At 66.7% G+C, this 56,480-nt stretch carries 53 protein-coding genes and 2 riboswitches (1 of these 55 running past the window's edge); of the genes, 31 read left to right on the top strand and 22 right to left on the bottom strand.

Annotation, left to right across the window (positions count from 1 at the left end; all coding sequences use genetic code 11):
* Nucleotides 1–94, bottom strand: a riboswitch (guanidine-I (ykkC/yxkD leader) (it extends 28 nt beyond the left edge of the window).
* A gap of 432 nt (nt 95–526) precedes the next feature.
* A riboswitch (guanidine-I (ykkC/yxkD leader) is annotated at nt 527–658 on the top strand.
* Between the two features lie 57 nt (nt 659–715).
* From QZM15_RS28505 to QZM15_RS28475, 7 genes are all read left to right on the top strand, one after another.
* Nucleotides 716–1,471 (top strand): urea amidolyase associated protein UAAP1, encoded by a 756-nt coding sequence (locus QZM15_RS28505; protein WP_302107719.1) that lies wholly within the window; start codon nt 716–718, stop codon nt 1,469–1,471.
* A gap of 11 nt (nt 1,472–1,482) precedes the next feature.
* Complete coding sequence (locus QZM15_RS28500) at nt 1,483–2,139, top strand: urea amidolyase associated protein UAAP2 (RefSeq protein WP_302107718.1); 657 nt, start codon at nt 1,483–1,485, stop codon at nt 2,137–2,139.
* 127 nt (nt 2,140–2,266) lie between these two features.
* The gene (gene uca, locus QZM15_RS28495; RefSeq protein WP_302107717.1) at nt 2,267–5,887 is read left to right on the top strand and encodes an urea carboxylase; all 3,621 of its coding nucleotides are present in this window, start codon (nt 2,267–2,269) and stop codon (nt 5,885–5,887) included.
* The gene (gene atzF / locus QZM15_RS28490) at nt 5,884–7,755 is read left to right on the top strand and encodes an allophanate hydrolase (RefSeq protein WP_302107716.1); all 1,872 of its coding nucleotides are present in this window, start codon (nt 5,884–5,886) and stop codon (nt 7,753–7,755) included. Before uca ends, atzF begins: the two co-directional genes overlap by 4 nt.
* Nucleotides 7,756–7,819: 64 nt before the next feature.
* Nucleotides 7,820–8,794, top strand: coding sequence for an ABC transporter permease (locus tag QZM15_RS28485; RefSeq protein WP_302107715.1), 975 nt, complete (start codon nt 7,820–7,822; stop codon nt 8,792–8,794).
* A 45-nt stretch (nt 8,795–8,839) separates the two neighbouring features.
* Nucleotides 8,840–9,751, top strand: a complete 912-nt coding sequence (locus QZM15_RS28480; RefSeq protein WP_302107714.1) for an ABC transporter ATP-binding protein — start codon at nt 8,840–8,842, stop codon at nt 9,749–9,751.
* Between the two features lie 159 nt (nt 9,752–9,910).
* Complete coding sequence (locus QZM15_RS28475; protein WP_302107713.1) at nt 9,911–10,648, top strand: transporter substrate-binding domain-containing protein; 738 nt, start codon at nt 9,911–9,913, stop codon at nt 10,646–10,648.
* Nucleotides 10,649–10,698: 50 nt separating this feature from the next.
* Here the strand turns inward: QZM15_RS28475 and QZM15_RS28470 are convergent, their stop codons facing one another.
* Complete coding sequence (locus QZM15_RS28470; protein WP_302107737.1) at nt 10,699–11,631, bottom strand: LysR family transcriptional regulator; 933 nt, start codon at nt 11,629–11,631, stop codon at nt 10,699–10,701.
* A gap of 209 nt (nt 11,632–11,840) precedes the next feature.
* On the opposite strand from QZM15_RS28470, the gene QZM15_RS28465 reads away from it, so the two are divergent.
* Nucleotides 11,841–12,707 carry an NmrA family NAD(P)-binding protein gene (locus QZM15_RS28465; protein WP_302107712.1) on the top strand — a complete coding sequence of 289 codons (867 nt, stop codon included), beginning with the start codon at nt 11,841–11,843 and terminating at the stop codon, nt 12,705–12,707.
* Between the two features lie 218 nt (nt 12,708–12,925).
* Here the strand turns inward: QZM15_RS28465 and QZM15_RS28460 are convergent, their stop codons facing one another.
* A complete protein-coding gene (locus tag QZM15_RS28460) occupies nt 12,926–13,843 on the bottom strand; it encodes a LysR family transcriptional regulator (protein WP_124657526.1) in 918 nt (305 codons plus the stop codon).
* 139 nt (nt 13,844–13,982) lie between these two features.
* Between QZM15_RS28460 and QZM15_RS28455 the strand changes: the two genes are divergently transcribed.
* On the top strand, nt 13,983–14,747 hold the full coding sequence (locus QZM15_RS28455; protein ID WP_302107736.1) for an SDR family NAD(P)-dependent oxidoreductase: 765 nt from the start codon (nt 13,983–13,985) through the stop codon (nt 14,745–14,747).
* Nucleotides 14,748–14,815: 68 nt separating this feature from the next.
* Here the strand turns inward: QZM15_RS28455 and QZM15_RS28450 are convergent, their stop codons facing one another.
* The 6 genes from QZM15_RS28450 to QZM15_RS28425 form a co-directional block, all read right to left on the bottom strand.
* Nucleotides 14,816–16,048, bottom strand: a complete 1,233-nt coding sequence (locus tag QZM15_RS28450) for an MFS transporter (protein WP_302107711.1) — start codon at nt 16,046–16,048, stop codon at nt 14,816–14,818.
* Nucleotides 16,049–16,389: 341 nt separating this feature from the next.
* Complete coding sequence (gene aroE, locus QZM15_RS28445) at nt 16,390–17,223, bottom strand: shikimate dehydrogenase (RefSeq protein ID WP_302107710.1); 834 nt, start codon at nt 17,221–17,223, stop codon at nt 16,390–16,392.
* On the bottom strand, nt 17,223–18,443 hold the full coding sequence (locus tag QZM15_RS28440) for a CaiB/BaiF CoA-transferase family protein (RefSeq protein WP_302107709.1): 1,221 nt from the start codon (nt 18,441–18,443) through the stop codon (nt 17,223–17,225). The genes aroE and QZM15_RS28440 overlap by 1 nt, the downstream gene beginning before the upstream one ends.
* Nucleotides 18,443–18,901, bottom strand: coding sequence for a MaoC family dehydratase (locus QZM15_RS28435; protein ID WP_059577540.1), 459 nt, complete (start codon nt 18,899–18,901; stop codon nt 18,443–18,445). Before QZM15_RS28435 ends, QZM15_RS28440 begins: the two co-directional genes overlap by 1 nt.
* Before the next feature lie 2 nt (nt 18,902–18,903).
* Nucleotides 18,904–19,296, bottom strand: coding sequence for a VOC family protein (locus QZM15_RS28430; RefSeq protein WP_059637761.1), 393 nt, complete (start codon nt 19,294–19,296; stop codon nt 18,904–18,906).
* On the bottom strand, nt 19,293–20,243 hold the full coding sequence (locus QZM15_RS28425; RefSeq protein ID WP_302107708.1) for a ketopantoate reductase family protein: 951 nt from the start codon (nt 20,241–20,243) through the stop codon (nt 19,293–19,295). The genes QZM15_RS28430 and QZM15_RS28425 overlap by 4 nt, the downstream gene beginning before the upstream one ends.
* A gap of 81 nt (nt 20,244–20,324) precedes the next feature.
* On the opposite strand from QZM15_RS28425, the gene QZM15_RS28420 reads away from it, so the two are divergent.
* Complete coding sequence (locus QZM15_RS28420; protein ID WP_302107707.1) at nt 20,325–21,245, top strand: LysR family transcriptional regulator; 921 nt, start codon at nt 20,325–20,327, stop codon at nt 21,243–21,245.
* 119 nt (nt 21,246–21,364) lie between these two features.
* On the opposite strand, the gene QZM15_RS28415 is transcribed toward QZM15_RS28420, so the two are convergent.
* Nucleotides 21,365–21,886 carry a DUF2867 domain-containing protein gene (locus tag QZM15_RS28415; RefSeq protein ID WP_099318551.1) on the bottom strand — a complete coding sequence of 174 codons (522 nt, stop codon included), beginning with the start codon at nt 21,884–21,886 and terminating at the stop codon, nt 21,365–21,367.
* A gap of 148 nt (nt 21,887–22,034) precedes the next feature.
* The gene (locus QZM15_RS28410) at nt 22,035–22,664 is read right to left on the bottom strand and encodes a TetR/AcrR family transcriptional regulator (protein WP_302107706.1); all 630 of its coding nucleotides are present in this window, start codon (nt 22,662–22,664) and stop codon (nt 22,035–22,037) included.
* A 207-nt stretch (nt 22,665–22,871) separates the two neighbouring features.
* On the opposite strand from QZM15_RS28410, the gene QZM15_RS28405 reads away from it, so the two are divergent.
* The 3 genes from QZM15_RS28405 to QZM15_RS28395 all read left to right on the top strand — a co-directional run bounded on the left by QZM15_RS28405 (nt 22,872) and on the right by QZM15_RS28395 (nt 25,133).
* Entirely contained in the window at nt 22,872–23,975 is a 1,104-nt protein-coding gene (locus QZM15_RS28405; protein ID WP_302107735.1) for an alpha/beta fold hydrolase, read from the top strand.
* Between the two features lie 451 nt (nt 23,976–24,426).
* Nucleotides 24,427–24,630: a cold-shock protein gene (locus QZM15_RS28400; protein WP_006485974.1), complete on the top strand. Its 204-nt coding sequence runs from the start codon at nt 24,427–24,429 to the stop codon at nt 24,628–24,630.
* A 278-nt stretch (nt 24,631–24,908) separates the two neighbouring features.
* Complete coding sequence (locus QZM15_RS28395; protein WP_059577552.1) at nt 24,909–25,133, top strand: hypothetical protein; 225 nt, start codon at nt 24,909–24,911, stop codon at nt 25,131–25,133.
* Between the two features lie 183 nt (nt 25,134–25,316).
* Here QZM15_RS28395 and QZM15_RS28390 read toward each other — a convergent pair whose 3' ends face one another.
* Nucleotides 25,317–26,237, bottom strand: coding sequence for a LysR family transcriptional regulator (locus QZM15_RS28390; protein ID WP_059577555.1), 921 nt, complete (start codon nt 26,235–26,237; stop codon nt 25,317–25,319).
* Nucleotides 26,238–26,333: 96 nt separating this feature from the next.
* Here QZM15_RS28390 and QZM15_RS28385 point away from each other — a divergent pair, with 96 nt between their 5' ends.
* From QZM15_RS28385 to QZM15_RS28375, 3 genes are read left to right on the top strand one after another with little or no spacing between them, the layout of a single operon-like run.
* Nucleotides 26,334–26,948: an NIPSNAP family protein gene (locus QZM15_RS28385; RefSeq protein WP_302107705.1), complete on the top strand. Its 615-nt coding sequence runs from the start codon at nt 26,334–26,336 to the stop codon at nt 26,946–26,948.
* A 30-nt stretch (nt 26,949–26,978) separates the two neighbouring features.
* Entirely contained in the window at nt 26,979–27,428 is a 450-nt protein-coding gene (locus QZM15_RS28380) for a hypothetical protein (RefSeq protein WP_302107740.1), read from the top strand.
* Nucleotides 27,425–28,630, top strand: coding sequence for an MFS transporter (locus tag QZM15_RS28375; protein WP_089466204.1), 1,206 nt, complete (start codon nt 27,425–27,427; stop codon nt 28,628–28,630). The genes QZM15_RS28380 and QZM15_RS28375 overlap by 4 nt, the downstream gene beginning before the upstream one ends.
* A gap of 8 nt (nt 28,631–28,638) precedes the next feature.
* On the opposite strand, the gene QZM15_RS28370 is transcribed toward QZM15_RS28375, so the two are convergent.
* A complete protein-coding gene (locus tag QZM15_RS28370; RefSeq protein ID WP_302107734.1) occupies nt 28,639–29,532 on the bottom strand; it encodes a LysR substrate-binding domain-containing protein in 894 nt (297 codons plus the stop codon).
* A gap of 95 nt (nt 29,533–29,627) precedes the next feature.
* Here QZM15_RS28370 and QZM15_RS28365 point away from each other — a divergent pair, with 95 nt between their 5' ends.
* The 5 genes from QZM15_RS28365 (at nt 29,628) to fumC (ending at nt 35,535) form a co-directional block, all read left to right on the top strand.
* On the top strand, nt 29,628–30,824 hold the full coding sequence (locus tag QZM15_RS28365) for an MFS transporter (protein ID WP_089466203.1): 1,197 nt from the start codon (nt 29,628–29,630) through the stop codon (nt 30,822–30,824).
* A 37-nt stretch (nt 30,825–30,861) separates the two neighbouring features.
* On the top strand, nt 30,862–31,683 hold the full coding sequence (locus QZM15_RS28360) for a hypothetical protein (protein WP_059577571.1): 822 nt from the start codon (nt 30,862–30,864) through the stop codon (nt 31,681–31,683).
* A 126-nt stretch (nt 31,684–31,809) separates the two neighbouring features.
* Nucleotides 31,810–33,039: a pyridoxal phosphate-dependent aminotransferase gene (locus tag QZM15_RS28355; protein ID WP_059577574.1), complete on the top strand. Its 1,230-nt coding sequence runs from the start codon at nt 31,810–31,812 to the stop codon at nt 33,037–33,039.
* Between the two features lie 118 nt (nt 33,040–33,157).
* On the top strand, nt 33,158–33,988 hold the full coding sequence (locus QZM15_RS28350; protein WP_302107704.1) for a hypothetical protein: 831 nt from the start codon (nt 33,158–33,160) through the stop codon (nt 33,986–33,988).
* 161 nt (nt 33,989–34,149) lie between these two features.
* A complete protein-coding gene (fumC, locus tag QZM15_RS28345) occupies nt 34,150–35,535 on the top strand; it encodes a class II fumarate hydratase (protein WP_302107703.1) in 1,386 nt (461 codons plus the stop codon).
* A gap of 175 nt (nt 35,536–35,710) precedes the next feature.
* On the opposite strand, the gene QZM15_RS28340 is transcribed toward fumC, so the two are convergent.
* Both QZM15_RS28340 and QZM15_RS28335 read right to left on the bottom strand, forming a co-directional pair.
* Nucleotides 35,711–36,961, bottom strand: a complete 1,251-nt coding sequence (locus QZM15_RS28340) for an acetyl-CoA carboxylase biotin carboxylase subunit family protein (protein WP_302107702.1) — start codon at nt 36,959–36,961, stop codon at nt 35,711–35,713.
* Between the two features lie 28 nt (nt 36,962–36,989).
* Nucleotides 36,990–37,934, bottom strand: coding sequence for a hypothetical protein (locus QZM15_RS28335; RefSeq protein WP_302107701.1), 945 nt, complete (start codon nt 37,932–37,934; stop codon nt 36,990–36,992).
* A 162-nt stretch (nt 37,935–38,096) separates the two neighbouring features.
* On the opposite strand from QZM15_RS28335, the gene QZM15_RS28330 reads away from it, so the two are divergent.
* The gene (locus QZM15_RS28330) at nt 38,097–38,972 is read left to right on the top strand and encodes a LysR family transcriptional regulator (protein ID WP_059577589.1); all 876 of its coding nucleotides are present in this window, start codon (nt 38,097–38,099) and stop codon (nt 38,970–38,972) included.
* An 18-nt stretch (nt 38,973–38,990) separates the two neighbouring features.
* On the opposite strand, the gene QZM15_RS28325 is transcribed toward QZM15_RS28330, so the two are convergent.
* Together QZM15_RS28325 and QZM15_RS28320 are read right to left on the bottom strand one after the other, a co-directional pair.
* On the bottom strand, nt 38,991–40,259 hold the full coding sequence (locus QZM15_RS28325) for an ATP-grasp domain-containing protein (RefSeq protein ID WP_059577592.1): 1,269 nt from the start codon (nt 40,257–40,259) through the stop codon (nt 38,991–38,993).
* Between the two features lie 55 nt (nt 40,260–40,314).
* The gene (locus tag QZM15_RS28320) at nt 40,315–41,769 is read right to left on the bottom strand and encodes an MFS transporter (RefSeq protein WP_302107700.1); all 1,455 of its coding nucleotides are present in this window, start codon (nt 41,767–41,769) and stop codon (nt 40,315–40,317) included.
* Nucleotides 41,770–42,175: 406 nt separating this feature from the next.
* Here QZM15_RS28320 and QZM15_RS28315 point away from each other — a divergent pair, with 406 nt between their 5' ends.
* Both QZM15_RS28315 and QZM15_RS28310 read left to right on the top strand, forming a co-directional pair.
* Complete coding sequence (locus QZM15_RS28315) at nt 42,176–43,297, top strand: TauD/TfdA family dioxygenase (protein ID WP_302107699.1); 1,122 nt, start codon at nt 42,176–42,178, stop codon at nt 43,295–43,297.
* A gap of 96 nt (nt 43,298–43,393) precedes the next feature.
* Nucleotides 43,394–44,335, top strand: a complete 942-nt coding sequence (locus QZM15_RS28310; protein WP_302107698.1) for an ABC transporter substrate-binding protein — start codon at nt 43,394–43,396, stop codon at nt 44,333–44,335.
* Nucleotides 44,336–44,442: 107 nt separating this feature from the next.
* Here QZM15_RS28310 and QZM15_RS28305 read toward each other — a convergent pair whose 3' ends face one another.
* From QZM15_RS28305 to QZM15_RS28280, 6 genes are all read right to left on the bottom strand, one after another.
* On the bottom strand, nt 44,443–44,982 hold the full coding sequence (locus QZM15_RS28305; RefSeq protein ID WP_302107697.1) for an AidA/PixA family protein: 540 nt from the start codon (nt 44,980–44,982) through the stop codon (nt 44,443–44,445).
* A gap of 64 nt (nt 44,983–45,046) precedes the next feature.
* On the bottom strand, nt 45,047–45,550 hold the full coding sequence (locus QZM15_RS28300) for an inclusion body family protein (RefSeq protein WP_059577607.1): 504 nt from the start codon (nt 45,548–45,550) through the stop codon (nt 45,047–45,049).
* Nucleotides 45,551–45,843: 293 nt separating this feature from the next.
* Nucleotides 45,844–46,227: a GtrA family protein gene (locus QZM15_RS28295; RefSeq protein WP_059578014.1), complete on the bottom strand. Its 384-nt coding sequence runs from the start codon at nt 46,225–46,227 to the stop codon at nt 45,844–45,846.
* Nucleotides 46,228–46,240: 13 nt separating this feature from the next.
* On the bottom strand, nt 46,241–47,284 hold the full coding sequence (locus QZM15_RS28290; RefSeq protein ID WP_059577610.1) for a glycosyltransferase family 2 protein: 1,044 nt from the start codon (nt 47,282–47,284) through the stop codon (nt 46,241–46,243).
* Nucleotides 47,285–47,308: 24 nt separating this feature from the next.
* Complete coding sequence (locus tag QZM15_RS28285; protein ID WP_060010548.1) at nt 47,309–48,688, bottom strand: glycosyltransferase family 87 protein; 1,380 nt, start codon at nt 48,686–48,688, stop codon at nt 47,309–47,311.
* Entirely contained in the window at nt 48,685–49,923 is a 1,239-nt protein-coding gene (locus QZM15_RS28280; protein WP_060010546.1) for a glycosyltransferase family 87 protein, read from the bottom strand. Before QZM15_RS28280 ends, QZM15_RS28285 begins: the two co-directional genes overlap by 4 nt.
* Before the next feature lie 1,052 nt (nt 49,924–50,975).
* Between QZM15_RS28280 and QZM15_RS28275 the strand changes: the two genes are divergently transcribed.
* From QZM15_RS28275 to QZM15_RS28245, 7 genes are all read left to right on the top strand, one after another.
* On the top strand, nt 50,976–51,167 hold the full coding sequence (locus QZM15_RS28275; RefSeq protein WP_006483618.1) for a Flp family type IVb pilin: 192 nt from the start codon (nt 50,976–50,978) through the stop codon (nt 51,165–51,167).
* Between the two features lie 149 nt (nt 51,168–51,316).
* Nucleotides 51,317–51,508 (top strand): Flp family type IVb pilin, encoded by a 192-nt coding sequence (locus tag QZM15_RS28270; RefSeq protein ID WP_059577621.1) that lies wholly within the window; start codon nt 51,317–51,319, stop codon nt 51,506–51,508.
* Nucleotides 51,509–51,590: 82 nt separating this feature from the next.
* A complete protein-coding gene (locus QZM15_RS28265) occupies nt 51,591–51,797 on the top strand; it encodes a Flp family type IVb pilin (protein WP_060313811.1) in 207 nt (68 codons plus the stop codon).
* A 28-nt stretch (nt 51,798–51,825) separates the two neighbouring features.
* Complete coding sequence (locus tag QZM15_RS28260; protein WP_059577626.1) at nt 51,826–52,365, top strand: prepilin peptidase; 540 nt, start codon at nt 51,826–51,828, stop codon at nt 52,363–52,365.
* 32 nt (nt 52,366–52,397) lie between these two features.
* Nucleotides 52,398–53,798, top strand: a complete 1,401-nt coding sequence (locus QZM15_RS28255) for a hypothetical protein (RefSeq protein ID WP_059577629.1) — start codon at nt 52,398–52,400, stop codon at nt 53,796–53,798.
* A 35-nt stretch (nt 53,799–53,833) separates the two neighbouring features.
* Complete coding sequence (gene cpaB / locus QZM15_RS28250) at nt 53,834–54,673, top strand: Flp pilus assembly protein CpaB (RefSeq protein WP_059577632.1); 840 nt, start codon at nt 53,834–53,836, stop codon at nt 54,671–54,673.
* A 104-nt stretch (nt 54,674–54,777) separates the two neighbouring features.
* Nucleotides 54,778–56,480 (top strand): type II and III secretion system protein family protein (locus QZM15_RS28245; protein ID WP_302107696.1); only part of this gene is annotated, 1,703 nt, incomplete at its 3' end.

Genomic DNA, 56,480 nt, shown 5'->3' with positions numbered 1-56,480 from the left:
GCACGCGTGCACCCGCTCTTGCGATCGGATGAACCCGCGCCGGGCTGCTCTCGGACCAGACGTTCGATGAACCGGAACCCTAGCACCCCTAAGATGCGACGCCGCCGCACCTCTCGGCGTCATGCCGAGCGAGAAGCGTGCCAACGGCGCGGGGCAACGCGATTCAACGGCGGCGCGTGGTGCGCTGAAGTTCGATGAAGCGGGCGGCGAACAGCGCGTGCAGTACGCGCCGGAGCAGGTCGAGCTTGTTCATGAAGGATCGGGGATGAGGTGGCGGTGCATGGATTCAGCAATGCCCATGCCATCGCGGATCGGCCGGTGCGCGAGCGCGCGACGCGCACTGCGCCGGTGCGCGGTTGCGTGCGCATGGTGCGCCGCGCGCCCGCCGCGAGGGCAAGCAGACGCGTCCGCCATCCGCATGCCGTGCGGCATCGCGCCGTCGGGCCGTGTCGTGCGGCGATTGGGCGATGGCTGGCACGTAACTTGCTTGTTCGATGCCCGAGAGGTGCGAAGCAATTTGCATCATCTTCAGGATCGCTAGGGTTCCGGTCGTGCGGCGTGCGCCGCGCGATGCCTGGTCCGAGAGCAATCCGGTCTTGCCTTCGCCTCGATACGAGGAAACGGCGAGGCTCCACGGAGGGATAAAAGCCCGGGAGGTCGCGATGTCGTTCGGTCGCCCTCTCACGCCTTTTGTCCAACCGACCCCGGAGCCGCCATGTCGCCGAGCCCCCAAGCCGTCCTTGCCCCGCCGCCACACGTCGCGTGGGAAACGCTGATTCCCGCCGGAACCCACTGGTCCGGCATCCTGCGCCGCGGTCTCGCGTTGCGCATCGTCGATATCGACGGCGGCGCGAACCTGTCCGCCGTCTTTCATCGCCAGGAAGACCTGCTCGAACGCTACAACATGGCCGATACGCTGAAGGCGCAGCACACCGCGCATCTCACGCGCGGCCATGCGCTGTATACGGACATGGGGCGCGTGATCGCATCGATCACGGCCGATACGCTCGGCTGGCACGATCCGCTCGGCGGCGTCGGCGATGCGCGGCTGTTCGCGCACAAGTACGGCACGTCGTCGTATCAGGCCGATCGCAACGCGATGATCCGCAACGGCCGCGACAGCCTCGTGCTCGAGCTCGCGAAATACGGGCTATCGGCACGCGACCTCGCCGCGAACGTCAACTTCTTCAGCAAGCTGAGCACGCACGACGACGGCGCGCTCGAATTCGTCGCCGGACATTCGCCGGCCGGCAGCGCGTTGGACCTGCGCTTCGAGATGAATACGCTCGCGGCGTTCTCGACCGCGCCGCATCCGCTCGACCCGCGTCCGGACTACGCGCCGAAAGCGGTGAAGCTGATCGCGTACCGCGCGTATCCGGCCGACGGCGCGGCGCCCGACGACGACCCGTGCCGGCGCGCGTGCGCGGAGAACACGCGCGGCTTCGCCAACACCGACCGTCTGTTCGCGTAAGGAGCGAGAGCATGCCGATCATCGAAAGCCGTCTCGACCCGCGCGACGCGATCCACGACATCACGCTGAATGCGGGCGACCCGTGGCTGCACGACCTGAAGCGCGGGCAGACCTTGCGCATTCTCGACCTGGAAGGCAACCAGGCCGTCGACACGCTGTTCTACCGCACCGACGATCCCGACGAGCGCTACAGCGCGCAGGACACGATCCGCGCGCAGCGAAACCTGTACCTGAGCGCGGGCAGCGTGCTCGTGTCGAGCCATGGCAATCCGATGGCGACGATCGTCGCCGACACGTGCGGCCGTCACGACACGCTCGGCGGCGCATGCGCGGCCGAGAGCAACACGGTGCGCTATGCGCTCGACAAGCGTTACATGCACAACTGCCGCGACAGCTTCCTCAACGCGATCGCGCACTGCACGTGCGGCGCCGGGGCGCGGCTCACCAAGCGCGATCTCGTGGGCAACGTCAACTTCTTCATGAACGTGCCCGTCACGCCGCTCGGCGGCCTCACGTTCGAGGACGGCATCTCCGCGCCCGGCAAATACGTCGAGATGCGCGCGGAGATGGACGTCACGGTGCTGATCTCGAACTGCCCGCAACTGAACAATCCGTGCAACGGCTACAACCCGACGCCCGTGCGCCTCATCGTGTGGGAGGCGCAATGACCTGCCCCCACGCTCACTTGCTTTGCATGGGGCTGGAGTACGCGCTGAAGCGCGACTCCGGGCCGACATGTTCGCTGCCCCCCAAGGGGGCGGTTGCCTTCCTTGGGGCGGCCCGGCGGGAGGCAACATGAGATTCGCCAAAGTCCTCGTCGCGAACCGCGGCGAAATTGCCTGCCGCGTGATCCGCACGCTGAAGCGCCTTGGCATCGCATCGGTCGCGATCTATTCGGATGCCGATCGCGACGCGCGCCACGTGGCGCTCGCCGACGAAGCCGTGCGGGTCGGGCCCGCGCCGGCGGCCGACAGCTATCTGAACGTCGCGGCCATCCTCGCCGCCGCGCGCGAGACCGGCGCGCAAGCCGTGCACCCCGGCTACGGCTTCCTGTCCGAGCACGCGGGCTTTGCCGACGCATGCGAAGCGGCGGGCCTGCGCTTTATCGGGCCGTGTGGCGATCACATGCGCGCGTTCGGCCTCAAGCACACCGCGCGCGAACTCGCCGCCGCACACGGCGTCGCACTGCTGCCCGGCACCGGGCTGCTCGACGACGTGGCGACGGCGCTCGCCGAAGCCGACGCGATCGGCTATCCGGTGATGCTCAAGAGCACGGCGGGCGGCGGCGGCATCGGCATGTCGCTGTGTCGCGATGCCGCGCAGCTCGGCGCGGCGTTCGAATCGGTCGTGCGGCTCGGCGCCGCGAATTTCGCACATGCGGGCGTCTATCTCGAGAAGTTCGTCGAACACGCGCGGCACATCGAAGTGCAGATCTTCGGCGACGGCCGCGGCGGCGCGATCGCGCTCGGCGAACGCGATTGCTCGGTGCAGCGCCGCAACCAGAAGGTGATCGAGGAAACGCCCGCGCCCGACCTGACCGACGCCGAGCGCGACGCGCTGCACGCGAGCGCGGTGCGGCTCGCGCGCGCGGTGGGCTACGCGTCGGCCGGCACGGTCGAATTCGTGTTCGACGCGTCCGCGCGGCGGTTCTATTTCCTCGAGGTGAACACGCGGCTGCAAGTCGAACATTGCGTGACCGAGGCAGTGACGGGCGTCGATCTCGTGGAATGGATGATCCTGCAGGCCGAAGGCGACCTGCCGCCGCTCGACACGCTTGCCGTCGCGTCGCGCGGCGCGAGCATCCAGGTGCGGCTCTATGCGGAGGATCCGAACAAGCAGTTCCAGCCGAGCGCCGGGCTGCTTACGCACGTGTCGTTTCCGGAGAACGTGCGGGTCGACGGCTGGATCGAGGCAGGCACGGAGATCAGCGCGCATTACGATCCGTTGCTCGCGAAGCTGATCGTGCGCGGCGACACGCGGCGCGACGCGCTGGCCGCGCTGCGTGCCGCGCTCGACCAGACCGAGCTGTACGGGATCGAGACCAACCTCGACTACCTGCGCGCCGTCGTCGGCTCCGACACGTTCGCGCGCGGTGCGCCGACCACTGCCTTCCTGTCGCGCTTCGCGTTTGCGCCGCACACGATCGACGTGCTCGACGGCGGCGTGCAGACCACCGTGCAGCAGGCGCCCGGGCGGGTCGGCTACTGGAGCGTCGGCGTGCCGCCGTCGGGGCCGATGGACGATCGCGCGTTCGATCTCGCGAACGCGCTACTCGGCAACGCGCGCGACGCGGCCGGGCTGGAATTCACGATGGTCGGCGCGACGCTGCGCTTCAATACCGCGACGCTGTTCGTGCTCGGCGGTGCGCCGCTCGCGGCCACGCTCGACGGCGAAGCGGTGTCGTTCTGGCAGGTCGTGCGCGCACGGGCGGGCGCGGTGCTCAAGCTGGGCGGCGTGACGGGCGCGGGCGTGCGCGCGTGTCTCGCCGTCAAGGGCGGGCTGCAGGTACCCGACTATCTCGGCAGCAAGGCGACCTTCACGCTCGGCCAGTTCGGCGGCCATGCCGGCCGCGCGCTGCGCAAGGGCGACGTGCTGCATCTGCACGCGGACGCCGGGCGCGGCGACGCCGGCGCGACGCTGGCCGCGGCCGACATTCCCGAGCTGACCCACGCATGGACGCTCGGCGTGCTCGACGGTCCGCATGGCGCGCCGGATTTCTTCACGCCGGACGACATCGCGATGCTCTACGGCACGCAGTGGACCGTCCATTACAACTCCAGCCGCACCGGCGTGCGGCTGATCGGCCCGAAGCCGCAATGGGCACGTGCGGACGGCGGCGAGGCGGGGCTGCATCCGTCGAACATCCACGACAACGCGTATGCGATCGGTGCCGTCGATTTCACCGGCGACATGCCGGTGATTCTCGGCCCGGACGGCCCGAGCCTCGGCGGCTTCGTGTGTCCGGTGACGGTCGTGCGCGACGAGCTGTGGAAGCTCGGGCAGTTGCGGCCGGGCGACACCGTGCGGTTCGTGCGCGCGGGCGTGTCGGCCGGGATATCGGCCGGGAAGCCGGCTGCCGCGATCGTGGATGCGACGCGTGACGTGGCAACGGCTGCATCCGGCGCATCCGACGATTGCGTGCTGCACCGCGACCCGTCCGCGGGCGGCGGCATCGGCGTCGTCTACCGGCGCTCGGGCGATCGCAACGTGCTCGTCGAATACGGGCCGCTCGTGCTCGACCTGAACCTGCGCTTTCGCGTGCACGCGCTGATGGGCTGGCTCGACGCGCACCGGTTGCCCGGCATGCTCGACCTGACGCCGGGCATTCGCTCGCTGCAGGTGCAGTTCGACGCGCGGACGCTGCCGCTCGATGCGCTGCTCGCGCATCTGCAGGCGGCCGAGCGCGAGTTGGCCGACGTGGCCGACATGCGCGTGCCGAACCGCATCGTCCATCTGCCGCTGTCGTGGGACGACCCGTCGACGCGCGTCGCGATCGAACGCTACATGCAGTCGGTGCGGCCCGATGCGCCGTGGTGCCCGAGCAATATCGAGTTCATCCGGCGCATCAACGGCCTCGCGAGCATCGACGACGTGAAGCGCATCGTGTTCGACGCGCGCTATCTGGTGATGGGCCTCGGCGACGTCTACCTCGGTGCGCCCGTCGCGACGCCGATCGATCCGCGGCACCGGCTCGTGACGACGAAATACAACCCAGCGCGCACCTGGACGCCGGAGAACGCGGTCGGCATCGGCGGCGCGTATCTGTGCGTGTACGGGATGGAAGGGCCGGGCGGCTATCAGTTCGTCGGCCGCACCGTGCAGATGTGGAACCGCCACCGCACCACGCGGGAATTCGAAGCCGGCAAGCCGTGGCTGCTGCGCTTCTTCGACGAGATCCGCTTCTACGAAGTCAGCGAAACCGAGCTGAGTGCGCTGCGTGCGGATTTCATCGCGGGCCGCGCGACGCTAAAGATCGAGGAATCGGTGTTCGATCTGCGCGCCTACAACCGCTTCCTGAACGACGAGGCGGATTCGATCGCCGCGTTCAAGGCGACGCAGCAGGCCGCGTTCGACGCGGAGCGCGAGCGGTGGCGCGCGGCCGGCCATGCGGAATACGTCGGCGACGCGGAGCAGGGCGACCCGCAAGCGGACCGGGTGGCGGCCGCGCTCGACGACACGCAGCGGGCGATCGCCGCGGACGTGTCGGGCAGCGTGTGGAAAGTGCTGGTGGAAGCCGGCGAGCGCGTGACCGAAGGGCAGGTCGTCGCGATCGTCGAGTCGATGAAGATGGAGGTGGCGGTGACGGCAACGGAAGACGGCACGATCGAAACGATCGATTGCGCGCCTGGCGCGGCGGTGGTGGCCGGCCAGCGGCTGATGGTGATGAAGGCGGGCGCCGCCGAGGAGGTCGCATGAGTACGACGGAACGCTCGATCCTGCCCGGGCTGCACTCGATTGCCGCACTGCGTGCACGCTACGCGGCGGGCGGCCTGACGCCGCATGCGCTCGTCGACGCGATCGCCGCGCACTTCGACGCGGGCGACCCGCACCATGCGTGGATCCGGCCGCTGACGCGCGACGAGATGATGCCGTATGCCGACGCACTGGCCGCGCGCGACATCGCGTCGTTGCCGCTCTACGGCGTGCCGTTCGCGGTCAAGGACAACATCGATGTCGCCGGCATCCCGACGACGGCGGGCTGCCCCGCCTACGCATATACGCCCGAACGCAGCGCGCCCGTGGTCGAGCGGCTGATCGCGGCCGGCGCGATTCCCGTCGGCAAGACGAATCTCGACCAGTTCGCGACCGGGCTCTCGGGGCAGCGCTCGCCATACGGCGCGTGCCGCAATGCGCTCGACCCGCGCTACGCGTCGGGTGGCTCGAGTTCCGGCTCGGCCGTGGCCGTCGCGCTCGGCGTCGCGACGTTCTCGCTCGGCACCGACACGGCGGGCTCAGGGCGCGTACCCGCCGCATTTCATGGGCTCGTCGGGCTCAAGCCGACCCGGGGCGTGCTCAGCACGCTCGGCGTGGTGCCGGCCTGCCGGTCGCTCGATTGCGTGTCGGTGTTCGCCCGCTCGGCGGACGACGCGCGCACCGTGTTCGCCGCCGCGCATGGCGTGACGGAAGGCGATCCTTACGGGCGCGCCTGGCAGCCGCTGCTGGGCGCGGACGGCTTGCGCGCGCAGCCGGCGCGGCCGCTCGCGCAATTGCGTTTCGGTACGCCACGTGCCGATCAGCTCGAATTCTTCGGCGACGCATCGTATCGCGCGGCATGGGGTGCGGCGCTGGAACGGCTGCGCGCGACCGGCGCGCGGATCGTCGAGATCGACTTCGGCCCATTCCTGGCCGCCGCGCGGCTGCTGTACGAAGGCCCGTGGGTCGCCGAGCGGCTCGCCGCGATCGGCCCGTTCGCCGCGCGCGAGCCCGATGCGCTGCATCCGGTGATTCGCGAGATCCTCGGCGGCGCGTCGCGCTTCAGCGCCGCCGATGCGTTCGCCGCATTCGACCGGCTTGCGGCGCTGCGCGTCGATGCGGCCCGCGCGTGGGACGGCCTCGACGCGATCGTGATGCCGACCTCGGCGACGACCGCGACCGTCGATGCGCTCGAAGCCGATCCGATCGCGATCAATTCACGCTTCGGCTATTACACGAACTTCGTGAACCTGCTCGACCTGTCGGCGATCGCGGTGCCGGCAGGCACGTGCGCGACCGGGCCGCATGCGGGCTTGCCGTTCGGCATCACGTTCGTCGGTCGCGCGCACGACGATGCGCGGCTGCTCGATCTCGCGCAGGCATGGGGCGACGGCGTGGCGGCGGGCGGCGACGTACGGCCGCCTGCGGCCGCGATGCCGCCGGGCGTCGCATCGGCGGGTGTCGTGCGGGTGGCCGTCGTCGGCGCGCATCTGCGCGGCGAACCGTTGAATGGGCAGCTCACGCAGCGCGGCGCGCGCTTCGTCGCCGCGACCACGACCGCGCCGGCCTATCGTCTCTATGCGCTGTCCGCCGACGCAAGCGGCGGCGTCGCCAAACCGGGGCTCGTGCGCGTGCCGGACGGCGGCGCGCCGATCGCGGTCGAGATCTGGGAGATGCCGGTCGACGCGTACGGCAGCTTCGTCGCCGGTATTGCGGCGCCGCTCGGCATCGGCACGTTGACGCTCGCCGACGGTTCGCCCGTGCAGGGCTTCCTGTGCGAGAACGTGGCGCTCGACGAAGCGCAGGACATCACGCGGTTCGGCGGCTGGCGGGCGTACCGCGCGCAGGCCGCGAGCGACGCACGGCAATGACCGCACGGTCGCGCGATGCCGCGGCATTCGCGCGACCGGTACCCGAAACGATACGGAGATTCCGATGACAACGACCCGCAACACGACCGGCTGGCTCGCCGTGCGGCGCGAGCTGACGACGCGCGGCAAATGGACGCTCGGGCTGGCGTCCTTCCTGCTGCCGTTCGCCGTCTGGTGCCTGATCAGCTATGTCCCGTTCGTCTGGCATCCGCAAATGCGCATCACGAATCCGGGCAGCGTCGACTATTTCCAGGCCGGCATGCAGATCGATCGCGACGTGTTCGACGACGAGCTCGCGCATGCGCGTGCGGCGCACGCAGCCGTGCCCGAGGGCGAGCGCGCGAATCCGGTCTACCTGCCGGCGCCGCACCAGGTATTGCGCGCGTTCTACACGGCGTTCACGACACCGCCCGCGTCGCGCGACGGCGTGTGGCTGCACGAAAGCCTGTGGCACAGCATCCGCATCATCTTCTGGGGCTTCGTGATTTCGTCGGCGATCGGCGTGCCGCTCGGCATCGTCTGCGGCACCTTCAGTGCGCTCGCGCGGCTGCAGGAGCCGTTCCTGGAGTTCTTCCGCTACCTGCCGGCGCCCGCGTTCGGCGCGCTGATGGTCGCGATCCTGGGCATTTACGACGCGCCGAAGATCGCGATCATCGTGATCGGCACGCTGTTCCAGCAGGTGCTGATCGTCGCGAACACCACGCGCAAGCTCGAATACGGGCTGTTCGAGGCCGCGATGACGCTCGGCACGAGGAAACTGAAGCTGCTGACGCACGTCGTGATTCCGGGCGTGCTGCCGGACCTGTATCGCGATCAGCGGATCCTGCTCGGCTGGGCGTGGACTTATCTGATCGTCGCCGAGCTCGTCGGCACGAGTTCGGGCATCACGTGGTACATCAGCCAGCAGGCGCGTTACCAGCATTTCGACAACGTGTATGCGGCGATCCTGATGATCGGGATCATCGGCCTCGGCACCGATATCGTGCTCGCGCTGCTCGGCCGCCGGCTCTTTCCGTGGGACCGCACGCTGAAAGCGTGAGCGCCGCCCGCACGTATCCATCGACCGATTTCAGCAGAGGGCATCATGCAGAACCCGCAAGCCGTCCCCGATTACCTGATTCAATCCGACGCGGTGCGCGAGCGCTTCGCGCGACTGAAGGCCCGCGACGTGATACTCGACGTGCGGCACGTCGGCAAGCGTTTCACGACACCGCAGGGCGAGTGTGTCGCGCTCGACGACATCAGTTTCCGCACGCACCGGCGCGAGTTCGTGTGCGTGATCGGCCCGTCCGGTTGCGGCAAATCGACGTTGATCCGGATCCTCGCCGGGCTCGACGCGCAGACGAGCGGCGACGTGCTGCTGGACGGCAAACCGGTGGACGGGCCGGGCGCCGATCGCGGGATGGTGTTCCAGGGCTATACGCTGTTTCCGTGGCTCACGGTGAAGAAGAACGTGATGTTCGGCCTGCGAATGAACGGCAGCAGCAGCGGCGTGGCCGAGCGCGAGGCGCTGCAGTGGCTCGATCTCGTCGGGCTGACGCGTTTTGCGGACGTGTATCCGCACCAGTTGTCGGGCGGGATGAAGCAGCGCGTGGCGATTGCCCGTGCGCTCGCGAACCGTCCGCGCATCCTGCTGATGGACGAACCGTTCGGCGCGCTGGACGCCCAGACGCGGGCGAGGATGCAGACGCACCTGCTCGACATCTGGCGCAACATCGACGTGACGATCCTGTTCATCACGCACGATCTCGACGAGGCGATCTTTCTGGCCGACCGGATCCTGGTGCTGAAGGCGAACCCCGGCGGCGTGCAGGAACTGATCGAGGTGCCGGTGCCGCGGCCGCGCGATTACTCGCAGGTCAATACGCCCGAGTTCATCGCGACGAAGGCGCGGCTCGAAGCGCTGATTCATCCGAAGGAGGCCGCGACGGTCGAAGACGACGGCATCAAGCCGCACATGATCCGGATGACGGACGTGGCGGACAACGTCGAATAGCGTGGCGCCAGTTCATTCTGGCACGCCTGACGGTCTCGCCAAAATAATGTCGTCAATTTGCTTACACCCGAATTAATTTTGTCTGCTCTTAGTGGATCTCGACTTCCCACGGTAAGCTGATGAACTCCTGATCGATTCTTCGGCCTGCAGGACAATGCGATGAAGGTAACCATTGCGTACATCGAGGAACCGCCGTTCGGCTGGACCGAAGCGGACGGCACCGCCATGGGTGCCGATCTGGAGCTCGCGGCGACGATCCTGCGACAGATCGGTGCTACCCGGATCGAGTATTGCCCGACGACGTTCAGCGAATTGCTACCCGGCGTCGCATCGGGTCACTGGGACATGAACGTGCCGCTGTTCGTGACGCCGCAGCGCGCCGATACCGTCGCGTTCAGCGTGCCGGTGTGGGGCATCGAGGACGGCTTTCTGGTGCGTCCCGGCAACCCGAAAGCGCTCACGAGCTATGCGTCGATCGCCGAACGTCCCGATGCGCGCCTCGGCATCATTGCCGGACAGGTCCAGCAGGATTCCGCGATGGCGTCAGGCGTGAGTCGGCGGCAAATCGTCGTGTTCGAACAGCAAGCCGACGCGATCGCGGCCGTTCTCTCCGGCGTGATCGACGCCTATGCGAGCACGGCGTTGGGGAATCGAATCGTTGCGAGCCGCATAGGCAGCGCGATGATCGAGGCCGTCGCGCACGAGCCGGGCGTCAACGGCGCACGGCGAGCGCCTGCGCTCGGCGCGTTTTCATTCAACCGGGAAAACCGGCGTCTTCTCGACACGTTCGATCGGCAACTTCGCGCCTATCTCGGCTCGCCGGACCATCGCGCCCGCATGGCGAGATTCGGACTGACCGCGCGCGAGATCGATCCTGCCCTCGCACAGACAGCGTAGCTGGCGCTCGTCGGCGGGCCGCCGCGCGCTCGCGAGGCGGCGCTGGAGCACTAGCGCGTGCCGACGCCCCCGTGCATGCCCGACAGTTCGACCATGAAATCCAGGAACGCGCGGGTCTTGGCCGGCACGTGATGCCGGGACGGGTAGTACGCGTATAACGGATACCGCTCGTCCGCCCATTCGGGAAAGAGATTGATCAACCGGCCGTCGGCGATCAGCGGCTCGGCACCGAGCAGCAGCATCTGCGCGATGCCGGAACCGGCGACGCATGCGTTGAGCAGGGCGCCTGGATCGTTGACCGTGAGGCGCCCGCGGGTGTCGACCACGATGCGTTTGTGTTTGCGATGGAATTCCCACGCGAACGGCTTGCCTGTCTCCGGGTTGCGGAATTCGAGGCAGCGGTGGTTGCGGTTTTCGAGGTCCTCGGGTTTTTCCGGCCGCCCCCGGCGCGCGATGTACGAGGGCGCCGCGACCGTCACGACGCCGGTATCGAGCAGCTTTCTCGCGATCAGGCTGGAGGCCCGCGGTTCGCCGAATCGTACCGCGAGGTCGAAGCCGTCCGTCACGAGGTCACCCAGGCTGTCTCGCGCGATGAGCTCGATTTCGAGTTCGGGATGGGCGTCCATGAACGCATCGAGCCGTTGCCCGAGAATGGCGCGATAGACGACGGGATCCAGATTGATGCGCAGCTTGCCGCGCACCGCGGACGCGCCACCCGCGGCCGCCGCGGCGGCTTCCTCCAGCCCGGCGAGATGGGGCATGACCTGCTCGTAAAAGCGGCGGCCCTCTTCGGTCAGCGACACCGACCGCGTCGTGCGGTTGAACAGCCGGATATTCAATTTTCTTTCCAGCCGGGCAATCGCTCGACTGACGCCCGGCGGCGTCATGCCGATCACGTCGGCGGCGGCCGCGAACGTCCCGGCATCGACCACGGCGGCGAACACGCTGATGCCGCCGGACAGTTTCTCGCTACTGGATCTCATGGTTGCTCGAATGAACACGGTTGGCGGATCGCGAGCGCCCCGCGGAAGGCCGGCACGCCCACGCCGCATGATGCCCATTGCCGGGCGTGCGCATCGATCATGCCGAATTGATGACGCGTTGTCACTAATATGATGCCATCCATGTCGTTTTGTTTCGTTCGGTGTTTGTCCACAATGCGACCCACGCATTCACACATGGAGAACGAGCAATGTATGCAATCACTGGAATCACCGGCAAGGTCGGCGGCGCGCTGGCCCGTGAGCTGCTGGCCTCGGGTCGGCCCGTGCGCGCGGTCGTGCGCGATGCGACGCGGGCCGCGGCGTGGGCGGCGCGCGGGTGCGAGATGGCGACCGCTTTCATGGAAGACGCTTCGTCGCTCGCCGCCGCGTTCGTCGGCGCGACGGGCGTTTTCATCCTGCTGCCGCCGGTGTTCGATCCGGCGCCCGGGTTTCCCGAAGCGCGGAAGGTGATCGAAGCCGTGTCCGCCGCGCTGCTGAAGGCGCGCCCCGAAAGGGTCGTGTGCCTGTCGACGATCGGCGCGCAGGCTGATGAGCCCAATCTGCTCACGCAACTCACGCTGATGGAGCAGACGCTGCGCGAGCTGCCGATGCCGGTGACGTTCCTGCGGCCCGGCTGGTTCATGGAGAACGCCGCGTGGGATGTCGCGTCCGCGCGCGACGATGGCGTCGTCGCCAGCTACCTGCAGCCGCTCGACAAGCCCGTGCCGATGGTCGCCACCGCGGACGTCGGCCGCGTGGCGGCGGAACTGCTCCAGCAGACGTGGCGCGGTGTGCGTGTCGTCGAGCTCGAAGGGCCGCGCCGGGTGAGCCCCGACGATCTTGCACAGGCCTTCGCTCGCGTTTTGGGTCGGGACGTGCGCGCGGAGGCCGTCGACAGGCGAACGTGGGAAGCGCTGTTTCGCGCGCAGGGCATGCAGCATCCGCTCCCGCGCATGCGCATGCTGGACGGTTTCAACGAAGGCTGGATCGATTTCGAAAGTGATCCTGACGAAATCCTGCGTGGCCGCGTCGCGCTGGACACGGTGCTGGGCGAACTGGTGTCGCGTACGGTCTGACGCATCGGATGGCCGGCGAGACGGGCGGGGTTGCGGTTCGCCGAACGCCTCGGCCCGGACGCCACGTCGTCGCGATCATGTGCGGCACGGGCGTGAAGTATCTGAAGTCGTTCGCGCAGACGGTCGGCCGATGGCCTTCTCTGGGGGCCGTAGCGGTCGATCGGTCGAACCTGATCAAGTCCTTGAAGATCAGGTATCCCCAGCGTTTTCCGCGCGCGTCACGTTGGCCATCGCCAGACTGGATTGCCCAGATGTTCGGCGAAGTAGTCGGACAATGCCGTCACCTTCGCGGGGCGCGCCCGTGCCGACGGCGTAACGAAATAAAGCCCACCCTTCGTCAGCGACCAGTCGGTGAGAATGGCTTCGAGACGGCCATCGGCCAGATAGTCGTAGGCGATGAACTCCGGCAGCTCGGCGATCGCGAGACCATCGAGCAGCGTCGGCAACAGCGCATCGGCGTTGGTGACGCGTAGCGGGCCCGTCGGCATGATCGACTCCTCGTCGCCCGCGTCGTTCGTGAAACGCCAGACGGCACTACGTGCACGATAGGCGTACGAGAGGCAGGGGCGATCCGCGAGTTCGCGCGGATGCGCGGGTTTTCCTTCGCGACGCAAATATTCCGGCGACGCCACCACGAATTGCGTGACTGCGCACAACCGCCGCGCGACCAGTGACGAATCCGGCAGCGCGGCGATACGCAATGCGGCGTCGAATCCATCGGCGATCAGATCGACCGACGCATCCGATAAATGCAGGTCGATCGACACTTCCGGATACGCGCGAAAGAAGCCCGGCAGCAATGGCGCGACCCAGCGCAGCCCGAACGACATCGGCACGGTCAGGCGCACCAGCCCGCGGGGCTGCACCGACATCTCGCGCGCCGAGCTTTCCGCCTCCTCGGCCTGGCGATAGATCTCGCCGGCTTTCTCGCTGATCGTCCGGCCGAACTCGGTCAGCGAGAGCTGGCGCGACGTCCGATTGAACAACCGCGCGCCGAGCCGTTCCTCCAGGCGGGCCACGCCGCGCGAGACGGTGGCGACCGACACCCCGGTCGCGCGCGCCGCGGCCGCAAACGACCCGTGCTCGGCCACCTTCGCGAACATCGCGAGCCCTTCGAAGTCGGGTAGGTACGCCATTGCGCCTCATCCTTGCATTTATGCAACGTTTGATTGCGATCAATTCTATTTCGAAAAGATCAGGCCGTCGATATTCTCCTCACATCGCACTACGCGACACCTGACGCAAACACCACTGATCAACGAAAGGAGCAATACCATGGCACGCAAGCTCGACAACAAGATCGCACTCGTCACCGGCGCCACCAGCGGCATCGGCCTCGCCACCGCCCAGCGCTTCGCGGCTGACGGCGCGCACGTCTATCTCACGGGCCGCCGCCAGGCCGAGCTCGATGCCGCCGTGGAAGGGATTCGCGCAGCCGGCGGCCACGCGACGGGCGTGCGTTCCGATTCCACGAAACTCGGCGAACTCGACGCGCTGTATGCGCAAATCAAGGAAGAGCACGGTCGCCTGGACGTGCTGTTCGTGAACGCCGGCGGCGGTTCGATGCTGCCGCTCGGCAGCATCACCGAGGCGCATTACGACGAAACGTTCGATCGCAACGTAAAGGGCGTGCTGTTCACCGTGCAGAAGGCGCTGCCGCTGCTTGCCGAGGGTGCATCGATGATTCTGACCGGCTCGACGGCGGGCAGCGCGGGTACAGCTGCGTTCAGCGTGTATTCGGCTTCGAAGGCGGCGGTGCGCGCGTTTGCGCGCAGCTGGATTCTCGACCTCAAGGAGCGCCGCATCCGCGTGAACACGATCAGCCCCGGCGCGACCCGCACGCCCGGCCTGCTTGATCTTGCCGGTGACGATGCGGCTCAGCGTCAGGGGTTGGCCGATTATCTGGCGGCCCAGATTCCGATGGGGCGCCTCGGCGAGCCGGGCGAGATCGCGAGCGCGGCGCTGTTCCTCGCTTCAGACGATGCGAGCTTCGTGAACGGCATCGAATTGTTCGTCGATGGCGGGCAGCAACAGATCTGAGCGTGGCTGATCGACGCGACGTCGGACAGGCGTTCGCGTCGCTTCGCCCGCCGACTGCCCGAAGCAACTCATCGACCATCCACCGCGCGCGCCGGAGCCGTTGCCGCGCCCAACTTCGCGCCACCGACTTTCGGCAACCACGCAAACGCGATCGTGACCAGCGTGACGCCGACGATAAGCATCGGCACCACCATCGGCCACGCGCCCGATCGATAGCGCGGATCGGTGAAAACCGCCGCCGTCTGTCCCACGCTGAAAGCGAAGAACATCATGATGAAGCCGGACCAGGATACCGCGCGGCCGGCAAGATGAGGCAGGCCGCTGACCGCCCCTGCCTGCCCGCATGGCTGATGGATCCCGTGGCCGAGGCAATACACGCCGTGCCCGACGAGCAGCGGCCAGATGCTGCCGGGAAGCAGCGCACACCCCAACGCCTGGATCACCGCGCCGGAAAGACTCAGCGTCGCGCCCTGGCGCACCGTTCGCAGCATGCTTTGACGTCGGAGCAACCGGCGGCAGCCGTAGGTGCTCAGGACATAGACGAGCGTCCCGCTCGCCGGTATCCAGCCGTATCGCTGGGGCGAGATGCCGAGGTTCCGGATATAGATCGTCGGAGAAAGCAGCAGAAAGCAGAACATGCCGGTGTACGTCGACGCGGCCAGCAGCGTCCATACCCTGAACGGGGCATTGCCGAATATCTCGCGCACGTCGCCGGTCGGGTTCCGGCGCGGCGCGATACTGGCGGCGCTTTCCTGGAAGCCGTACCAGCACATGACGAGCAAGCTGAACGCATACAGGCTCATCCCCGCGAGTACCCATCGCCAGCCGGCGTGCTGCGTGACGTACGCACCGAGAATCGGGGCAAGGAACGCCATCATCCCCATGCCCATGAAACCGCGCGCCATCACGTATGGGCCGTCGCCCGCCGAGTACCGGTCGCGTACCGCCGCACGGGCGCATACCAGGATCGCGGCCATCGCAAAGCCCTGCATCGCACGTGCGGCCACCAGCATCGGGGCGGTTGATGCGAGCGCCGCCGCCAATGCGGTCAGCGCATAGAGCGCAAGGCCGGTCAGCAAGACGGGACGGCGGCCGAACCGGTCGGAAAGACTGCCCATCGGCAATTGTCCGATACCGAATATCAACGCGAAAACCGTGAGGCTGACGCTGGCCGAGCCCAGCGTTGCAGCGATTTCCGGTAGCGCCGGCAGGTAACTGTCGGTCGCCACCGGCTGGGCCGCGAGCAGCAGCGGCAACATGAGCGCGAAGTTCAGGCGAGCGGGGCGCGTGGTGTCCGGCATGACGGTGTTCGGCAGGGTATCGGGTGAGCGGTGAAGGCAGCGGCAAGGCAAGGGCGCCCGGCGTGCGAGCACTGCGGCGGCAAGCTGAAAAAATGCGGGGTGGAAGCGGTGCCGAACACGCCGGCGCATCGATCGCCGGCTGGCCGCGCAATGATGCTGGCATGGGCTCGCGTGCGACGCGCAACCGATCGTATTCGGCAATTGCCGACCGGTTGCGCGTTCGCTCGCCGCAGGTCGTTCACCGGGGAGGCGCCGGGCCTGCCGTCTCGCGCCTGCCGAGCCTGTCGCGATCGATGCCGTCGCGCATCGGGATCGCCCGCATGCCGATCCCCATCGCCTGTTCAGTCGAACGGCACGGCCAGCCGATCGATCACCGCGCTGGTCTCGGGGCGCACGCCGCGCCACCAGGCGAACGCCTCGGCCGCCTGCTCGACCAGCATGCCGACGCCGTCCGCGATCCCGTGCACGCCGGCGTTTTTCGCGAGCCGGAGGAACGGCGTGAGACGCTTGCCATAGGCGAGTTCGTAGGCGGTTCCCTTCGGACTGAACACGCTCGGCGGGACAGGCGGCAGGTCACCGGTCAGGCTCGCCGACGTCGCATTGACGACCAGGTCGAAACGTCCCATCCGCGCGAGGTCCGCGTAGCTGCCGGCAACCAGCGGGCCGCGCCCGGCGACCTGCGCGGCCAGTGCGCGCGCCTTGTCGACGTCGCGATTCGCGATCACGAGTTCCGCCGGGCCGGCTTCGAGGAACGGCAACAGCGCGCCGCGCGCCGCGCCGCCCGCACCGAGCACCAGCACGCGCTTGCCGGCCATCGGCAGATTGAGGTTCGCTTCGATATCGCGAACCAGCCCGATTCCGTCGAAGTTGTCCGCCAGGATGCGGCCGCCGTCGAACTTCAGCGCGTTGGCCGCGCCCGCGAGCCGCGCACGCTCGCTGCGTTCGTCCGACATCGCGAACGCGTCGAGCTTGAACGGCGCGGTGACGTTGATACCTTTGCCGCCGCCCTCGAAAAACGCACGTACCGCGGCAGCAAAGGCGCCTGCCGGCTCGAGCGGGCCCTCGATCGCCGTATAGCGGAGGTCCTGCCGCGTCTCTTGCGCGAAGAGGCCGTGAATCAGCGGGGATTTCGTGTGTCCGATCGGATTGCCGATCACCGCGTATTGGTCGGTCATCATTGGCTCGCTTTTGAATAGAGGACGCCGTCGGCCTGCATCGCGTCGATTTCGGCCGCATCGAACCCGAGGGAACGCGCGATTTCCGCGTTGTGCTGGCCGAGATCGGGCGCGACGTCGCGAATCGTCGTATCGCAATCGGAGAACCGGAACGGCAAGTTGGGCAGGCGCAGCGTCCCGTAGCGCGGATGCTGTTGCTCGACGACCATGCCTCGGGCCTGGATCTGCGGATCGTTCAACACCTCGTCGATGCGCTGCACCTTCGCGCAGGGCACGTCGATGCCGTCCAGCAGGTCCAGTACCGACGCGACGGAACGCGTGGCCACCCACGGTTCGACCACCGACAGGATTTCCGCGCGGTGCGCGTTGCGCCCGGTGCTGTCGTGAAACCGCGTGTCGGCGCCGAAGCCCGCCGGGCCGCCGTGCGCCGCGATCAGTTCGGCGAAGCGCTTCCATGCGTCGTCGACCTGCGCGGCGATCACGAGATCGCCGTCCGCGGCGCGGAACACGCCGTAGAGTGTCGACGTCGGCATGTCGTGCCCGGTCTGCTCGGGCAGCACGCCTTTCAGCGTGTAGCACTGCACCGCATACTCGTGCATCGACACCAGCGTGTCGTACAGCGCCATGTCGACGTGTTGCCCGCGGCCGCTCTTCACGCGCCCCAGCAGCGCGGCGTTGATCGCCGCGACCGCATGAATGCCGGTGTACATGTCGCCGAGCGAAATGCGCAGCAGCGGCGGGCGCTCGCCCGGCGTGCCGACCATCTGCATGATTCCGCTCTTCGCTTCGGCGATCAGCCCGAAGCCCGCGCGATGCGCGTCGGGGCCGGTGTGACCGTACGCCGAAATCGAGCAGTAGACGAGGCCCGGATTGCGCGCCGACAGTTCGGCATAGCCGAGCCCGAGCTTGTCCAGCGCACCCGGCCGATAGTTCTCGATGAAGACGTCGGCGGAGTCGCACAGCCGCTGCATGAACGCCTTGCCGCGCGCGTCCTTCATGTTTACGCTCACGCCGCGCTTGCCCATGTTGAGCTGCAGGAAGTAGCCGCTTTGCTGGTCGTCGAGCACGGTTGCGTGCTGACGCCCGGCGTCGCCGGTGCCGGGACGCTCGACCTTGATGACTTCGGCGCCGAGCGCCGCGAGACAGCGCCCGACATACGGGCCGGCGAGGAAATGGCTGTAGTCGACGACGCGAATGCCTTCGAGGGGACGGGCCTGCATCACGGTGCCTCCGGACGGCGCGGCACCATCAGACGATGTTCGCCGCGTTGAACGACCTGCCCGTCCTGATTGATCAGCTCCGACGGCAGCACGACGATGCCCCAGTCCGGGCGGCTCTTGCTGGCCCGCATCGAGCCGACGCGGAACGTCACGTGCAGCACGTCGCCGACCTTGATCGGCAGCAGGAAATCCCAGGTCCAGCCGAGCGACATGCCCGGCAGGAAGCGATAGTCGCTCTGCGTTTTCAGGCCGTCGGCGATGGATAGCCCGAACAGCCCGTGCGCGACGAGGCAGCCGAAATGGCTGGCGTTCGCGTATGCCTCGTCCACGTGAACGGGCGTATGGTCGCCGGTGAGGTCGGCATACGCGAGAATGCGCTCCTTGGTCACCCGGTAGGTCGGGCTCGTGCACGTGTCGCCCTCGCGCGCGTCGTCCCAGTATTTTTCGACGATCGTCATGGTCATGCCTCCGCGCGCGGGTTGATCGCCAGCGCCTGCGCGACGCAGGAAGCCGGCCGGGCCTGAATCAGCTCGACGGCGAGCCCGTCGGGCAGGCGAATCCAGTTGCGCCCCTGCGGCATCTCCGTCACGTCGAACCGCCGCGCCGCGGCCAGCGCGGCCTCCAGGTCCTCGCACATCACGCCGAGATGGGCGAGCCGGCCTTCCGGGCCGTCATGTTCCGGCGCGTGGATGAACTGCAGGCCGCCGAGCGTCCAGTACTGCCGCGGTGCGTCGAGCGTGCCGTCCACTTCGCGCAGCGTCATGCCGAGGACTTCCTCGAAGAAACGGATGTGCCAGCGGATGTCCTTCACCCAGATCGCGACGTGTTCGAGATAGGCTTTCGTGGCGCTCATGCGGCAGGCTCCTCGCGCTGGCGATCGGCCATCGCGCGCTCCAGCCCCTTGATGCAGGCGACGAGCGTGGCATTGACCGGCGTCGGCACGCCGTGGCGCTGCCCGGCACGCACGACCGAACCGTTGATGAAGTCGATCTCGGTGATCGAGCCTTTCTCCAGGCTCTGCAGCATCGAGGTCTTGAAGGCAGCGGGCAGCCCCTCGGCGGCGAGCGTCCACGCTTGTTCGGGATCGGTCATCGACAGCCTGACGCCGGCTGCCTGCGCCGCCGCAATGGCCTCCGCCACGGCCGCGAGCGACGTCGCCTTGAGCAGCGGCTCGTCGTAAAGCTGCCCGTAGGTGAGGCCGGTGAGGCCGGTCAGCGCGCCGGTCGCGACATTCACCAGCAGCTTGTCCCACATCGTGCCGACGATGTTGTCGCTGATCGTCGTCGCGAGGCCGGCGGTATCGAACGCGGCGGCGATCGCCTGCACGCGCGGCGTGATGCGTCCGTCGAGTTCACCGATGTAGGTGTGCTTGCCGATCACGCCGGATTCGATATGGCCCGGCCCGCGCAGCACGCCGCCGACGTAGGTCTTGCCCGCGAGCACGCGTTCGCGGCCGACGGCGTCGCTCAGGATGTCCTCGTGCCCGAGGCCGTTCTGCAGCGACAGCACGACGGTATCGGGCCCCACCAGCGACTGTGCGCCGCGGATGGCGGCATCGGTGTGAAACGACTTGACCAGGACCACCACCAGGTCGGCCACACCGACTTCGGCGGCCTGCGTCGTCGCATGGACGCGTACCTGGCGCGTGCCGCGGGCGTCGTCGACCCGCAGGCCGTCGCGACGCATCGCGTCGACGTGCGCGGGCGAACGGTCGATCAACCAGGTCTCGTGACCGCCTTCGGTGAGGGTGGCGCCGATCGCACAGCCCAGCGCGCCAGCACCCAGAATCGCAATTTTCAATGGTGTCTCCTTGACGTATGGCCTCACGATAGGAGCCGCCGCTCATGTCGACAATGCAATGGATACAATAGTGTCATTGCGATGGACAATAATGCGACGATGCCCGCCGATCTGCCGGACCTGAAGCTGCTTCAGCTATTCGATCTCCTGTACGACGTGCGCAGCGTCACGCGCGTCGCCGAGCAGCTCGGCCAGAGCCAGCCGACCGTCAGCATCTGGCTCGGGCACCTGCGGGAACACCTGCACGATCCGCTCTTCATCCGCACGCCCGGCGGCATGGCGCCGACACCGCAAGCCGACGCGCTGATCGGGCCATGCCGGGAAATCCTCGAATCGCTGCGACGCTTCACGGCGTGGGAGATCGCATTCGATCCGGCGACCGCGCAGCGACGCTTTCGCATCTGCATGACCGACGCGAGCCACGTGACACTGTTGCCGCGGCTGCTGGCCCATGTCCGCGCGCAGGCGCCGGGCGTCCGGCTGGAAGCCGCACGGATCGACGGCAATACGGAGCGGGCGCTCGAATCCGGCGAAGCCGATCTCGCGATCGGCTACGTGCCGTGGCTTGGCGGCGGTATTTATCAGCAGAAGCTGTATGACCAGGACTGGATTTGTCTGGTGAACCGGCATCACCCGCGGATTCGCGGCCGGGTTGGGGTAAAGCAGTATCGTTCGGAGGGGCATGTCGCCATTACGGCGGGAACGGGGGCACAACTTCTCGAACAGGCGCTGCGGCAGGCGCGTATCGAGCGGGACGTGGTGCTGGAATTGCCGGGCTTTCTGGGGTTGGGGGCGATCGTGCAGACGACCGACCTGATCACGACGCTACCGCGTCATATCGGCGAGACGCTGGCGCAGGCCAACGATCTGGCGGTTCATGCGTGCCCGATTCCCGTCGAAGGCTTCGCGGTACGGCAGCACTGGCATGCGCGCTATCACCACGAGGCCGGCAACCGGTGGTTGCGCGGCGTCGTGATTCGACTGTTCGGTGCTTCGCATTGATCCGCGGCTTCGGCGTCGCGAGGAAGGCCGGTCGTTCAGACCATCGGCAAATGAAAACGCCGTCGCGATCGTCGATGTCGCCGTGACGGCGCCTGCGGCGGCGCCGGGCTTTCCGGCGGCTATCGGCGCGGCCATCCGAGCGCCTGCGCCTGGTCGAGCGAGGAACGCACGACGAGGCGATGGAAAGGCGCGATGACGCCGAGATAAACCCGGCCCAACGGACGATTGTAGAAAACGAGGGTGGTGAGCGTCAGTCGCCGGGGCAGGCCGTCGGATGCGGGCTGCACGAGCACCGACACACGGAAATCGAGATGCGTGTCGTCCTCGCCCAGAATGATTTCGTCGTCGTGTCGTTCGAACACGCGAAAAATGCTGATTCGGTCGCCGTTCGCGGCTTTCAAATCGGCCGTTCCTTTCAGCCCGAACGGCCACACGACCAGGTCCCGGATGCGCAGCAGCAGCGCGATCCACTTGGGTTGCCCGGTAAAGATGTGTCGCGCGAGAGACGCCGCGTCGTTGCAGGCGGTGGCCGGCAAGGCCACCGAAAATGCGTCGGCGAAATCCGCCGAGCCGTATGAGCGGCTCAGCCTCGAGTGCGCCGGGAGGCTGACCTGTTCGGTTTTCTTCGAATGCGTCTGCATGCCAGTTTCCCCACCGTTCACGTTGCCCGGTTACCGCTGCGCCATTCGAGCGAACGCAGTCGACAGCATTCGCGGCATCGCGGCAACGGGCGATGCCCCGTGATCGGCGGAAGTCACGGACGACTCGTCACGGGAACATCGGGCCGGATCACGCGTCGGCAGCGCCCCACCTTTGGCCGCTGACCTCCGCCAGCGCGTCGAATACGGCCGGCGAGCGTTCCAGACGCGCGATCGTGCGGGCACCTTCGAGCGCGGCGACCAGCGCGGCCGCGGCTGACGATGCGCGTGCGGAAGCGAAATCGCACCCGCGGAAATGCGCCGCAATGACCTCGGTCGAATCGGCAAACCCACGCGCGACCCGCTGGGTGAGTTCGGCGTCGAGCGCGGGCAGTTCGTTCGCCAGATTTTGCATCAGGCACCCGTACTGAAAATCGGTGGCGACCATTTCGGCGGCAAATGTGCTGAGGATCCGGCGAACAAAATTCAGCGCATGACCGGTCGTCTCAGCCGAGATGTTCCGCAAGACGGCAATTCGATTCGTGACGTAATGATCGATGGCTTCCTCCGCGAGCTGCGCCTTGCCGCGTGGGAAGTGGAAGTAGAACGATCCTTTGGGGGCGCCGCTTTCTTCGAGGATCTGGGTCAGTCCGGTCGCGGTGTAGCCCTGGATGCGAAACAGCCGTTCCGCCGTGGCAATCGCGCGAGCGCGAGCGTCAGTCTTGCGTGTCATGCGGCAAACGTACCACGTTTCGCTTGACCGGGCTATGGCGATCGCCATACTATGGTGATCACCATATTCCGGAGCGCCACGATGCCCGTCGACAACAGCAAGCCATCGGCGCCGCGACGAGCCGTCCTCGCGATGGGCGCGGCCGGCCTGGTTGCCGCGTGGCTTCGGCCTGCCCGCGCAAACCCGACAGGAGAAGGCGATTTGGCCATGCCGACCTACGCCGCGGGAACGCTTCCCAACGGGGTGCGCTCGCGCATGATTCACGGGGTGAACGGCCTCGATGTCCATATTCTCGAAGCCGGTCATGAAAGCGCCGGCCGGCCGCTCGCGTTGCTTCTGCACGGTTTTCCGGATCTGGCCTACGGCTGGCGGCATCTGATGCCCATCCTGGCCGACGCGGGATACCACGTCGTCGCACCCGACCAGCGGGGGTATGGACGCACCACCGGCTGGGCGAACGACTATGACGCCCCGCTCGGGCCCTTCGGCCTCCTGAACATGGCGCGCGACGCCCTCGGACTGGTTTCGGCGTTGGGGTATCGGCATACGTCGATGCTGGCAGGACACGACCTCGGCTCGCCCGTGGCCGCGTATTGTGCGCTGGCGCGGCCTGACGTCTTTCCGTCGGTGGTGCTGATGAGCGCACCGTTCCCCGGCCCGCCCGCGCTTCCGTTCGACACGGCGCGAAACGAGACATCGTCGGCTCGCCCGAACAGTGAAAGCGGGAAGCTGGCGGCGGCGCTTGCCGCGCTCGATCCGCCGAGAGCGTATTACCAGCAATACCTGAGCACACGGAACGCCAACCGGGACATGTGGTATCCACCCCAAGGTTTGTCCGCGTTTCTTCGTGCATTTTTCCATGTGAAGAGCGCCGACTGGCGGGGGAACGAGCCGCATCCGCTCAAGGCGCTCACCGCCGCGGAGCTTGCGCAAATGCCTACGTATTACGTGATGGATCTCGGCAAGACGATGCCGGAAACCGTCGCGCCATTCCAGCCGTCCGCCGCGGAAACCCTTGCCTGCAAATGGCTGACCGACGCGGAGCTGGGCGTGTACACGGCGGAGTACGGCCGCACCGGGTTTCAGGGTGCGCTTCAGGCTTATCGTGTGCTGTCGGATCCCGACCTGAACGCGGAGCTGCGCCTGTTTTCGGGCAGAACGATCGACGTTCCGTCGCTCTTCATTGGCGGCAAGCGCGATTGGGGCACCTATTCGGCGCCGGGCGCGCTCGATCTGATGCGAACGAAGGCGGCGACGAGCATGCGCGGCATCGAACTGATCGACGGCGCAGGTCACTGGATCCAGCAGGAGCAACCGGAGAAACTCGGCGAACGCCTGCTCGCGTTCGCGAAGGAGTGAAGCAGGCGGGCGGTGCGGTTCAGGGCTGACGGCAGCTTCCGGCTGCCTTCGATTGGGGCGTCGCGCTCCGATGAGTCGAGCCGCATGCGCGCGACGATCGAAACACGCTGTGGACCGAGAACGTTCCTCGTTCAATCTTATGGACTGCTTCGGATCTCGTCGTGGCGACTCGGGGTCGGAGCGCTTCTCTTTCGACGCTGGCCCATGCGCGAGGCGACGTAGTGCATCTCCCGGTCTCGTCCTCCAAGCGGCTATCCGGTACACAGTTACAAGATAACGATTGACGTGGCGGTTGCTGGCCGTTAGTGTATGCACCGAAGTCCAAGAAGTCCGATTGCTGTTCATCAATTGCTCGCTCCTCCCCGGCGGTATTCGTTGTCCTCTCCCTCCTTGACGCTTCAAGCGCTCTTCGACAGAGCAAATTTTCATATTTTTTTCTCAAGGAATCTTCATGGATACCGGTATCGTCAAGTGGTTCAACGACAGCAAAGGCTTTGGCTTCATTACTCCGGACAACGGCGGTGACGACCTGTTCGCTCACTTCTCCGAAATCCGCGCCGACGGCTTCAAGACGCTGGCTGAAAACCAAAAAGTGAGCTTCGAAACGAAGCAAGGCCCGAAGGGTCTGCAAGCGGCCAACATCAAGCCGCTGTAAAGTTTGAAGGGCCCGGCCTCCCGCGACGGACGCCGGGCCGCAGCGACATCCCCACGGAGCTTCGTCTCCTCAAGTTGGCGCGATTGCCTGCAGCTGCATCGATTGGGTTAGCAGCTTGCCAAGCGCCACACGTCTCGTTGCACTTCATTCCCCTCCGGCCGCAACGCCTTATTTCCGCTTTCCGACTGCGTCAGATTCGGTCCGCAATGGCTTTTGAATCGGCGTACCCGTGTGCCGGTCGCACGGCTCGCACGCACTCGAACATCATTAAAATTAAAATGCACGACAAACGAATTCAACAATACAACGGCTATGCCGTCCAACCCTCGACGCATCGCTTGCCCGACGGGAGCTTTTCATCCAACCTGCTGCTCGAACGCGTCGACAGCATGCACGACGAAGGCCGCTACCAGTTCTATTCGCTCGATTACTTCGCGAGCGAGGCACAGGCGCTCGCGCATTCGGCACGCTGGGCACGCCACTGGGTCGATACGCGCGGCTAAGGGCAACGCCCGGCAGACGCGAGCGGCGGCGCGATCCGATTCGAACACCATCGCCTCGGCGCTATTGCCTCGCGGGCCGGTGTGGATCAACGCTCGCGGTGGGCGAGAACGGAAACGCACATCGGATTGAAATCGCGAGGTGCCGATGCAATACGGCGTCTTTCGCGATCGGCCGCAGCCGGATCAGATCCCGTGGACCGTTTCGGCGCCGAACCGGTCCACCACGAATTCAGTAAAGCTACGAAGCTTCGGTGATTGCTGCCTCTCTTGCAGATACAGCAGATTCATCGACCTTTCGGGGGCGGCGAAGTCCGGCATGATCTCGATGAGGCGCTTGTCGCGAATGTCCTCGCGTATCAACATGGAAGGAAGCATCGCGATACCCAGCCCTCTCAATGCCGCCCGGCGCAACGCTTCCGCATTGTCGATTTTCAGTCTGCCGTCCACGGCGACGCTCATCGGCCCATCCGGACCTTCCAGCATCCATTGAGTTTGTGCCGCGTGCCACGCCGACCGAGGCGGATACGCGTACGTCAGGCAGTGATGTTCGCCAAGCGCGTTCGGCGTGGTGGGCGCGCCATGTGCGTGAACGTAAGCGGGCGACGCGCACAGCACCAGCCGATAGGACGCCAACGGACGCGCCACGACATCGGGGTTGGCGATCGCGCCGATGCGAATGGCTGCCTCGAAACCTTCGTCGAACAGATCGGCGAGCGAGTCGGTGGCGACGATATCGAGCTTGATCTCCGGGTAGCGCTGGTAATAGTCCGCGAGCGCGGGAATCAGGCACTCGTTCGTAAACACGACGGGCGCGGTCACGCGCAAACGCCCGCGTGGCTGCTGGAGATGATCGAGCGCGAGCCGTTCCGTGTCGTCGACCAGACCGAGGATTTCGACGCATCGCTCGTAGTAAGCGTGGCCGAACGCGCTGACTTTCTGCTTGCGGGTCGTGCGGTGAACGAGGACCGCGCCGAGCCGGGTTTCCAAGGCCTGTAGGTAATTGCCGACCATGGTCGGCGACAGACCGGACGCTTGCGCGGCCGCTGTCAGGCTACCCGTTTCCACGATGCGGACGAATACGGCCATCGCCTTGAGGAGATCCATTGCGCAATGGTACTGGATTCTGTTTCAAGGTGATGCGCGTTTATCGGCCATCGTTTTGGAAATACATTGCGACATGCAAGCGAAAGGAGGGCAGAAATGCTGTACGAACTCACGACGTTGTCGTGTCCGCTGCAGGACCAGGATACGGTGTCCCGCCGTGCGCATCGGTGGGTATCGAATGCCGACGCGCAAGGAAGGCTGCTTGGCGCATGGCGCACGGAAATTGGCGAGCTATCGCGGATCGTCGTGCTGCGCGGCTTCGGGACGAGGGATGAATTGCAGCATGAACGCGATCGGGCATTGCATGCCGAGCGACCTTTCGGGATTGAAAGCGCATCCGTTCGATTGGACATGGAAAGCTATGCGCTGTTTCCTTTTCTACCCGACATCGAACCGGGCGCATTGGGCGGCTTCTACGAGATTCGCCGCTACTGGCTGAAAGCCGGCGGAATTGCGCCGACCCTTTCCGCGTGGGAACGTGCGGTGGGCCCGGCCAAAGCCTATACGTCGCATCTCGTTTGCAACATGTATGCGCTCGATGGGCCGCCGCGCATCACGCACATCTGGGGATTCCCGAGTCTGGAAGCACGCATGGCGTTGCGAAAGCAACACTATGCAGCGGGCCTGTGGCCGCCGGCAGGGGGGCCGGAGCAGATCGAAAGGGCGACGTCGACGATCGGCCTGCCGGAGGCGTGGTCGCCGTTGCGTTGAAGGCGCCGTGGGTGCCGGATGCGGTAAGCAATGCCAAGCGATATCCACGGAGACGGCATCGAGAAGCCATGTTGCGACGCGCCGGACGAAACGCCGCAACGGAAACCGCTTCAACTCGTCCTTTCACATCTCTTCCTTGATCACGCCCGTCATCGCGATGACGTTCATGCGTTGCGCTCGCAAACATGCGTTGCACCGCCCGCGCTGGATGTCACGTGTTTTCAGTGCGCCAAATCGGTCATCGGCCCGTTCAACATTTACGCATCGAGAAATCGCTCGACCATGACCACGACCATGCGTTCGGCGAAATTTTCGGGGGGATGCCAGAATGTCGTCCTGGTCTATCATTCACGATTTGCCACGCGCGGTCGGTCACAGTGCGCGATCAGCGAGTACCTCGATATCAGGTCGCTGTTCAAGCCGTTGACCAGGAGTGGCGGCGAACCGCAACCGACAGTCGGCACACCATCACCGAAATGAGCGATTTGAAACACGCAGTCTCTCTCGAGACCCCGAATGGCCCCGATTCCTCCCGTCGCCGCTCGCTGATCGCCGCTTGCGGCGCACACGCCGTGCACGACGGGTTGACCGACGTCATTTACGTGCTGCTGCCGATCTGGCAGGCGCAGTTCGCGATCAATTACGCGCAGATCGGCTTGTTGCGCGGGCTCTATTCCGGCGTGATGGCGGGTTTTCAGTTGCTCGCCAGCCGGGCAGCGCGGCGCTGGGGCCGGGAGCGCTTGCTGGTGGCCGGGACGGCCCTCGCGGGCATGGCCTACCTGATCGCGGGGCAGGCCGGCGGGCTGACGGTACTGCTGATCGCGCTGGTACTGGGCGGACTGGGCGCCAGCACGCAGCATCCGCTCGCATCGTCGATGGTCACCGATTCCTACGAGGCGGGCGGAGGCGTGAAGGAGGCGCTGGCTCAATACAACTTCTCCGGCGACATCGGCAAGACGCTGATACCCGGCCTGATCGGCCTGCTGTTGACGGTCGTGACGTGGCGAACCGGCGCCACGCTGATCGGCGTGCTGGGCGTGGTTTCAGCGGGCCTGCTGTGGTGGCTGATTCCGTCGAGCGACTCGTCGCGGGCGGCGCGCGACAAGACGCCGAAAACGCCCGCGGGCAGCGGTTCGGCCGGCGGCTTGCACGCGCTGCTCGCGACCGGCACCCTCGACAGTGCCGTGCGGATGGGCTTTCTGACGTTCCTGCCGTTCCTCCTCAAAAGCAAAGGGGCCGGCACTGCCGGTATCGGTCTCGCGCTGACGTTGCTGTTCGTGGGCGGCGCGTTCGGCAAGCTGTTCTGCGGCTATCTGGGCGCGCGCATCGGGATGATGAAGACGGTGTGGCTCACGGAGTCCGCCACGTCGCTGTTGATCGTGCTCGCCGTGTTCTCGCCGCTCTTCGCGATGATGGCGATGCTCCCGCTGCTTGGATTGGCGCTGAACGGAACATCGTCCGTGCTCTACGGTGTCGTGCCGGAGCTGGCCGGCGTCGGCAAGCGCGAGCAGGCGTTCGCGTTGTTCTATACGGGCACGATCGGCGGCGGCGCGCTGTCGCCGGTTCTGTTCGGCCGTCTGGGCGACGTCGCGGGCGTCCCGACCGCGCTGCTGGCGCTGGCCTCGGTCCTGCTGCTGACACTGCCGTTATCGTGGTACGTGCAGAAGGGCCTGGAAGCATAGCGCCTGTCCTAGCCGGCTGCGACCGACCTCGCGAACTCGATGAACTGCTCGACGCATGTTGACGAAAACGGTTCGGACCACGTGACGACCAATTCGAGAACATGCGGCGTCGCCAGCGGCACGTAAGCGACACCCGAGCGTTGCAACGTCGACGTGAAGCTGGGCACGATGGCGACGCCGCGTTCCGCTGCCACCAGCGACACCAGCGTCGTGATCTGCGACGCGGTAGGCCCGATCCGCGGCGCAACGCCCTCGCGGGCGCACAGATCGTCGAGCGCCGCGTTCAGCGCGGAACCGTAGCCCGCGGGGAACGTGACGAAGTTCTCGTTGACGAGTTCACGGAACTCGATCGTCGCCTTGCCCGCGTATCGGCTCTGGGCCGGAACCGCGGCGACGAGCGGCTCGCTCGACACGATGAGGGACCCGATGCGCGCTTCCGACGTCTTTGCCGCGGCCCAACCGAATCCGACGTCCAGCGTGCCGGCGGCGATCTGCTGGCGTTGACTCGCGGTCGATACTTCCCGAAACGCCAACTCGACTTCCGGCATGCTGCGGCTCGCATGGCGGATGATGTCCGAAAACGCGTCGGACATCGGAATGGAGCTCGCATAGCCGATCACGACACGGCCGACCATGCCTTGCGCCATCTTGCGCGCCGTTGCCTCCGCCTCGTCGACGGCATGAATGACGCTCCTCGCGTGTTCGAGAAACAGCGCGCCTGCCGGCGTGAGCTGGACCGCGCGCGTCGATCGTTCGAACAGCCGGATACCGAGGTCGGTTTCCAGCGCGGCGATATGGCGCGTCAAAGGCGGCTGGGCAATACGCAAACGCAACGCCGCGCGTCCGAAGTGCAATTCGTCGGCGACGGTCACGAAATAGCGGAGGCGGCGTAGGTCGAGCATTTTTGTCGTTTCGGTATCAATGGCCACGAAAACAGTATTGGCGCGCGTGTCGCCCACTCGTCAGACTGTCACACAAACCAGACAGGGCGTCACCAGTGGGCAACAGAACCATTCGATCCGCATTTTTCCTGTGCGGGTTTGCGGCTTTTCTCAATCTTTATTCGACTCAGGGCATCCTGCACGAACTTGCCGCGGCATTTGACGTGAGCCCGGAACAAGCCGGCCAGGGCGTCAGCGCCACCACCTTGGCGGTCGCTATTATCGCTCCGTTCGTCGGCGCGCTGGCCGCCCGCTTCGATCGCCGAACGGTCATTTCGTGCGCCGCCGTCGCGTGTGCGCTTCCCGTTCTCTGGTCTGCGCACGCGGCGAGCTTTTCATCGTTCCTCGCCGCCCGCTTTGCCGCGGGCGTGCTGATGCCGTTCATCTTCGCGATCTCGATCGCGTGCATCGGCGAGGTCTTCAGCCACGACGCGGCGACGGAGGTCAGTGCGCTCTTCGTCGCCGGCACGACACTCGGCGGATTCGCCGGGCGTTTCGTGACGAATAGCCTGACGTCCGCGTTCGGCTGGCGCCACGCGCTCGACGTCATCGCGTTCCTGTGTCTGGCAACGGGCCTCGCGATCCATGCGTGCCTGCCGGCGGCCGGCGCCGCGCGTCCGGACGACGAAGGTGCGTCGGCATCTCGCTGGACGCTCTTGACGCGCGGCCCGCTGCTCGCGTCGTTCCTGGTCGGCGCATGCGTGCTTGCATCGCAGGTCGCGACGTTCACCTTCGTCGGACTGCGGCTGGCCCGTGCGCCATTTGGCTTCGATACGGTCGAGATCGGCGCGATCTATGCGGTATTTCTCGTCGCGGTCGTCGTCACGCCGCTCGCGGGCCGCGTCGCGGCGCAACGCGGCCCGCGCGATCTCGCCCTTGCGGCGACCGGGCTCGCGATCGTCGGTGCATTGCTGACGGTGTCGAGCAGCGTCATCGCGATCCTGATCGGGCTCGCGCTCAGTTCCACCGCGGTGTTCGTCGAGCAGGCGTCGGCCAACGCGTTCATCTCGCGGGTGGCGCGGGGTGCAAGATCGACGGCGATCGGCATTTACCTTTCCTTCTATTACTTCGGCGGGAGTCTCGGCTCGGTCCTGCCCGTTCCCGCGTGGAATCGCTGGGGCTGGGTGGGCTGCGTCGCATTCGTCGTCGGTGCACAGGCGCTCGCAGGCGCGCTCGTGTTTTTCTTCTGGCGCGGGATGCCTCCCGCCAGCGCAGGCAGACCGCGCTCACCCGAAGTGCGGCTGACCCGGTAGTTCGCTTCAAATCACATCTAGAACCGGAGAGAAAAGGATGGAAACGTTTCAATCGCAAGCGGGGTTGCTCGATATCGTCACGCCTGTGCTTAACGGGATGAAAGGCGGCGTCCTGAAGGAGGCGCTCGTTGCGGCCTTCTCGGCCGAGGAGGAGGCGCTTCGGGACATCGAAGGTGCATTCCGCCGGTTGACGGAGCGCGGCTATTCGGCGCCGGCTCTTCGCACCTTTTTCGCCAGCTGGTCGAAGACCAACAATTCCGCGGCGAGCGTCTCCGGCCTTGCAAACCGGATCACGCTGCTGGCGCGCTCCGACGCCGGTTCGGCGGCGTCGAACCAGCTTCATGACGTATGCGCGAGCCTGCAGCGCATCACCGACGAGGATCTCGGCGCGCTGGGCGGCGTGCTCCATGCCGATCTCTTCTATACGATGGCGACGGCTGCGTGCGGTGACGACACGTGGCTGCTGAAGTCCGCTTGCCTTCCGTCCGCGCAGGCATTCAAGGACTGGACGGATCGTCAGCGGCTGAAGGAACGGGATATCCTCCTCGGCCTGCTTACCACGCTGGTTCACGAGGTTTACACGCACGGTGAAGTCGAGTTCATCCACGACCTCTACAAATCCTGGTTCCACACGCACGTCGGCATTCCGGCCGATCGCGTGCGCCACATCGTCGCGTGGGTCACCGTGCATACCGGCGGGACCGAGAGCAATCACTTCGGGCACGCCGTACAGGCGGTCAACGCGTTCGCCGACGCAATGCAGGTAACGATCGACGCATCGGCCGCGACGACGCTGTTCCAGGACTACCTGCGTCGCAAGGCGACCGTCATGCGCGAGTGCGCGCAAGCGCTCGTCTGACGCAGTGCGGGGTCGGCCCAGGTGCCGACCTGCCGGATTCAGTTCGCATAACTGATTGCTGAGGCGAAGCCCACGACCGGCTCGCCTTGCCGTGGCTCCATTTCATTGGTTTTCGCCTACGACGACATGAATACACGCGACATCCCGCAAATCGAGTTGCCGTTGTCGGACCGTGCGCGCAGCGTTACCGCACCGGGCACGTCGAGCATGCGCAGCAAAGCAAACGCATTGAAGGACCGTGGCGTCAAGGTCATCAATTTCGCTGCCGGAGAACTTTCTTTCGATGCATGCCCGCCCATGAAGGCGGGCGCGATCGATGCGGTGGAAAGCAGGCGCAATCGTTATACGCCGCCGATCGGATTGCCCCAACTCCGAGAAAAGCTCGCGGAAAGCGTGAGCCGGCGATGCGGGGCGATGTTCACGGCAGACGAGATCGCCGTCACGGCGGGCGCGAAGCAGGCGCTCTTCAATGCGTCGATGGTCCTGCTGAACCCCGGTGACGAAGTGATCGTTCCGACTCCCTATTGGGAGACCTTTCCGACCCAGATCCGGCTCGCCGGTGCGACGGCCGTCTGCGTCGACACGCAGGCCGATCAGTACCGACTGACCTGGCGTTCGGTCGAGGGCGCGCTGACGGACAGAACCCGAATGATCGTGATCAACACGCCCAACAACCCGACGGGAACGGTCTATCAGCGCGAGCAGTTGCTTGGAATTGCAAAGCTCGCGTTCGACCGCCAAATCTGGGTGGTGTTCGACGAGTGCTATCGGCATCTCGTCAGGCATCCGCACGAGCATCACAACATCCTGTCGCTTTTCGAGCCGCTCAGGCGACAGACGGTCCTCGTCGACTCGTTTTCGAAAAGCCAGGCCGTGACTGGCTGGCGCGTCGGCTACGCGTGTGCGCCGGCGCACGTGATAGCCGCGATGCACAATCTGCAGGGGCATACGACGTCGAATCCCAGTAGCCTGTCGCAGTACGCGGCGCTGAGCACGATCACGTCCGGTTCCGACGCATTCATCGCGGAGATCAACCGGTTCCTCGAGCAGCAACTGACCACGGCACGCACGTTTCTGGACCGGATCGCGGGCGTCGCCTATGCCCCGCCGGAAGGCGCGTTCTACCTGTTCGTCGATGTCTCGGAAAAGTTGGGCCGCCATTACCGCGGGCAGCGGATCCGCGACGTCGACCATCTCGCCGAACTGCTATTGACGGAAGCGCACGTCGCTGTCGTTCCGGGCGCCGGCTGCGGCGATTCAAACTGCATCCGGATCTCCTATGCAATCGAACATGAAGAATTGATCGAGGGCCTGCTTCGCCTCGGCCGGTTCGTGGCGGAGATCGACGTCGATTGAACCCGACGGTTGGCGCCGCCACACGGCCCGATCGGCTTGTCGAGTAGCGCCGACATTGGGGGCGCCGATCGTGCAAGCCTCATCACGATCGACACATTCATCAATCGAGGAGGAAGACATGGAGCATTCGACGCACGCATTCATCGATTACGTCAACGACGCATTGATCGACGTGGAGGACAGGCGGCTCGTCGACGCGCTGCTGACCGGCTTCGAAAATAATCGCGACAGGTTGCGCGAATACCGGAAGACCTATGAAGGCATCACGTCGGGAAAATGGAGCACCGACTCGCTTTGTACCTTTTTTTGCGGATGGCGCAGCCCGGATGGCGCCGCCCATGCCGTATCGAGCATCATCGTGCGTCTCCTGCAGGAATCCGAGTCGCTCGATGGCGAACGGAACAAGGTGAAGATGCTGACAGCCGCGCGACACTGCGGCGAGATCATCGTCGAGGATATCGGCCTCGGCGAGCTGCACGGACATCCACACCATTCGAAGCTGTATCACCGGATGGCAACCGCCATCTGCGGTTCGGACAACTGGCGCCTGCAGGACCGGTTTCTCGATCCTGTCACGAAGGAATTCTCTGCATGGGTCGGACAGAAGCGCCCGCTCGCACCGGACCTGATCGAGGCCATCGAGATGATGGCGATGACCGAGCTGTTCAATACGGGCGAATACAACCTGATGACGCCGATGTGGAAGAAATGGATACGCGAGTCCTTCTCGGTCACGGCGACCGAGGTCAACCGGATCGCATCGTTTCTGAGCGTGCATTGCGGAAGCGTCGAAGCGCGGCATTTCAGGCACGCGGCCGACGCGCTGACGCTTTATGCGGAAGCGTCGAACCAGGAGATCAACTATCGCCGTATCGGCATGCTGTCCGACGAGTACGTGATCCGGGCATGCGAGCACCTTGGAAAGATGGCATCGGTGCTCCGCGCGTAACGGGCCAGGGAAACGAGCCGGCGGGCCGCATCCCGGCGCGATAGGCGAGGCCGGAGCGGGAAGCCGCCAGTGCCTGCCGGCGAATGCATTCGCATCCTGCTTCGCCAGATGAATGAGTCCAACGCTCGCCGCGGCGAGCGACTGAATCGAGGTCAACAAACATGCGTATCGAATCGGATTCGATGGGTTCCATCCAGGTCCCGTCGGAAAAATACTGGGGTGCACAAACCGAGCGTTCCATCATGAATTTCCCGATCGGCCAATCCCGCTTCAAGTGGGGAAGATCGATCATCCATGCAATGGGCATCCTGAAGAAGGCCGCGGCGCTGGCGAATCTCAAGCTCGGCGAATTGCCGGAGGCGATCGCCATCCCGATCTCGGAGGCGGCGGACGAAGTGATCTCCGGGGCGCTCGACGATCATTTTCCGCTGGTGGTGTTTCAGACGGGCTCGGGAACGCAGTCGAACATGAATGTCAACGAGGTCATCTCCAATCGCGCAATCGAAATGAAGGGCGGGGTGCTCGGCAGCAAGACGCCGATTCATCCGAACGATCACGTCAATCGCGGCCAGTCATCGAACGACACGTTTCCGACTGCGATGTATATCGCGGTCGTCACGGAACTGTTCGACACGTTGTTTCCGAGCGTGATGGCATTACGCGATACGTTGCTGGAGAAATCCGAGCGGTATTTCGACGTCGTGAAGGTCGGGCGCACGCACTTGCAGGACGCGACGCCGATCACGTTCGGGCAGGAGATCGGCGGCTGGGTGAAGCAGATCGACTATTCGCTCGCGTCGATTCGAACCAATCTGACCGGGCTGTACGATCTCGCGATCGGCGGCACGGCCGTGGGCACGGGGCTGAACGCGCATCCGCTGTTTGGTGACACGTGCGCGGCCATCATCGGTGAACTCACGGGGCATCCGTTCCGGTCGTCGGCCAACAAGTTCTTTGCGTTGTCCGCGCACGACGCGCTCGTCAGCACGTCCGCGGCGATCCGAACGCTCGCGATGGCACTGCTGAAGATCGCCAATGATGTTCGCTGGCTGGCAAGCGGACCGCGCTGCGGGATCGGCGAGATTCATATTCCCGAGAACGAGCCAGGCTCGTCGATCATGCCGGGGAAGGTCAATCCGACGCAATGCGAAGCGCTCACGATGGTTTGCACGCAGGTATTCGGCAACGATGCGACCGTCGCATTCGCCGGGAGCCAGGGAAATTTCCAGCTCAACGTGTACAAACCGGTGATGGTCCATAACGTGCTGGAGAGCATCACGCTGCTCGCCGACGCGTGTCGCGCGTTCAACGTGCATTGCGCGGTCGGCATCGAGCCCAATCTGCAGCAGATGGACGAGAACCTCGAAAAGAATCTGATGTTGGTCACCGCGCTCAATCGTCACATCGGCTACGACAACGCAGCGATCGTTGCGAAGACGGCTCACCGCGAAGGGAAATCGCTGAGGGAAGTCGCGAATGCGCTGGGATTCGTCGAGCCGGAGGATTTCGACCGATACGTCGTGCCGCTCGACATGACGCGATCCTGAAAGGGTATCGACGAGGCGACCGATCGCTGTTTGCTCTATGTCGAGGCCGGTTCGGACGGGGGCATGATTCACGGCCGCACGAGCCGCGATGCCTCGGCATCGATGGAATCCTCGATCTTGTGCCGGGCGCGCGATGAACGGCCACAATCGTTCTGGAGGGGGCCTGGCGCATGCGTCAGGCCATTTCTCCAGTTGAAGGCTTCAAATCAGGAGAGGGTGCTGTCGCCAGCGTCGGCTCCACGACGGCACCGTGCTCAGCCGTCGAGCCAGCGTCGTCCTCAACACCGCGTACCGCCGGCAACGCAACCCGCACATAAAGAAACGCGCGCCGTTCGCGATCGGGCAGCACTTGCGGCCCGTAGCTGATCCTTACCGCCCCGTCATCGATCTCGCCGGCCTGCGCGAAGCGCCACGCACCGGGATCGCTGTCGAGCAGGAATTCGGCGCGCGCATACGCGTGCGGCTCGAACAGCTCGGGAATCGTCACCGTTTTTCCGTCGAGCCTGTCGAGCAATGCTTCGACCACGTTGAAGCCGTAGCCGTCGCGCACGATGTCGCAGATGAAGCTGCCCGCGATGCGCGGATTCAGTTCGATCACGTGCGGCACGCCGTCGTGCACGATGCAGTCGAGATGCACGGGCCCCCACGTGAGCCCGGCGGCGGCGGTCGCGCGCGTGCCGACGTCGATCAGCGCGCGCAGCGTGTTGGCGTCGAGATCGAGTTCGGACGTATACCCGCGTTCGAGAAAACCCGCGCCATGCCTCTTGAGCTTGCGCAGCGCGCCGACGTAGCGGCCGTCGAAATACTCGACGCAGTATTCGCTGCCCTCCAGGAATTCCTCGATGACGATGCGTTCGGTCGCGAGCGATCGTGCATCGGCCTGCACGGCGGCGAGCGCATCGAGCTGCGCGCGCACGGCGGCGATGCCCTCGCAGCGGCGCACGCCGTCGCTCGCGGAGCCTTCCGACGGTTTGACGACGACCGGAAAGCGCAACGGGGCGGCGGCCGCCGCGAGCGCCGCCGGCGCGGCCAGCGTACCCGACACGAACTGCGCGGCCGGGATGCCGTGCGCGGCGAGCAACGCCTTCTGGTTCGACTTCGACACCGCGTGCGCGACGTGCCGCGCATCGGGGCCGGGCAGCCCGAGCGCATCGGCAACCCATGCGGCGGTGCGCGCATAGGTGTCGTGCGCGGTCGTCACGCGCAGCGTGTCGAGTTCGTCCGGAAAGCGTGCGCGCAGCCAACCGGCGAGCTGGTCGGCGTCGGGCGCGAGGTTGACCGTCTCGACGCCCGCGGGAAACACGCCGTCGAGACGATGGCCGGGCGCGGTGACGACGGTCACGGCCACCTGGCGCGCGAGGGCGGCGCGCACCAGCGCGACGCTGCTGCCGGTGGCGCGTGCGCCGATCACGATAAGTCGCTTCATGGTGAATCCTTGATCGAGGACGGGAGAGCTAGCGTGCGCGCCGGCGCAGGCGCTGCGCTTCGAGGCGGGGCAGCAGATGCTGAACGACGCGCGGCAACGTATAGATCGGCAACTGCGCGCACGCGAACACGAGCGCCATGGTCGGCGTGGCGGCCAGTCCGAGCGCGGCCCACATCAGCCCGACGTTGCGATTGGCGACGATCAATGCGACGTTCAGGCGCGTGCGGACATCGCCGGGCGTGAGCCCGTACGCGACGATCTGGAAACCGGCGTTGACGGCGAATGCAAGCGCGATCGCCGCCAGTGCGCGGTGCGGTGCGTCGATGATCGACTGCTGCATGCCGGCCATCGTGCCGAGCGCGAAGATCAGCAGCGCGACGACGACGGTCGCGTCGATCGGCGTCGCATGGCGCGCGAGCCGCGCGCCGGCAAGGCGCCGCACGAGCAGCGCGACGCCCTCGGCGCTGCCGATCAGCAGCGCGAGCCGCAGCGCGAGGCTCGACGGCGAGATCGACACCGCGGCGTCGTGGCTGAACCAGGCCGTCAGCAGCGGCGCGGTCAGCGGCACGAACACCATCGACGCGAGGGTCGCGACGAGCGCGACACTGGCGTCGAGCGACAGCATGCGCGCAATCGTCGACGTGCCGCTCGACGGCGGCGCGCAGTACGCGATCACCAGCGCGACGACCCAGTCGTACGGCAAACCCGCGATCTGCGCGGCAACGCCGAGCGCGATCGGGCACGCGATCATCGTCAGCGCGGGCAGCAGCAGCGACACGGCGGGGCGCCGCGCGACCGCGCGCACGGCGCTCGGCTCGACGCGCAGCAGCGTGCCGAGCACGAACAGGAACACGGTAACGGGCATCAGCGGCCGCGCGAGCGCCGCGAGCGGCGGCACCAGCAGCCCGAGGCCGACGCCGCACGCGAGCACGGTCGGGCCGCGCCGCACCAGCGCGGCGATCAGTGCGCGCATGGACGAACCTCGGGCCGGCGGCGAACGGGAGTGAAGCCGAAGCGGGCAGCGAATGGCATGCGGATTCCTCGGAAGGGGCCGGCACGGAATACGCGCTAGGCTAATCCGGATGGTGGGAGAAGTAAAATGATATAAACTGAATCGGTAACAAGAGAAACTGATATGAACATCCCATTGCTCGAAACTTTCCGGGCCGTCGTGCAGGAAGGCAGCGCGTTGCGCGCGGCCGAACGGCTCGGCTGCACGCAGTCGAACGTCACGGCGCGGCTGCGTCAGCTCGAGGAATCGCTCGACGCACCGCTGTTCGACCGCCATGGCAAGCGGCTGGTGCTGAACGATGCCGGGCGCCGGCTGATGCCGTATTGCGACCGCATCCTGCGTCTCGTCGACGAAGCGACGCAGGTGGTGCGCGAAACGCCGGTTGCCCGTAGCTTCCGGCTCGGATCGATGGAAAGCACGGCCGCCACGCGGCTGCCTGCGCTGGCCGCCGCGCTGAAGGAGCGCGACCCGGCGCTCGGCCTCGCGGTGCAGATCGGCAGCGAGCCCGATCTGGCGGATGCGCTGCTGCGCGGCCGGATCGACGCGGCGCTCACCGCACGCGCGGTCGTGCGGCCCGGGCTGCGTTATGAGCCCGCGTTCGCGGAGGACATGGTGCTGGTGAGCGCCGCGACCGTCACGCGCCGGCAACTGCTGGCCGACAACGCGGTGCGCCTGCTCGCGTTTCACGACGGCTGCCCGTACCGCGCGGTCGCGGAGCACTGGCTGAAGGCGCGCGGCGTCGCGATCGAATCGGTGTCGTCGTTCGGCACGTTCGGCGCGATCCTCGGCTGCGTGGCGGCCGGGATGGGCGTCGCGATCCTGCCGAAGCGGATCACGACCGAGCACGTGGCGCGCAAGGAACTGCGCGCGCATGCATTCGACGATCTCGACAGCGTGACGACCTACCTCGTCACGCCCGACGAAACGCCCGCGCTGCCGGAACTCGACGCGTTGCGTGCGGTGCTCGGCCGGCAGGCCGGTGCGCTGCTCGCGCGCTGACACGGGCACGCCGCGACCCTAGACCGGCGCGACCGCGCCTTCGTCCGCGAAGAAATCGGCCTCGATTTCGCGAATCCGCCGGCAATCCTCGAGCAGCCGTTCGAAGGTCGGGCTGTACAGGCCGACCGTGCCGAGCGCCGTTTGCAGGTCGGTGGTCACGCGCAGCGTGTCGCCGACCTTGATCCACTGCTTGAGCCCGACGAACGACGGCAGCGCCTGGATCGCCTGCCACGTGAAATCCTGCCGCAGCACGCCGTTGCGCGACGACAGCAGCAGCACGTGACCGCAGTACCCGCGAAAATCCGTCGGCGCGGCGACGTCGCCGAACAGCCGCTCCGGATGCAGCACTGCTTCGACGGTGGCCGATACGTGATTCTCGCCGCTGACCGCGCTCGTCAGCCGCGGATCGAGACTGCCGTGCAGCCGCGCGTTCAGCTCGACGATGGTCGGGCCGTCGGCCGTATCGAACAGCTCGAGGTGGGTCGGCCCGAAGCGCACGTCCAGCGCATCGAGCACGTCGGCCGCGTAGTCGAGCAGCGGTGCGTAGCGCGGGTCGGCATGGTTCAGCACCAGCATCTTGTCGAGCCGCGGCGCGTGCGTGCGGTCGCGATGCACTTCCCACAGGCTGACCACGCGATGGCGGCCTTCGAACGACACCGAATCGACGATGTATTCCTGCCCCTCGGAATAGCTTTGGATCACGATGTCGTCGTTCGGCTGGTTGTACAGCGAACGGGTGTTCAGCACGTCGCGCGCGGCGGCCTCGACCTGCTCGAGCGTTCGGCAGATCTTCACGCCGGCCACGCCCGCGCTGCGCGCCGGCTTCACGACGAGCGGCAGCGTGCGCTGCGCGCGCGCCCAATCGAGCGCTTCATCGACCGACGTGCTGTGGAAGTGCGCCGGCGCGCGCAGCCCGGCCTGGCGAATCCGTTCGTTCATCGCGAACTTGTCGCGTCGCGCGGCGGAGGTGGCGAGCGGGTTGCGATACGGCACGTCGAGCCGCTCGGCCAGCGTGTCGGCCAGCTCGAGCGCCGCGTCGAGGCCATGCAGCACCGCGCCGATCCGCAGGTCGCCCAGTTGCGCGAGCGTCGCGTCGATGTCGCCGCGATGCTGGACCTGCCGGATGTAGTCGGACGGCACGAACTGGTCGCGGTAGATGGCCGGCAGGTCGGGGTCGCTGATCACGTGCGCGCAACGGATGCCGTATGCGCGAAACGCGGGGGCCAGGTAGGCGGCGGTCGATGCGCCGTCGACGATCAGGACGGTATCGATGAAGCGATGCTGCATGGATTCCTCTCGCTCGGATGGAAAATCGGTTGAAGGAGTGCGTGCGGCAAGGTGCTCAGGCCCGCGTGCCGGTATCGCGGGCGTCGCGAGGCCAGCGCACGGCCAGCACGACGCAGAGTGCGACGAGCACGGCCGCGACGGCGAACGCGCGCGCCGCGCCGGCCACGATTGCCGCGCCCTGGCCGGCGACGAGCGCGCCGAGCGCCGCGACGCCGATCGCGGCGCCCACCTGACGCGCGGTATTGAGGATCGCGGACGCGGTGGCCGAGCGGCCGGCCTCGACGCTGCCGAGCATCGTCGACGTCAGCGCGGGAATCGCGATGCCGCCGCCGATCGCCATCGCCACGAGCCCCGGCGCCAGCAGCGCGTACGGTGTGTGCGCGGCGAGCGTCCGCCACAGCCACACGTAGCCCGCGAGCGACACGGCGAGGCCGACGATGACGGTGGCGCGGAATCCGTGGCAGACCGCGAGCCGCGCGCTCGCGATGTTGGCGAGCATGATGATCGTGAGCGGCGCGAGCGCGAGCCCCGATTCGGTTGCCGTGAAGCCGCGCGCGTTCTGGAAATAGAGGCTGAGCGAGAAGATCAGCCCGTAGAACGCCGCATTCGTGATCGCGCCGATCGCGAGCACGCCCGGCACGCGCGCGATCCGGAAGAATGCGAGTGGCAGCATCGGCGCGGCCACGCGCCGTTCGATCGCGATGAACGACGCGCCGAGCGCGACCGACGCGATCAACGCGCCGGCCGCGTAAGGGTCGCCGATCCCGTGCGCCCCGGCCCGGATGATGCCGCCCGTCAGCAGCCCGAGCACGAGCACCGCGACGAGCTGGCCGACCGGATCGAACAGCCGTGTGCGCGCGGCGGCCGAATCCCGCACGTGGCGCAGCGTGAGCCACAGCCCGAACGCGCAGATCGGCAGGTTGATGAAGAAGATCGCGCGCCAGCCGAGCGAATCGATCAGCAGGCCGCCGAGCGTCGGCCCGGCCGCGCTGATCGCGCCGCCCGTCGCGCTCCACCACGCGACGGCTTTCACGCGTGCGGCGGCATCGTTGGCGCACGCATGCGTGATGAGCGCGAGCGACGTGGGCAGGATCATCGCGGCGCCGACGCCTTGCGCGACCCGCGCGGCAACCAGTGCCGCCAGCGACGGCGCGAGCGCGCAGCCGAGCGACGCGAGCAGGAACAGCGCAAGGCCGTACGCGAACAGACGGCGGCTGCCGAAGCGGTCGGCCAGCGTGCCGGACGTCAGCAGCAGCGCGGCGAACGACAGCGTGTAAGCATCGACGATCCACTGTAGCCCGTGGACGCTGGATCCGAACGCATGGCCGAGGCTCGGAATCGCGACGTTGACGACGGTCACGTCGAGCTGGACGATCGCGAAGCCGAGGCTCGCGGCCGCGACGGTCGGGAGGATGGCGCGCAGCGACGTGCGCGGCGAACCGGTGGTGGCGGTGGCGGTAGCGGGCAACGCGCGGTCGACTCGGTCGAGCGCCGGGGCACGGTCGCTCATCGCGGCTCCCGGTGCGTGCGGGACGTGTGGATGGTGCGGGACGGCAGGCGGTATCGATTCATCTGGCAGGTTTCCGTATGGCGGATCAAGGGAGCCGGCTGCCCGTCGGGCGCCGGCCGCAGCGTCGAATCCGACAGAAAACTAGCATCGACCCATTGGCGAATACAAATAATAAGCAACGATTTTTTAACAAGTATTCGTGTTAAAGGTCGGCACAAAACGCGGTGAACCGGTTCCGTCCGCATTGCTGAACTTATATCGATAATTTTTGTTTGCAATCGAATTAATATCATTTCGAAATGCAATGACGGTCTCCTAGTCTTGTCGAGCGCTTCGCCCCGAGGACGGCGGCGCGCGGCGGCGATGCCATGCCGCTCTTCGAACCAGATCTTTATACGAGAGACCTATGACCTATCTCGCAGATGCACGCATCGCTTTGACGGCAGCGGAATCCGCTCACATCCGCACGACGCTCGGCGCGCTGGATTACGACCCGGCCGGCGGCGCAGGCTATATCAGCGCAGTCCGAAAGCTGGCCTACAACGCGTTTCCCGACCGGATCGTCGATGCATTCGACCGGGCGAAGGCGCCGACGGCGGACGCGCACGGCTCGATCGAGATCGACAACCTGCCGATCGACGACGGCGTGACGGGCAGCCCGCGATTCGAGGAAACCGGCCGTTCGTTCAAGGCCGGCGTGCTCAGCGAGAACGTGCTGGTCGCGTTGAGCACGCTCGCCGGCGAGCCGTACTCGATCGCGCACGAAGGGCGCGAGCTGGTGAATAACCTGACGCCGCACAAGGCGACCGCGCGCGACTACACGGGCCTCGGCTCCGAGGTCGAGCTCGACTTCCATATCGAGAACGCCGCGCAGGCGCACATGCCGGAAGGCGACACGTCGCCGTTCGCGCTGCTGCTGCTCGGTGTGCGCAGCGAGGCCGGCGGCGGCCCGTACACGCGGCTCGCCGATGCGCGCCGCGCGCTGCAACTGCTGTCGCCGGACGATATCGCGCAACTCTACGGCGAGCACTACATCATCCGCGTGCCGTACCGGTGGCGCGGCGCGACGCCCACGCCGCGCGACAACACCGACCTGAGCGCGGTGCTGTCGGGGCCGCTCGACGCGCCGCGCGTGACGGTCGCGTTCTACCCGGACATGGTGCTGGCCGTCAACCCGCGCGCGCAGGAAGCGCTGGCCAACCTGTATCGCGCGGTGCGCGAGGTGTCGTTCGGCGTGCAGGTGTCACCGGGCAAGCTGGTGCTGATCAACAACCATTTCACGCTGCATTCGCGCGACCGCTTCGATCCGCAGTACGACGAGAACGACCGCGCGTTCCGCTGGGTGCAGCGCGTGTTCGTCGCGCGCAGCCTGTGGAATTTCCGAGCGTTCACGCCGCTGCAGGCACGCGTGTTCGACCCGAAGGCGCTGTATGCGGGCGAGTCGGCGCACGCGAGGCCTCCGTCGCCCGTCGTGCAACCGGTGCCGCGGCGTGCGGCCGTGGTCGAACTGGACGCAACGCCTGCGTGACCGGCCCGGCGGGGCAGCGACTGGCGTCGAACGTTGCCGGCCCGCTGCCCGCGCCCGCTTCGCGCATCCCCGAATAAAAACAGGATTCCACAAGACATGAGAAGAAACGCTTTTCCCGTCGCACGCCTCGCCCGCGTGCTGGCCGCCGCGCTGATCGCCGCGAACGCCGTCGCGGTACACGCCGCGTCGTTCGACTTGAGTCCCGAGCAGCCGGCACGGCAGCGCGGCGCGGCGAATCCGGCGGTCGAGCAGGCGCTGCCGGCCGGCTTCCGGTTCGCCGAGGCGAACACGCTGACGATCGGCATCGCGCCGAACCTGCCGCCGCTCAGCACCTATGCGACCGACGCGCGCACGGTGGTCGGCTTCGATCCCGATCTCGCGCAACTGATCGCGGACACCATCGGCCGCAAGCTGAAGATCGTGCCGCTCGCGTGGGCCGACTGGCCGCTCGCGCTGCAGTCCGGCAAGGTCGATGCGGTGATCTCGAACGTGACGGTGACCGAGCAGCGCAAGGAGAAGTTCGACTTCTCGACCTACCGGAAGGATCAGCTCGGCTTCTACGTGAAGACCGGCAGCAAGCTTGCCGCGATCCGCGAACCGAAGGATGTCGCGGGGCTGCGCGTCGTGACCGATTCGGGCACGAACCAGGAAAAGATCCTGCTCGAATGGAACCGGCAGAACGTCGCGCGCGGCCTCGCGCCGGTCGAGATCCAGTATTACGCGGATGCGGCCGAGCGCTGGGTCGCGCTGCAGTCGGGCCGGGTCGACACGATCTTCAGCGTGAATTCGATGCTCGCGTACCAGGCGTCGCTGCGCGGCGATGCAAAGCTGATCGGCACCGTCAGCGGCGGCTGGCCGCGCACCGCGGATATCGCGATCACGACCCGCAAGGGCAGCGGCCTCGCCGAGCCGCTGACGCTCGCGATCAATGCGCTGATCGCGAACGGCAGCTACCGGAAGGCGCTCGACCACTGGCGGCTGGATGCCGAGGCGATCGACCGGTCGCAGACCAATCCGCCGGGGTTGCCGCGTACCTGAGTACGGCACGCGGCGGGGCGCACGTGAGCGTCGTCGTAGCCGTCCTCCGCCCCGATCGCGTTGAAGTCGGCATTCACCGGCAACGTGAAACGGCCGTCGCGATCCGGCTACGGTGTGGCGCCGGGCTGTTTCGTGTCCGGCCCGCTGCCGGCGATCTCGATCGTCGTTTCCCAGCGGAAATAGCCCGATACGGCGCCGTCGCGATCGAGCACCGCGAAATCGGCCGTGCACGTGGTGGCGCCCGGGGCCAGCACCTCGCCGCGCCAGAAATGGTCCTTCATCGGCTGGCACGACGGATGCAGCAGGTCGTCGCCGTTCGGCACCGCCGTGGCGGCGTCGAGGATCTCCGCTTCGATCGGCGCGACGATGCCGGCGTCCTTCAGCGCGAACCGGACGAACAGCACGGTCACCTCCGCGCGCAGCGCCAGCGCGGTTTCGCGCAGATGAAGCCGGTCGCCCGGCGACAGGCCGGCAAAGAGCCGGTTGTCGTGGTGGCTGACCTGCCCGGCGTCGCCGGGGCTCAACACGTAGATGTGCCGGCCGTCGATCACGGTGGGCGCGTCGGCGTCCCGGCTCGCATCGGGATAGGCCGCCAGCAGCGTGACGGCGTCGACGATCGCGAGCGCATCGCAACGTACACCAGACATGAGCACGTCCTCCGCAACAAGGGGCGGGACGAGCGGCCGTCGTGCGGCCGCCCGCGTGCCGCGATCAGTTATGGATCGAGATGAACGGATCCCACGAGAAGCAGCCCTGGCTCTGGCAATTGCGATCGATGATCTGGAACAGGAAATGGTAGGTCACGCGGCCAACCTTCAGGCATTCGGACGACCAGTAGTAGTTCGCGACCTTCTGGCACGTCGGCACTTCGGGCTTGCTGGTGTTCGGCACCGGAATCGACGCCTCCGCGACGCGCGGCGTCGGCGTCGAGATCAGGTCGTTGCCGACGTTGCCGATGAACTTGTAGAACACCACCTGGTTCTCGAAGCCCAGCGACAGGCTCGTTTCGCGCCAGCGGATCAGGTCGCCGACCTGCGCCTTCAGGTCGAGCTCGCCGCCCGCCTGGCCGGAGATGACGTTGTCCTGGTTGGTCACCATATAGACGTAGTGCCAGTCGATCAGCGTGGGTGCCGCCGGATTCTTGCTGGGATTCGGATATTTTTTGAGGATGGTTTCGGTATCGAACGAAACGAGCACATCGGTAACGCGTGACATAGAAGCTCCCGTTTGAAGTAATGGGACTTATCGTTGCGAGAATTGCTTCGTGCGGCCACCATCGCCTTGTGCAGCAAGGCTTTTCACCGATATCGACACGTGCGGATGCGACCGCGAATGCAGATTATCCCGTTTGATTGCTTGTGGAAGCTGTAAAAGTAAACAGGCCGATAAAATGATTTATCGGGTTAATTTTAAAATCGGAATCAATCGAATCGATGCGTGACAAAAATATCGCGACATTGAATCTGTTAATTGATTGGCCGATCGTTGGCGGGGCCGGGAAGGGAGGCTTACCGATACGTCCAGAGCCGGTGCAGCACGAACGTCGTCGGCGGGATCAGCAGCGCGATCGCGACGACGCTCGTCGTGCGCGACGCATCCAGCGCCTCGGCGGCGCGCGCGAGCAGCAGCGTTTCGACGAACCCGGCGAGCGTGACCGCGAGAAAGCGCGTCGCATTGCGGGTGCGTACCGTCGACGAGAAGCTCCACAGCGTATTCGCCAGATACGAGAACACGGTGGCGCAGAGGAACGCGACCGCATTCGCGGTCACCGGCGTCGCATCGCGCAGCGCGAACAGCGCTGTCGCGACCAGCGCGTGAATCGCGGTCGAGCAGAGCCCGGACACGCCGAAGCGCACGAGCCGCGTGCGCTCGGCCTGGAGCAGGCCGATCATGGCGCCGGTGCGTTCAGCGCGCGCCGATGCGCGGCCGGGCCGGCTGCACGCGCCGGCGTGCGGGCTGACGGCGTGCATCGCGCGCGACCGGCAGTTCGATCACCTTGCCGTGCGCCTGGTAGCGGCGGCGGATCAGGTAGACGGGCCGTTGCTTCGATTCGTCGTAGATGCGCCCGACGTATTCGCCGACGACGCCGATCCCGATCAGCTCGATGCCGCCGATGAACAGCGTGACCGAGATCAGCGACGCATAGCCGAGCACCGGATTGCCGAACAGCAGCGTGCGCAGGATGATGAACGCGCCGTATACGAACGCGAGCGCCGCGATGCCGATGCCGATGTAGGTCCAGCTGCGCAGCGGCACGGTGCTGAAGCTGGTGATGCCTTCGAGCGCGAAATTCCACAGCTTCCAGCCGGAGAATTTCGAGTGCCCGGCGCTGCGCGGATCGCGCTGATATTCGACGATCACGGTCTTGTAGCCGACCCACGCGAACAGCCCTTTCATGAAGCGGTGCCGCTCGGGCAGGTTGCGCAGCGCGTTCACGACCTTGCGGTCCATCAGCCGGAAATCGCCGACGTTCTCGGGCAGCTTCACGTCCGACAGCAGGTTGTGCACGCGATAGTAGATCGCGGCGGCGGTGCGCTTCGCGAACGAATCGCACGCGCGGTTGCTGCGCTTGGCCGCGACGACCTCCGCGCCGTCGCGCCAGTGTTCGATCATCACGGGGATCAGGCTCGGTGGGTCCTGCAGGTCGGCGTCGAGCGGGATCACCGCATCGCCGGCCGCTTCGTCGAGGCCGGCCGTCAGCGCGGCCTCCTTGCCGAAGTTGCGGGTCAGATCGATCACGCGCACGCGCCGCTCGGCCGCGCCGATCCGGACCAGGCGTTCCAGCGTGTCGTCGCGGCTGCCGTCGTTCACGCAGACGATCTCGAAGCGGATCGCGTCGATCGCGCTCAGCAACGGAATCACGACGTCGAAGAAGCGCTCGACGGCTTCGCCTTCGTTGTAGAACGGCACGACCAGCGAGACGAGCGGCGTGTAGATGGATTCCCGCATGATGATTCCCCTTGTGATGTCGCTTTACCTGCCGGCGCCGAGCGACGGGCGGCCGGTGCGGCGCATGCCGTGCGCCGGGCGGTGGTGTGGCCGGAGCGGGTGGGTGAACCCGGTCTCGGTCGAGGTGTCGCGCGCGTCGGGCATCGACGGCACGTCGCGTCTTTCCCGGGCGATCCGGCTGACGAGCAGCGCGAGCGACGCGAGCGTCGCGAGCGGCATGAACTGGAACGACAGGTGCGGCACGATCGCGAGGCCCGCGAGCGGCATCGGCCACAGCAGCATCAGCCATTCGCGGTCGAAGCGCCGCCAGCCGCGCGTCGACGCATAGCGTGCGTACCACGCGATCACGATGCCGTACCACGTCAGGTCGTAGTCGTACAGATAGGGGCTGACGAGCAGGCATGCGCACGCGAGGGTCGCGGCGCGCAGGGCATACGAGCACGCGCCGCGCCACGCGTAGACGACGGCGACCGCGGCAACCGCCGCCGACAGCAGTTGAAGGCCGCGCGCGACGAGCGCGGGCCAGCCGGCCATCGTCGCGAGCGCGAATGCGGTCGGCATGCGAGCGAGCTTCGCGTGACCGGTGCCCACGATCGTGTAGACGTGGGCGATCAGGTGCGCGAACGCGATCCACGGGGCGACGCCGAACGCGAGCGTCGCGAGCAGGGCGCTGACGGCGATCGTCGCGGCCCATGCGGCCAGCGCGCGCCATTGGCCCGCGCACAGCAGCGCGAGCGGGAACAGCACCGCGAGCTGCGGCTTCATCGTCAGCAACCCGAAGCAGATCCCGGCGCAGACGGGGCGGCGTTTCAGCGCGAGCAGGCCGACGGCGGCGAGCGTCGCGGTGAAAAGGCTCGTCTGCCCGACGATCACCGTGAGGAACGCGCCGGGGAACGCGAGCGCGCACAGCCACGCGACATCGCGCTGCACGGTCGCGCGCATCGCCGCGGCGAACAGCGCGATGCCGATGCCGAGCCACAGCACGAGCGCCAGCGTGTACGGCAGCCAGCCGAGCGGCGCCACAAGCAGCAGCATCGTCGGCGGATAGAGCCACGGCAGCGTGCCGTCCGCGAGCGTCATCGTCGGGATGGCGAGCTTCTGGACCGCGAACAGCGCGGAGTAATGCCACGCGTCGGCGCCGTGCCCGTGCGCGGCGAGCCATGCGGCGCTCCAGACCGGCGAGAAATCCTGCGACAGCGGCTCCAGCGCGCCGCCGTGCGACAGGTGCACGCGGATCAGGTAAATGGCGATGAACAGCAGCTCCGTCAGCAGCACGGCGGCCGCATAGAGACGCACGCGATCGCGATTGAGCCAGTGCGGATGGCGGCGCGGGCCGGCGATCGGGAGTTCCGGGTGCAGATCGGCATTCGGGTGCGCGTGACGGGCGAACGACGGCGTCTTCATCGTGCGCTCCGCGACGCGAGCGCCGTGCGGCGCACGACGACGAACAGCACCGCGAGCAGCACGACCGGCCCGATCTGCGGCAGCTTCATCAGCCGGTTCAGCATTTCGAAGATCGGCAGCAGCCACGCGAGCACGAGAATGCCCTGGTCGCCGGGCAGCCAGCCTTCGTCGAGGCCGTGCGCGATCAGGCAGAAGAGCGCGATGCCGAGCCACGTCAGCTCGTAGTTCCACAGGTACGGCGTCGTCAGCAGCGTGGCGACGGCCAGCACCGCGCCGCGCAACCGCATGTCGCGCGTGCGGCGCCATACGTTGACAGCCGCGGCGAGCGCGACGAGCGCGACCGCCGCCTGGGCGGCCAGCGCGGCCGCCACCGGCGCGCCCGCGAGCCGCAGCGCGGCGAACGGCGTCGGCGACGCGAGCCAGTACGACGCGAGCATGAAATGCTGCGCGCGTACCGTCGCCATCGCATGACTCAGCCCGTGCAGCGCGGCGGGGCCGGCCAGCGCGACGCCGGCCGCCGCGAACAGCGTCGCGCTGAGCGCCGCCGCCGCGAAGGTGCGCCACGCACGCGTCGCGATCAGCACGAACGGGAACACGACGGCGAGTTGCGGCTTGATCGCGAGCAGCCCGATCAGCACGCCGGCCAGCACCGGCCGCCTGCCGAGCAGATGCAGCGCGAGCGCGGCGAGGCCGGCGGTCAGGATGCTGTTCTGGCCGAACAGCGCGGACATGCACACCGCCGAATACGCGACGACGACGAACGCCGCGGCGCGCGGCACGGGAAGATGCGCGCGCAGCCCCGACAAGCGCGAGACGGCGAACGCGTAGCATAAAAGACTGCCCGCGAAAAAGAGGAAGTAAGCGGGCAGGAAAGGCACGAGGGCAACCGGCGCGATGAACAGCAGCATCGTCGGCGGATAGAGCCAGGGAAGCGGCCGGTTTTGCAGATACGCACCGAAGTGCGCGAACTCGGCCTGCAGGAATGACGACGTGTCGTAGGCCGCCGCGGCATGGCCTTGCAACACGAGATGCGATGCGGTCCAGAAGACCGAGAAGTCGGTGCCGGGTCGGGCGGTGGCGTTCGACGTGAAGCCGTCGGTCACGACACCCCAGACGATCAGGAGCGCGACGAAGAGCATCAGCATGATGCAGCTGTACGGAATGATCCGGTCGGCCGTCAGCCATTGAGCACAGCGTATGGCGCGATCGCGCGTTTCACGATTGGCTGTGTACATGATGCCCCGTCTGTGGTTTGGCCGCGTGGTCTGTCGCGGCCGTTCGATGTTGTCGTGCCTGCGGATCGAATCGCGCTGAAATGGCGTTGTCCGGTGAATTCATTGTTGAAGAAAAAATCGCGTGATGCAAACCGCGCACGGCCGGCCGACATTGAATGTGTTCAGCGATTCGGGTGAAAACCGCCGTTTCTGGTATGAGAAAACGCCGCCGCCGGCATTCGTGTTTCTGGCCTGAAACATTCCGCGATTTTTACCGGCCGGGCATGCCGCGGAACCCGCGACGCCCGGGCGCGCCGCCGCGTTCGGGAAAATCCCGAGAAAATTTTTTCGGACCTTTGTGCAGCGCGATGACGGGGTTTCATGCCGGCTACATGCGCCGGCGCCACATATATCAAAGTTGAAACATTTCGGCGGCCGGGCGGTTGGCGGGAGGCCGGGTGGATCGCCGAAACCCTTGGTGCGTCTCGATTTCGCCCGGGATGGTCCGCTCTTTGCGTAAGCGTTGGCACGGCAGTCGACGATGTGACGAGCGGGCGGTTCGGGCAACAGGCAGCGGAACCGGCTCGCGAATCACCTGCGGAAAAAGTCGGGCCGGAGCGCGTCGGGGAACACGCAGCTCCCGTTCGATCCACCGCGGCAACCGTCGTCGAACGACCCGAGAGACCCGGTCGCTTCAGGGCAATAAGAAATCGGCATGGCAGTACATGGGGAATAAAAATGAAAGACCACAGCACATCGCGGATCGCAAGCCGCGTTAAAGACACATTGCGGCTTTGCCGGGAATTCATCTCCCGTTCAACCGGATTCCATGCGTCGGACGGCCGTCGTGCCGTTCAGTTCGATCGACCTGCCCGGTTCATCCGGCCGGTCGCACCGTACGCGCGTCTCTCATGCTCCGTCTCGCCGATACCCGTTCGCATGGACCGCGGTGGTCCGCCGCGTTTCCGCGACTGATCGTCGGCTTCCGATTTCCAGAGTAGTGCCGGTGGTGCCCACCCCCGACGTCATGACCGACGAAGGGTATTTCATAGCAGTCCGAAAGGAGAACGCTCATGTCAAGAATCATCGAAAAGATCGCGTGGTTCGTCCAGGATCAGGACGGTGTGACGGCCATTGAATACGGCCTGATCGCCGCGCTGATCGCGATCGGCATCGTCGCCGCGCTGGCGACGGTCGGTACGGATCTGAAGACCGTGTTCAGCACGATCGCCGCGGATCTGGACTCGGCGGTAGCAGGCATCTGATGGACGGTACGGCGAACGGTTCGCCCGAATCGTCCGGATCGTTCGTCGGCGCCACACGGCATCAACGACATTCCTCGACGTATCGATGCACGGTCGTCCGACCAGCCGGTGCGCGAGGGTTTTGAAAGTCACCACGCAAGGAGAACATCATGTCCAAGTTCATTCAACAAGCCGGCCGTTTCATTCGCGACGAAGACGGCGTGACCGCCATCGAATACGGCCTGATCGCCGCACTGATCGCAGTCGGCATCATCCTCGCGCTGTCGACCATCGGGAAGGATCTGAAGACCGTGTTCAGCACGATCGCGGCCGACCTCGATTCGGCGGTTGCAGGCATCTGATGGAGCGTGCCGTGGACGGCTCGGCTGGTGCAGCGTTCGAGCCGTCCCCGGCGATTCCGTCAACCGGACACCGGAGACCATCATGAAAGCCATCGTGCGTGTCGCCCGTCGCTGGATCGCCGACGAACGAGGTGTGACGTCGATCGAGTATGCGTTGCTCGCGTCGATGTTCGCCATCGCGGTACTGGGCAGCGTCGTCACGCTGAAGGGTTCGCTCGGCGATGCGTACGAGATGATCGCCGCGGCCGTGAGCACCGCCGTGACCACCGCGCTGGCGATGGCTTCCTGATCCACCGATTCGACCCGCGAGGTTCGCCATGTTTCCCGTTGCGCCGCCTTACCCGGTTCCGTTGTGCGTGACGCTGCTCGTGATCGCCGCGGCCAGCACCGACATCGCGACCCGTCGCATTCCGAACCGTCTCGTGCTGCTCGGCCTGGCCGGCGCGCTGGTTGCTCAGTGCCTGTTGCTCGGCGTGCCCGCGGGCGTGCTCGGCTGGCTCGCCGGCGCCGCGACCGGCTTCGGCCTGCTGCTGCCGTTCTACCTGCTGCGCGGCATGGCGGCGGGCGACGTGAAGCTGATGCTGGCGATCGGCGCATGGGTCGGCGCGGAAATGACGTTTTACATCGTGCTGGCCACGTTCCTGGCCGGCGGGATCGGCGCCGTCGCCTACGCGCTGCTGCGCGGGCGGATGCGCCGGATGTGGGCGAACGTGCGCACGCTGGTCGCGCGGCGCTCGCACGCGGCGCGCGCCGAGGCCGCCGACGGCCCGGTCGAGATCGCGTCGGTCGGCACGCTGCCGTACGGCGTCGCGATCGCGGCCGGCACGCTGGGCATGCTGTTCGCGTCGTGCGCATAGCGCGGCGGATCCGAAACGAGGACGCAACGATCATGAACACGAACCATACCGAACCGAGACGCGACGCGCAGGTGGCACGCCTGCCCGATCCGCTGCCGTCGCGGGAGGTCCACACGAAGCTGGGCGCGCAACTGCCGCCGGCGCCGCGCTCGCTAGCGGAAACCGGGTTGAGCATGGCGTTCGTCGCCGGCCTCGTGCTGAAGTCGACGCTGGTGCTCGGCCGCCCGTCGTACGGCGACCTGGTCGAGCGGCACTGCCTGCCGCTCGCGGTGCTCGACGACGTCTTTGCATTCCTGGTGCGCGAGCATCTCGTCGAGCTGACCCATCGCGGCGCGACCGATCTCGACGTGACGTTCCGCCTGACCGATGCGGGCCGCGTGCTCGCGCTCGAGGAGCGGGAACGCAGCGGCTACAGCGGTCCCGCGCCGGTGACGCTCGACGCGTATCTCGCGAGCGTGGCCGCGCATTCGGTGCGCAAGCTGCACATCGGCCAGAGCGACGTGTGGGCCGCGTTCGAGGGCGTCGTGATCGACACGGCGGTGCTCGATGCGGCGGCCGCCGCGCTGAATGCGGGCCGGCCGCTGCTGATCTACGGCCCGGCCGGCAGCGGCAAGACCTTTCTCGCCGAGCGGCTCGGCTCGCTGATGCACGGCCGCGTGCCGGTGCCGCACGCGATCTGCGCGGCGGGCGAAGTGATCCAGGTCTACGACCCGCTCGTGCACGTCGATGCGCAAGCCGCGTGCGGCGGCCAGTCGGTCGATCGGCGCTGGCGTCTGTGCCGGCGGCCGGTGGTGATGTCGGGCGGCGAGCTGACGCTCGACGAACTCGACCTGCGTCGCGACGAAGCGGCCGGCTTCTACCAGGCGCCGCCGCACATGAAGGCGAACATGGGCATGTACGTCGTCGACGATCTGGGCCGCCAGCGCGTCGAGCCGCGCGACCTGCTCAACCGCTGGCTGCGTCCGCTCGATCGCGGCGTCGATTTCATGACGCTCGAATCCGGCAACCGCTTCGTGCTGCCGTTCGACGTGTGGCCCGTGTTCTCGAGCAACCTCGCGCCGGAGCAGTTCTGCGACGACGCGTTCATGCGCCGCCTCGGCTCGAAGCTGCATGTCGGCGCGATGTCGATCGACGACTACCGCGCGGTATACGACGCGGCCTGCGCGACGCTCGGGCTCGTCTCGGCGAGCGATGCCTTCGATTTCCTGCTGCATCGGCTGCATCTGCCGACCGGCAAGGCGTTTCTTGCGTGCTTCCCGGCGGACCTGCTGCGCCTCGTGGCCGCCGGCGCGCGTTACCGCGGCGATCCGCCCGAGGTGACGCACGACGCGCTGTACGACGCGTGGGCGAGTTATTTCGGCGCGGCGCCCGAACGGGACGGCGGCCATCCGCCGCCCATCGAGCGCGGAGGCCGTACGTTCGTCACCGGTTGAGCGGTTTCTTTCACGATTCGTCGAGGAGCATTGCCATGAAAAACAGTCGAGCGGTCATGATGCTGGTCGTCGCGATGATCGCGGGTCTTGCCGCGGTCGTATTCGCCTCCCACTGGCTGATGCAGACATCCACGAGCTCGGTCACGTCCGTCGCGGTGGCCACCACCGACCTGAACCTGGGCGAGCCGCTCGGGCCGAACCAGATCCACATGGTGAGCTGGCCGTCGGGCAGCGTGCCCACCGGCGCGTTCACCGATACGAAGGCGCTCGAAGGGCGCGTCGTACGCACCAGCCTCGCGCGCGGCGAGCCGGTGATCGAGTCGAAGCTCGCGCCGGTCGGCACGAAGGGCGGGCTGTCCGCAGTGATCGCCGACGGCAGCCGCGCGATCACGGTGCGCGTGAACGACGTGGTCGGCGTCGCGGGCTTCGCGCTGCCCGGCAACTACGTCGACGTGATCGTCAACACGCAGGAACAGCAAGGCAAGACCGACGGGCAGAGCATCTCGAAGATCGTGCTCGAGCACATCCTCGTGCTCGCCGTCGCGCAGCAGGTCAGCCGCGACGACACGGCGCCGAAGGTGGTCAACGCGGTGACGCTGGAAGTCACGCCCGACCAGGCCGAACGGCTCGACCTCGCACGCAGCGTCGGCACGCTGTCGCTGGTGCTGCGCAACCAGGTCGACCAGAAGACGCTGGCCACCGGCGGCGCGACGAAGATGACGCTGCTCGGCAAGGCGCCCGCACCGGAAGCGCCGCCGGCGCCCGTCCATGCGCGGCCGGTGCGCGTGCACGTCGCGTCGCATGCGGCGCCGGAAGTCCGGCGCGACTGCGTCGGTGTGCTGTCGGGCGTGAAGGGCAGCGTCGAATGTTTCTGAAGCAGATCGAACCAGCCAGATAAACAAACCGGCCGCCGGCAACGCGCGGCGGCCTTGGAAGTCGATAACCGGCACGGCGCCGGTCTCTCGGGGGATCAGACGAAATGAAGATCAAACCGCAACGCACAGGTACCGGCCCACTGCGCACACGCGTCGCACGGGGCACGATGATGGCCGCGATCCTCTGTTCGGGATGGCTGACCGTATATGGCGCACTCGCCCAGGAAGGCATCGAATCGGCGGTGCTGACCAAGGGCGGCGCCAGCGCGCCGGCCGCGGTCGGCAAGGGGCCGATGCAGATGACGATCAGCATGTCGCCGGCGCCGGCCGCCGCGCCCGCCGCATCGGCGGGGCCGCTGCGCGGGCCGAACTGCGTTGGCGCCGTGCGCGAATCGACCAGCGTCGCGGTGCCGCTCGGCAAGTCGCTGCTGGTGCCGATGCCGGAGCCGGTCCGCAACCGGACGATCGGCAATCCGGCCGTCGCGCAGGCGACGATGGTGTCGCCGCAGACGCTGTACATCCTCGGGCTCGCGGTCGGCACGACCAACATGATCGTGCAGGGCAGGAGCGGTGCGTGCCGCGTGATCGACGTCGCGGTCGGCGCGGACGCCGGCGGCCTGCAGGCGTCGCTGCTGCAACTGATGCCGAACGAGCGCGACATTCACGTGTCGACCGCGGCCGGCACGATCGTGCTCGCCGGCACCGTGTCGAGCTCGCAGGCCGCGCAGCAGGCCGTGCAGATCGCCCATGCGTACGGCGACAACGCGGGCGAAGGCGCGGGCGGCGGCAAGCAGGGCGGCGGCGTGCTCAACATGCTGAACGTCACGTCGCCGCAGCAGGTGATGCTCGAGGTGAAGGTGGCCGAGGTGTCGAAGACGCTGATCAACCAGATGGGCAGCGCGTTCAACATCCAGGGCGGGTTCGGTTCGTGGAGCGGCGCGCTGGTCAGCAACCTGCTCGCCGGTGTCGCGAGCGGCGCCATCTTCAACAAGGCGAACAACAAGCCGTTCAGCATCGCGGCCGACGCGCAGAACACCGACAACCTCGTCAAGATCCTCGCGGAGCCGAACCTCGTGACGATCAGCGGCCAGGAAGCGACGTTCCTCGCGGGCGGCAAGATCTTCATCCCGATCCCGCAGAGCAGCGGCAACGGCACGTCGTCGATCACGCTGCAGGAAGAGGAATTCGGCGTCGCGCTGAAGTTCACGCCGACGGTGCTGGCCAACGGCCGGATCAGCCTGAAGGTCGCGCCGGAAGTGTCGGAGCTGTCGCAGACGGGCGTCACGCTGAGCGCGACCAACATCGGCGGCACGTCGATCCTGCCGCTGATCACGACGCGGCGCGCATCGACGACGGTGCAGATGAGCGACGGCGAATCGTTCGCGATCGGCGGGCTGATCAAGGACAACGCGACCGGCGCGCTGAAGGCGATCCCCGGCGTCGGCGAAGTGCCGGTGCTCGGCGCGCTGTTTCGCAGCACGTCGTTCCAGCAGGACCGCACCGAGCTGATCTTCCTGATCACGCCGCACCTGGTGAAGCCGCTGCAGACCGCCGACGTCGCGCTGCCGACCGACAGCTTCTCGAAGCCGAACGAAATCGACGTGTATGCGACCGGCAACATGGAAGGCCGCCGCGGCGTGCGCAAGGCAGGCGCCCAGCCGATGCAGCCCGCGAACGATGCCGCCGCCGCGCCGCAGACACCGGCCCAGGGGCCCGCACCCGCTCCGGCGCCGAAATCGGAAGCCCCGGTCGCGCCGGCCGCGCTGCCCGCGCCGCGCGCGCCGCAAGCCGCCGTGCAGCCTGTCTC

Source organism: Burkholderia sp. AU44665 (genome assembly GCF_030504405.1).
GTDB lineage: Bacteria > Pseudomonadota > Gammaproteobacteria > Burkholderiales > Burkholderiaceae > Burkholderia > Burkholderia semiarida.
Note: the sequence above shows the minus strand (reverse complement) of the source record. Positions and strands in the feature narration are given on the sequence as shown.

Bases quoted from the DNA above. Each gene is read 5' to 3' on its own strand.
- QZM15_RS28505 (WP_302107719.1), top strand. From the start codon at position 716: ATGTCGCCGAGCCCCCAAGCCGTCCTTGCCCCGCCGCCACACGTCGCG.
- QZM15_RS28500 (WP_302107718.1), top strand. From the start codon at position 1,483: ATGCCGATCATCGAAAGCCGTCTCGACCCGCGCGACGCGATCCACGAC.
- uca (WP_302107717.1), top strand. From the start codon at position 2,267: ATGAGATTCGCCAAAGTCCTCGTCGCGAACCGCGGCGAAATTGCCTGC.
- atzF (WP_302107716.1), top strand. From the start codon at position 5,884: ATGAGTACGACGGAACGCTCGATCCTGCCCGGGCTGCACTCGATTGCC.
- QZM15_RS28485 (WP_302107715.1), top strand. From the start codon at position 7,820: ATGACAACGACCCGCAACACGACCGGCTGGCTCGCCGTGCGGCGCGAG.
- QZM15_RS28480 (WP_302107714.1), top strand. From the start codon at position 8,840: ATGCAGAACCCGCAAGCCGTCCCCGATTACCTGATTCAATCCGACGCG.
- QZM15_RS28475 (WP_302107713.1), top strand. From the start codon at position 9,911: ATGAAGGTAACCATTGCGTACATCGAGGAACCGCCGTTCGGCTGGACC.
- QZM15_RS28470 (WP_302107737.1), bottom strand. From the start codon at position 11,631: ATGAGATCCAGTAGCGAGAAACTGTCCGGCGGCATCAGCGTGTTCGCC.
- QZM15_RS28465 (WP_302107712.1), top strand. From the start codon at position 11,841: ATGTATGCAATCACTGGAATCACCGGCAAGGTCGGCGGCGCGCTGGCC.
- QZM15_RS28460 (WP_124657526.1), bottom strand. From the start codon at position 13,843: ATGGCGTACCTACCCGACTTCGAAGGGCTCGCGATGTTCGCGAAGGTG.
- QZM15_RS28455 (WP_302107736.1), top strand. From the start codon at position 13,983: ATGGCACGCAAGCTCGACAACAAGATCGCACTCGTCACCGGCGCCACC.
- QZM15_RS28450 (WP_302107711.1), bottom strand. From the start codon at position 16,048: ATGCCGGACACCACGCGCCCCGCTCGCCTGAACTTCGCGCTCATGTTG.
- aroE (WP_302107710.1), bottom strand. From the start codon at position 17,223: ATGACCGACCAATACGCGGTGATCGGCAATCCGATCGGACACACGAAA.
- QZM15_RS28440 (WP_302107709.1), bottom strand. From the start codon at position 18,443: ATGCAGGCCCGTCCCCTCGAAGGCATTCGCGTCGTCGACTACAGCCAT.
- QZM15_RS28435 (WP_059577540.1), bottom strand. From the start codon at position 18,901: ATGACGATCGTCGAAAAATACTGGGACGACGCGCGCGAGGGCGACACG.
- QZM15_RS28430 (WP_059637761.1), bottom strand. From the start codon at position 19,296: ATGAGCGCCACGAAAGCCTATCTCGAACACGTCGCGATCTGGGTGAAG.
- QZM15_RS28420 (WP_302107707.1), top strand. From the start codon at position 20,325: ATGGACAATAATGCGACGATGCCCGCCGATCTGCCGGACCTGAAGCTG.
- QZM15_RS28415 (WP_099318551.1), bottom strand. From the start codon at position 21,886: ATGCAGACGCATTCGAAGAAAACCGAACAGGTCAGCCTCCCGGCGCAC.
- QZM15_RS28410 (WP_302107706.1), bottom strand. From the start codon at position 22,664: ATGGCGATCGCCATAGCCCGGTCAAGCGAAACGTGGTACGTTTGCCGC.
- QZM15_RS28405 (WP_302107735.1), top strand. From the start codon at position 22,872: ATGATTCACGGGGTGAACGGCCTCGATGTCCATATTCTCGAAGCCGGT.
- QZM15_RS28400 (WP_006485974.1), top strand. From the start codon at position 24,427: ATGGATACCGGTATCGTCAAGTGGTTCAACGACAGCAAAGGCTTTGGC.
- QZM15_RS28395 (WP_059577552.1), top strand. From the start codon at position 24,909: ATGCACGACAAACGAATTCAACAATACAACGGCTATGCCGTCCAACCC.
- QZM15_RS28390 (WP_059577555.1), bottom strand. From the start codon at position 26,237: ATGGATCTCCTCAAGGCGATGGCCGTATTCGTCCGCATCGTGGAAACG.
- QZM15_RS28385 (WP_302107705.1), top strand. From the start codon at position 26,334: ATGCTGTACGAACTCACGACGTTGTCGTGTCCGCTGCAGGACCAGGAT.
- QZM15_RS28380 (WP_302107740.1), top strand. From the start codon at position 26,979: ATGCCAAGCGATATCCACGGAGACGGCATCGAGAAGCCATGTTGCGAC.
- QZM15_RS28375 (WP_089466204.1), top strand. From the start codon at position 27,425: ATGAGCGATTTGAAACACGCAGTCTCTCTCGAGACCCCGAATGGCCCC.
- QZM15_RS28370 (WP_302107734.1), bottom strand. From the start codon at position 29,532: ATGCTCGACCTACGCCGCCTCCGCTATTTCGTGACCGTCGCCGACGAA.
- QZM15_RS28360 (WP_059577571.1), top strand. From the start codon at position 30,862: ATGGAAACGTTTCAATCGCAAGCGGGGTTGCTCGATATCGTCACGCCT.
- QZM15_RS28355 (WP_059577574.1), top strand. From the start codon at position 31,810: ATGAATACACGCGACATCCCGCAAATCGAGTTGCCGTTGTCGGACCGT.
- QZM15_RS28350 (WP_302107704.1), top strand. From the start codon at position 33,158: ATGGAGCATTCGACGCACGCATTCATCGATTACGTCAACGACGCATTG.
- fumC (WP_302107703.1), top strand. From the start codon at position 34,150: ATGCGTATCGAATCGGATTCGATGGGTTCCATCCAGGTCCCGTCGGAA.
- QZM15_RS28340 (WP_302107702.1), bottom strand. From the start codon at position 36,961: ATGAAGCGACTTATCGTGATCGGCGCACGCGCCACCGGCAGCAGCGTC.
- QZM15_RS28335 (WP_302107701.1), bottom strand. From the start codon at position 37,934: ATGCGCGCACTGATCGCCGCGCTGGTGCGGCGCGGCCCGACCGTGCTC.
- QZM15_RS28330 (WP_059577589.1), top strand. From the start codon at position 38,097: ATGAACATCCCATTGCTCGAAACTTTCCGGGCCGTCGTGCAGGAAGGC.
- QZM15_RS28325 (WP_059577592.1), bottom strand. From the start codon at position 40,259: ATGCAGCATCGCTTCATCGATACCGTCCTGATCGTCGACGGCGCATCG.
- QZM15_RS28320 (WP_302107700.1), bottom strand. From the start codon at position 41,769: ATGAGCGACCGTGCCCCGGCGCTCGACCGAGTCGACCGCGCGTTGCCC.
- QZM15_RS28315 (WP_302107699.1), top strand. From the start codon at position 42,176: ATGACCTATCTCGCAGATGCACGCATCGCTTTGACGGCAGCGGAATCC.
- QZM15_RS28310 (WP_302107698.1), top strand. From the start codon at position 43,394: ATGAGAAGAAACGCTTTTCCCGTCGCACGCCTCGCCCGCGTGCTGGCC.
- QZM15_RS28305 (WP_302107697.1), bottom strand. From the start codon at position 44,982: ATGTCTGGTGTACGTTGCGATGCGCTCGCGATCGTCGACGCCGTCACG.
- QZM15_RS28300 (WP_059577607.1), bottom strand. From the start codon at position 45,550: ATGTCACGCGTTACCGATGTGCTCGTTTCGTTCGATACCGAAACCATC.
- QZM15_RS28295 (WP_059578014.1), bottom strand. From the start codon at position 46,227: ATGATCGGCCTGCTCCAGGCCGAGCGCACGCGGCTCGTGCGCTTCGGC.
- QZM15_RS28290 (WP_059577610.1), bottom strand. From the start codon at position 47,284: ATGCGGGAATCCATCTACACGCCGCTCGTCTCGCTGGTCGTGCCGTTC.
- QZM15_RS28285 (WP_060010548.1), bottom strand. From the start codon at position 48,688: ATGAAGACGCCGTCGTTCGCCCGTCACGCGCACCCGAATGCCGATCTG.
- QZM15_RS28280 (WP_060010546.1), bottom strand. From the start codon at position 49,923: ATGTACACAGCCAATCGTGAAACGCGCGATCGCGCCATACGCTGTGCT.
- QZM15_RS28275 (WP_006483618.1), top strand. From the start codon at position 50,976: ATGTCAAGAATCATCGAAAAGATCGCGTGGTTCGTCCAGGATCAGGAC.
- QZM15_RS28270 (WP_059577621.1), top strand. From the start codon at position 51,317: ATGTCCAAGTTCATTCAACAAGCCGGCCGTTTCATTCGCGACGAAGAC.
- QZM15_RS28265 (WP_060313811.1), top strand. From the start codon at position 51,591: ATGAAAGCCATCGTGCGTGTCGCCCGTCGCTGGATCGCCGACGAACGA.
- QZM15_RS28260 (WP_059577626.1), top strand. From the start codon at position 51,826: ATGTTTCCCGTTGCGCCGCCTTACCCGGTTCCGTTGTGCGTGACGCTG.
- QZM15_RS28255 (WP_059577629.1), top strand. From the start codon at position 52,398: ATGAACACGAACCATACCGAACCGAGACGCGACGCGCAGGTGGCACGC.
- cpaB (WP_059577632.1), top strand. From the start codon at position 53,834: ATGAAAAACAGTCGAGCGGTCATGATGCTGGTCGTCGCGATGATCGCG.